Annotated in this window: 54 protein-coding genes and 1 pseudogene (2 of these 55 only partly in view); 48 read left to right on the plus strand and 7 right to left on the minus strand. The window is 68.8% G+C overall.

The window, feature by feature from the left end; all coding sequences use genetic code 11:
- On the plus strand, window positions 1-1,562 hold the 3' portion of the coding sequence (locus IOE58_RS00275; RefSeq protein ID WP_228018421.1) for an ABC transporter permease family protein. It extends 679 nt beyond the left edge of the window; 1,562 of the gene's 2,241 nt are visible here — the last part of the coding sequence; the start codon falls outside the window, past its left edge; it ends in the stop codon at window positions 1,560-1,562.
- A gap of 168 nt (window positions 1,563-1,730) precedes the next feature.
- Here IOE58_RS00275 and adhE read toward each other — a convergent pair whose 3' ends face one another.
- A complete protein-coding gene (adhE, locus tag IOE58_RS00280; protein ID WP_193864418.1) occupies window positions 1,731-4,508 on the minus strand; it encodes a bifunctional acetaldehyde-CoA/alcohol dehydrogenase in 2,778 nt (925 codons plus the stop codon).
- 754 nt (window positions 4,509-5,262) lie between these two features.
- Between adhE and rplJ the strand changes: the two genes are divergently transcribed.
- The 9 genes from rplJ (at window position 5,263) to tuf (ending at window position 21,128) form a co-directional block, all read left to right on the plus strand.
- Complete coding sequence (gene rplJ, locus IOE58_RS00285; protein WP_193864419.1) at window positions 5,263-5,778, plus strand: 50S ribosomal protein L10; 516 nt, start codon at window positions 5,263-5,265, stop codon at window positions 5,776-5,778.
- Window positions 5,779-5,955: 177 nt separating this feature from the next.
- Window positions 5,956-6,345 carry a 50S ribosomal protein L7/L12 gene (gene rplL / locus IOE58_RS00290; protein ID WP_193864420.1) on the plus strand — a complete coding sequence of 130 codons (390 nt, stop codon included), beginning with the start codon at window positions 5,956-5,958 and terminating at the stop codon, window positions 6,343-6,345.
- 718 nt (window positions 6,346-7,063) lie between these two features.
- Window positions 7,064-10,552, plus strand: a complete 3,489-nt coding sequence (rpoB, locus tag IOE58_RS00295) for a DNA-directed RNA polymerase subunit beta (RefSeq protein WP_193864421.1) — start codon at window positions 7,064-7,066, stop codon at window positions 10,550-10,552.
- 100 nt (window positions 10,553-10,652) lie between these two features.
- Window positions 10,653-14,537: a DNA-directed RNA polymerase subunit beta' gene (locus IOE58_RS00300; protein WP_193864422.1), complete on the plus strand. Its 3,885-nt coding sequence runs from the start codon at window positions 10,653-10,655 to the stop codon at window positions 14,535-14,537.
- 442 nt (window positions 14,538-14,979) lie between these two features.
- Complete coding sequence (locus IOE58_RS14560; RefSeq protein WP_193864423.1) at window positions 14,980-16,236, plus strand: resuscitation-promoting factor; 1,257 nt, start codon at window positions 14,980-14,982, stop codon at window positions 16,234-16,236.
- Window positions 16,237-16,723: 487 nt separating this feature from the next.
- Window positions 16,724-17,098 (plus strand): 30S ribosomal protein S12, encoded by a 375-nt coding sequence (rpsL, locus tag IOE58_RS00310; protein ID WP_193864424.1) that lies wholly within the window; start codon window positions 16,724-16,726, stop codon window positions 17,096-17,098.
- Window positions 17,098-17,568, plus strand: a complete 471-nt coding sequence (rpsG, locus tag IOE58_RS00315) for a 30S ribosomal protein S7 (RefSeq protein ID WP_193864425.1) — start codon at window positions 17,098-17,100, stop codon at window positions 17,566-17,568. The genes rpsL and rpsG overlap by 1 nt, the downstream gene beginning before the upstream one ends.
- A gap of 96 nt (window positions 17,569-17,664) precedes the next feature.
- On the plus strand, window positions 17,665-19,812 hold the full coding sequence (gene fusA, locus IOE58_RS00320) for an elongation factor G (RefSeq protein WP_193864426.1): 2,148 nt from the start codon (window positions 17,665-17,667) through the stop codon (window positions 19,810-19,812).
- A 128-nt stretch (window positions 19,813-19,940) separates the two neighbouring features.
- A complete protein-coding gene (tuf, locus tag IOE58_RS00325; RefSeq protein WP_193864427.1) occupies window positions 19,941-21,128 on the plus strand; it encodes an elongation factor Tu in 1,188 nt (395 codons plus the stop codon).
- A 115-nt stretch (window positions 21,129-21,243) separates the two neighbouring features.
- Here tuf and IOE58_RS00330 read toward each other — a convergent pair whose 3' ends face one another.
- Entirely contained in the window at window positions 21,244-22,080 is an 837-nt protein-coding gene (locus IOE58_RS00330) for a YflT domain-containing protein (protein WP_193864428.1), read from the minus strand.
- Between the two features lie 231 nt (window positions 22,081-22,311).
- On the opposite strand from IOE58_RS00330, the gene ngcE reads away from it, so the two are divergent.
- From ngcE to rpsQ, 14 genes are all read left to right on the plus strand, one after another.
- Complete coding sequence (gene ngcE, locus IOE58_RS00335; protein WP_193864429.1) at window positions 22,312-23,760, plus strand: N-acetylglucosamine/diacetylchitobiose ABC transporter substrate-binding protein; 1,449 nt, start codon at window positions 22,312-22,314, stop codon at window positions 23,758-23,760.
- Between the two features lie 92 nt (window positions 23,761-23,852).
- On the plus strand, window positions 23,853-24,779 hold the full coding sequence (locus IOE58_RS00340; protein WP_193864866.1) for a carbohydrate ABC transporter permease: 927 nt from the start codon (window positions 23,853-23,855) through the stop codon (window positions 24,777-24,779).
- Entirely contained in the window at window positions 24,776-25,702 is a 927-nt protein-coding gene (locus IOE58_RS00345) for a carbohydrate ABC transporter permease (RefSeq protein WP_193864430.1), read from the plus strand. Before IOE58_RS00340 ends, IOE58_RS00345 begins: the two co-directional genes overlap by 4 nt.
- A 463-nt stretch (window positions 25,703-26,165) precedes the next feature.
- Complete coding sequence (gene rpsJ / locus IOE58_RS00350; protein ID WP_010550334.1) at window positions 26,166-26,474, plus strand: 30S ribosomal protein S10; 309 nt, start codon at window positions 26,166-26,168, stop codon at window positions 26,472-26,474.
- A gap of 11 nt (window positions 26,475-26,485) precedes the next feature.
- The gene (gene rplC, locus IOE58_RS00355; protein ID WP_193864432.1) at window positions 26,486-27,166 is read left to right on the plus strand and encodes a 50S ribosomal protein L3; all 681 of its coding nucleotides are present in this window, start codon (window positions 26,486-26,488) and stop codon (window positions 27,164-27,166) included.
- A 5-nt stretch (window positions 27,167-27,171) separates the two neighbouring features.
- Window positions 27,172-28,152 (plus strand): 50S ribosomal protein L4, sunset domain variant, encoded by a 981-nt coding sequence (gene rplD / locus IOE58_RS00360; RefSeq protein WP_193864433.1) that lies wholly within the window; start codon window positions 27,172-27,174, stop codon window positions 28,150-28,152.
- Entirely contained in the window at window positions 28,149-28,451 is a 303-nt protein-coding gene (gene rplW / locus IOE58_RS00365; protein WP_193864434.1) for a 50S ribosomal protein L23, read from the plus strand. Before rplD ends, rplW begins: the two co-directional genes overlap by 4 nt.
- Before the next feature lie 46 nt (window positions 28,452-28,497).
- Window positions 28,498-29,334, plus strand: a complete 837-nt coding sequence (rplB, locus tag IOE58_RS00370; RefSeq protein ID WP_193864435.1) for a 50S ribosomal protein L2 — start codon at window positions 28,498-28,500, stop codon at window positions 29,332-29,334.
- A gap of 18 nt (window positions 29,335-29,352) precedes the next feature.
- Window positions 29,353-29,634 carry a 30S ribosomal protein S19 gene (gene rpsS / locus IOE58_RS00375; RefSeq protein ID WP_193864436.1) on the plus strand — a complete coding sequence of 94 codons (282 nt, stop codon included), beginning with the start codon at window positions 29,353-29,355 and terminating at the stop codon, window positions 29,632-29,634.
- A 52-nt stretch (window positions 29,635-29,686) separates the two neighbouring features.
- Window positions 29,687-30,040 carry a 50S ribosomal protein L22 gene (gene rplV, locus IOE58_RS00380; protein WP_017824525.1) on the plus strand — a complete coding sequence of 118 codons (354 nt, stop codon included), beginning with the start codon at window positions 29,687-29,689 and terminating at the stop codon, window positions 30,038-30,040.
- Window positions 30,041-30,049: 9 nt separating this feature from the next.
- The gene (gene rpsC, locus IOE58_RS00385; protein WP_193864437.1) at window positions 30,050-30,883 is read left to right on the plus strand and encodes a 30S ribosomal protein S3; all 834 of its coding nucleotides are present in this window, start codon (window positions 30,050-30,052) and stop codon (window positions 30,881-30,883) included.
- Window positions 30,884-30,888: 5 nt separating this feature from the next.
- Window positions 30,889-31,308, plus strand: a complete 420-nt coding sequence (gene rplP / locus IOE58_RS00390) for a 50S ribosomal protein L16 (RefSeq protein ID WP_193864439.1) — start codon at window positions 30,889-30,891, stop codon at window positions 31,306-31,308.
- Window positions 31,308-31,541 (plus strand): 50S ribosomal protein L29, encoded by a 234-nt coding sequence (rpmC, locus tag IOE58_RS00395; protein ID WP_193864440.1) that lies wholly within the window; start codon window positions 31,308-31,310, stop codon window positions 31,539-31,541. Before rplP ends, rpmC begins: the two co-directional genes overlap by 1 nt.
- A gap of 22 nt (window positions 31,542-31,563) precedes the next feature.
- Window positions 31,564-31,899, plus strand: a complete 336-nt coding sequence (rpsQ, locus tag IOE58_RS00400; protein ID WP_193864441.1) for a 30S ribosomal protein S17 — start codon at window positions 31,564-31,566, stop codon at window positions 31,897-31,899.
- Between the two features lie 100 nt (window positions 31,900-31,999).
- Here the strand turns inward: rpsQ and IOE58_RS00405 are convergent, their stop codons facing one another.
- Window positions 32,000-32,443, minus strand: a complete 444-nt coding sequence (locus IOE58_RS00405; protein ID WP_193864442.1) for a hypothetical protein — start codon at window positions 32,441-32,443, stop codon at window positions 32,000-32,002.
- Between the two features lie 434 nt (window positions 32,444-32,877).
- Between IOE58_RS00405 and rplN the strand changes: the two genes are divergently transcribed.
- From rplN to IOE58_RS00505, 20 genes are all read left to right on the plus strand, one after another.
- The gene (rplN, locus tag IOE58_RS00410) at window positions 32,878-33,246 is read left to right on the plus strand and encodes a 50S ribosomal protein L14 (RefSeq protein ID WP_017824531.1); all 369 of its coding nucleotides are present in this window, start codon (window positions 32,878-32,880) and stop codon (window positions 33,244-33,246) included.
- Window position 33,247: 1 nt separating this feature from the next.
- A complete protein-coding gene (gene rplX / locus IOE58_RS00415) occupies window positions 33,248-33,634 on the plus strand; it encodes a 50S ribosomal protein L24 (protein ID WP_228018422.1) in 387 nt (128 codons plus the stop codon).
- Window positions 33,634-34,203 carry a 50S ribosomal protein L5 gene (gene rplE / locus IOE58_RS00420; protein WP_193864443.1) on the plus strand — a complete coding sequence of 190 codons (570 nt, stop codon included), beginning with the start codon at window positions 33,634-33,636 and terminating at the stop codon, window positions 34,201-34,203. Before rplX ends, rplE begins: the two co-directional genes overlap by 1 nt.
- Before the next feature lies 1 nt (window position 34,204).
- A complete protein-coding gene (locus IOE58_RS00425) occupies window positions 34,205-34,390 on the plus strand; it encodes a type Z 30S ribosomal protein S14 (RefSeq protein WP_010550318.1) in 186 nt (61 codons plus the stop codon).
- A gap of 63 nt (window positions 34,391-34,453) precedes the next feature.
- Window positions 34,454-34,852: a 30S ribosomal protein S8 gene (gene rpsH, locus IOE58_RS00430; RefSeq protein ID WP_193864444.1), complete on the plus strand. Its 399-nt coding sequence runs from the start codon at window positions 34,454-34,456 to the stop codon at window positions 34,850-34,852.
- 19 nt (window positions 34,853-34,871) lie between these two features.
- Window positions 34,872-35,414, plus strand: a complete 543-nt coding sequence (rplF, locus tag IOE58_RS00435) for a 50S ribosomal protein L6 (RefSeq protein WP_193864445.1) — start codon at window positions 34,872-34,874, stop codon at window positions 35,412-35,414.
- Between the two features lie 2 nt (window positions 35,415-35,416).
- A complete protein-coding gene (gene rplR / locus IOE58_RS00440; RefSeq protein WP_193864446.1) occupies window positions 35,417-35,803 on the plus strand; it encodes a 50S ribosomal protein L18 in 387 nt (128 codons plus the stop codon).
- A gap of 37 nt (window positions 35,804-35,840) precedes the next feature.
- Window positions 35,841-36,551, plus strand: coding sequence for a 30S ribosomal protein S5 (rpsE, locus tag IOE58_RS00445; RefSeq protein WP_193864447.1), 711 nt, complete (start codon window positions 35,841-35,843; stop codon window positions 36,549-36,551).
- Window positions 36,548-36,730 carry a 50S ribosomal protein L30 gene (gene rpmD / locus IOE58_RS00450; RefSeq protein ID WP_311199662.1) on the plus strand — a complete coding sequence of 61 codons (183 nt, stop codon included), beginning with the start codon at window positions 36,548-36,550 and terminating at the stop codon, window positions 36,728-36,730. The genes rpsE and rpmD overlap by 4 nt, the downstream gene beginning before the upstream one ends.
- A gap of 2 nt (window positions 36,731-36,732) precedes the next feature.
- Complete coding sequence (rplO, locus tag IOE58_RS00455; protein ID WP_193864448.1) at window positions 36,733-37,209, plus strand: 50S ribosomal protein L15; 477 nt, start codon at window positions 36,733-36,735, stop codon at window positions 37,207-37,209.
- Between the two features lie 164 nt (window positions 37,210-37,373).
- On the plus strand, window positions 37,374-38,678 hold the full coding sequence (gene secY, locus IOE58_RS00460; protein ID WP_193864449.1) for a preprotein translocase subunit SecY: 1,305 nt from the start codon (window positions 37,374-37,376) through the stop codon (window positions 38,676-38,678).
- Window positions 38,675-39,295 carry an adenylate kinase gene (locus IOE58_RS00465; RefSeq protein WP_193864450.1) on the plus strand — a complete coding sequence of 207 codons (621 nt, stop codon included), beginning with the start codon at window positions 38,675-38,677 and terminating at the stop codon, window positions 39,293-39,295. Before secY ends, IOE58_RS00465 begins: the two co-directional genes overlap by 4 nt.
- Window positions 39,292-40,134, plus strand: coding sequence for a type I methionyl aminopeptidase (gene map / locus IOE58_RS00470; RefSeq protein ID WP_193864451.1), 843 nt, complete (start codon window positions 39,292-39,294; stop codon window positions 40,132-40,134). Before IOE58_RS00465 ends, map begins: the two co-directional genes overlap by 4 nt.
- A 265-nt stretch (window positions 40,135-40,399) precedes the next feature.
- Window positions 40,400-40,621, plus strand: a complete 222-nt coding sequence (gene infA, locus IOE58_RS00475; RefSeq protein ID WP_010532507.1) for a translation initiation factor IF-1 — start codon at window positions 40,400-40,402, stop codon at window positions 40,619-40,621.
- Window positions 40,622-40,643: 22 nt separating this feature from the next.
- The gene (gene rpmJ / locus IOE58_RS00480; RefSeq protein ID WP_010532506.1) at window positions 40,644-40,757 is read left to right on the plus strand and encodes a 50S ribosomal protein L36; all 114 of its coding nucleotides are present in this window, start codon (window positions 40,644-40,646) and stop codon (window positions 40,755-40,757) included.
- Window positions 40,758-40,965: 208 nt separating this feature from the next.
- On the plus strand, window positions 40,966-41,340 hold the full coding sequence (gene rpsM, locus IOE58_RS00485; protein WP_193864452.1) for a 30S ribosomal protein S13: 375 nt from the start codon (window positions 40,966-40,968) through the stop codon (window positions 41,338-41,340).
- Window positions 41,341-41,453: 113 nt separating this feature from the next.
- On the plus strand, window positions 41,454-41,858 hold the full coding sequence (gene rpsK / locus IOE58_RS00490) for a 30S ribosomal protein S11 (RefSeq protein WP_193864453.1): 405 nt from the start codon (window positions 41,454-41,456) through the stop codon (window positions 41,856-41,858).
- 158 nt (window positions 41,859-42,016) lie between these two features.
- Window positions 42,017-43,012, plus strand: a complete 996-nt coding sequence (locus IOE58_RS00495) for a DNA-directed RNA polymerase subunit alpha (protein WP_193864454.1) — start codon at window positions 42,017-42,019, stop codon at window positions 43,010-43,012.
- Window positions 43,013-43,039: 27 nt separating this feature from the next.
- A complete protein-coding gene (gene rplQ, locus IOE58_RS00500; protein ID WP_193864455.1) occupies window positions 43,040-43,573 on the plus strand; it encodes a 50S ribosomal protein L17 in 534 nt (177 codons plus the stop codon).
- 299 nt (window positions 43,574-43,872) lie between these two features.
- A complete protein-coding gene (locus IOE58_RS00505) occupies window positions 43,873-46,170 on the plus strand; it encodes an S-layer homology domain-containing protein (protein ID WP_193864456.1) in 2,298 nt (765 codons plus the stop codon).
- A 72-nt stretch (window positions 46,171-46,242) separates the two neighbouring features.
- Here the strand turns inward: IOE58_RS00505 and purL are convergent, their stop codons facing one another.
- The 3 genes from purL to IOE58_RS00520 form a co-directional block, all read right to left on the minus strand.
- Window positions 46,243-48,579, minus strand: a complete 2,337-nt coding sequence (purL, locus tag IOE58_RS00510) for a phosphoribosylformylglycinamidine synthase subunit PurL (protein WP_193864457.1) — start codon at window positions 48,577-48,579, stop codon at window positions 46,243-46,245.
- 190 nt (window positions 48,580-48,769) lie between these two features.
- A complete protein-coding gene (locus IOE58_RS00515; protein WP_228018423.1) occupies window positions 48,770-51,058 on the minus strand; it encodes an acyl-CoA dehydrogenase family protein in 2,289 nt (762 codons plus the stop codon).
- The gene (locus tag IOE58_RS00520) at window positions 51,055-51,672 is read right to left on the minus strand and encodes a TetR/AcrR family transcriptional regulator (protein WP_228018555.1); all 618 of its coding nucleotides are present in this window, start codon (window positions 51,670-51,672) and stop codon (window positions 51,055-51,057) included. The genes IOE58_RS00515 and IOE58_RS00520 overlap by 4 nt, the downstream gene beginning before the upstream one ends.
- Before the next feature lie 101 nt (window positions 51,673-51,773).
- On the opposite strand from IOE58_RS00520, the gene IOE58_RS00525 reads away from it, so the two are divergent.
- The 3 genes and pseudogenes from IOE58_RS00525 (at window position 51,774) to IOE58_RS00535 (ending at window position 55,549) form a co-directional block, all read left to right on the plus strand.
- Window positions 51,774-53,168: an acetyl-CoA C-acetyltransferase gene (locus IOE58_RS00525; RefSeq protein ID WP_396121465.1), complete on the plus strand. Its 1,395-nt coding sequence runs from the start codon at window positions 51,774-51,776 to the stop codon at window positions 53,166-53,168.
- Between the two features lie 86 nt (window positions 53,169-53,254).
- Window positions 53,255-54,593: pseudogene (locus tag IOE58_RS00530) on the plus strand (3-oxoacyl-ACP reductase).
- 5 nt (window positions 54,594-54,598) lie between these two features.
- Entirely contained in the window at window positions 54,599-55,549 is a 951-nt protein-coding gene (locus IOE58_RS00535) for a MaoC/PaaZ C-terminal domain-containing protein (protein ID WP_193864871.1), read from the plus strand.
- Between the two features lie 18 nt (window positions 55,550-55,567).
- Here the strand turns inward: IOE58_RS00535 and IOE58_RS00540 are convergent, their stop codons facing one another.
- A complete protein-coding gene (locus IOE58_RS00540) occupies window positions 55,568-56,566 on the minus strand; it encodes a nucleoside hydrolase (protein WP_193864459.1) in 999 nt (332 codons plus the stop codon).
- Window positions 56,567-56,622: 56 nt separating this feature from the next.
- Here IOE58_RS00540 and IOE58_RS00545 point away from each other — a divergent pair, with 56 nt between their 5' ends.
- Window positions 56,623-57,336: the 5' portion of a class I SAM-dependent methyltransferase gene (locus IOE58_RS00545; protein WP_193864460.1), read on the plus strand. 639 nt of this gene lie beyond the right edge of the window; 714 of the gene's 1,353 nt are visible here — the first part of the coding sequence; it begins with the start codon at window positions 56,623-56,625; its stop codon lies off the right edge, out of view.

Here is a 57,336-nt window from a genome sequence, read left to right on the forward strand (position 1 = left end):
CACGCACCGCATCCGCGCGACGCGACCAGCGGCGGCAGATGCTGCACATCCTCGGCGCGGGGCGCAGGGAGGATCTCGCCTTCCTCCTCGGTGTCTTCGCGGTTCCCTTCACGGCAGGCATCACGAGCGCGGGGGCAGTCATCACTGCTCTGATGGTCTTTGATCTCTACATCCCGATCGGCCGCTACACGATCCAATCGGCGGATCTGCGGGCCCATCTGCTGTGGGTGATCGGCGCTGTCCTCCTCGGCGCGAGCATTGCCGCTGCAATGCTGCTCGGGCTGAACCAGCTCCGACGGCACCGTGGCACCCGCCCTCGGTCCTCCCAGCGTCCGGACAAGCTCAGGCAGATGCTTCCGCTTCCGCTTGCTGCCGTGGCGATGATCATCGCGTGGCTGAACACTGGTCGATGGGAGCTCAGCGCCCTGCGGCTGTTCGTCACCTACGGCGGCATAGCAGCGGTTGCCATCTGCCTTCCCGGGTTCATCGGCATCATCACCTCGCTCGCAGCACGTGCCCTCGCCGCGTGGGGACAGCGATACGGCAGCGTGAGCGCCCTGGTCGCAGGACGCCTCATGATGGCCGATCCGGGAGCGGTGCGACGCCTCAGTGCCGGCATGGCCCTGGTCATCATCCTCGTGGCCCACCTCATGACGCTCGGCACCATGACCACCTCGGCATTCAGGGAGGCCGCCGCCCTGCGAGACCGCTTCGGGGACTCCCTGCTGGTACTGGACACCTCCCGCAGCGGTGATGAGGCGCCGCAGCTCGTGGATGATGCGCTCTCGGGCAACGGTGATGTCATCGCCGTGATGACCCAATACGGGAACTCCCCGAGCGACCCGGTCCGCGCAACGGTCACCGGATCCTGCGATGCGCTGAGAGCGCTCGGCCTGCCGTGCACCGATGGTCCGCTGGAGACGTCGGATCGGGTGGATGACGACAGAGGACGCTGGATGCTCGGTGGCATCGACGAGGTGCAGATCGCTGTGGGCAGCGCCTGGGATATCTCCCCCGATGGGGAAGCGCCCGCAATCTATGCCGTCTCACTGGACGGCGAGGATCTTCCCCGCGAGGAGATCGCGATTGAACTGTCCCAGCAGGTGCTGCCCCGCCCCGAGCTGTCGAACATCGGCGAAGAGTGGCTGCTGGGCTACTGGACCGGCTACGACAGCTTCTACCGCTGGCACCCGTTGATCGCAGTAGTGGCAACAGTGCTACTGGCGCTGGCGATCTCCGGCGTCGTGCTCGGGGACTCCGATGGAGCATCGGATCGGCTCGGGGTGCTGAGCATGTGGGCACCCGGGCCGGGGCTCTCCCTCGGGGTCGCAGTCGGTCGAGTCCTGATCCCGTTGCTGGCCGCCATCGTCACCGGCGGTGTCACCGCCTTCGCCACGACGTTCCCCTACACACTTCCACCGTTCAACGGATTCCTCCCGCCGGGATACTTCCTGGCCACCTCGGTGCTGCCGGTGCTGGCGGCACTGGTCATGGCCGCAATCGCGGCCCTCGCGCAGCACCGAGCCCTGCGTCGATGGCGGCCCGGTGCGTCGTCTGCGTGAGCCATCCCGGTGGCACTCCGCCCAGGAGACGGCAATGTCCCGACCCGCATCATCTAGATCATGGACGAGAGGTCAAGCCGCTGTGCGCGGCTGACCGCACTCAGCGAAGGGCCCCGCACCGATCACCGGTGCAGGGCCCTCCTCTCAGCTGCTCAGCCGCTCAGCGACTCACGCCTTGCCCTGCTCGCGCTCGCGCTCGGGATCCACGGAGTCGACGAACTCCGCGGTGTCGTCCGCGTCGTTGTCGGTCGCATCGGCCGCCGGGGCCTTCTCGCCGATCGCCACGGCCGAGGCGGTGGTGGAGGGCTCCTTCACCTCGCCGCCGGTGCGCTTGGTGTACCCGACCTCGCCCTCGAAGGCGTCCTGGATCAGCTCCTTGAGCTCGATCACCAGGGGCTCCTTGGGGTTGGCCGGGGTGCACTGGTCCTCGAAGGCCCGGTAGGCGAGCTCGTCGATCACCCGGTCCAGGTGCTCCTGGGTGGCGCCGTTGGCCTTGAGGCTCAGCTCGACGCCGAGATCCTCGGCCAGGCGGGTCACCTCGTCGATCAGCGACTGCACGCCCTCCTCCGTGGTGGCGGCCGGGAAGCCCATGAAGCGTGCGAAGTCCGCGAGGTCCTTGTCGGCCCGGTAGTTCTCGTACTTCGGGAAGATCGCGTGCTTGAACGGCTTGGTGGCGTTGTACCGGATCACGTGAGGCAGGAAGATCGCGTTGGTGCGGCCGTGGGCGATCTCGAACTCCGCCCCGCACTTGTGCGACAGGGAGTGCACGATGCCCAGGAACGCGTTGGCGAAGGCCATGCCGGCCATCGCCGAGGCGTTGTGCATCTTCTCCTTGGCCTCCATGTCGTTCTCCAGCACGGCGGCCCGCATGTTCTCGAAGATGAGCTGTGCCGCCCGGATCGAGAGGCCGCGAGTGTAGTCGCTGGCCATGGTCGACACGTACGACTCGATCGCGTGGGTGAGCGCGTCCAGGCCGGAGTCGGCTGCGGTGCGCCTCGGCACGGTGTCCACGAACTGGGCGTCCACGATCGCCACGGTCGGAGTGAGCGCGTAGTCCGCCAGCGGGTACTTCACGTGCGTCTCCGCATCGGTGATCACCGCGAACGGGGTGCACTCCGAGCCGGTGCCGGAGGTGGTGGGGATGGCCACGAACTCCGCCTTCTGGCCCAGCTTCGGGAAGCGGTAGGTGCGCTTGCGGATGTCCATGAACTTCTGCTTCATGCCGAAGTAGCTGGCCTCGGGGTGCTCGTAGAACAGCCACATGCCCTTGGCCGCGTCCATCGCGGGGCCCCCGCCGAGGGCGATGATGCAGTCCGGCTCGAAGTCCCGCATCCACTGGGCGCCCTTGAACACGGTGGTGGAGGTGGGGTTGGGCTCCACGTCCGAGAAGATCGTCCAGGCGACCTCCTCGCGGCGCTGCTTGAGGTGGTCGATCAGCACGTCCACATAGCCGAACTGGACCATGCCCGGGTCGGTGACGATGAAGACCCGCTTGATCTCCGGCATTTTCTGGAGGTACTGCACGGAGTACCGCTCGAAGTAGGTCTTCGGGGGCACCTTGAACCACTGCATGTTGTTCCGCCGTTCCGCGATCCGCTTGACGTTGATGAGGTCCACCGCGCTGACATTGCGGGAGACAGAGTTGTGGCCGTAGGAGCCGCAGCCCAAGGTCAGCGAGGGCAGCAGACCGTTGTAGACGTCCCCGATGCCGCCCAGGGCACTGGGGGCGTTGACGATGATGCGGCAGGCCTTCATCCGCAGTCCGTACTCGCGCTCGATGGCGGCGTCGGAGGTGTGGATGACCGCGGTGTGCCCCAGCCCACCGAACTCCAGCATCTGCTGGGCCAGGTCGAAGCCCTCCTTCTTGCCGGGCACCGTGAGCATGGCCAGCACCGGGCAGAGCTTCTCGCGGGAGAGGGGGTGCTCCTCGCCGACGCCCTCGATGGGCGCGATCAGCAGCTTGGTGCCGGCGGGCACCTCGATGCCCGCGCCTCGGGCGATGTCCTCGGCGCTCTGACCGACCACGGAGGCGGCGATCCCGCCCTTCTCGGTCACCATGAAGTCCTCGAGCTTGGCGCGCTCGGCCTCGGTGACCACGTGGGCGCCGAAGGCCTGGAACTCCTCCAGCACCTGCTCCGCGATCTCCTCGTCGACGATGATGGCCTGCTCGGAGGCGCAGATCATGCCGTTGTCGAAGGTCTTGGAGATCAGCAGGTCGTTGACGGCGCGGGACACCTTCGCGGTCCGCTCGATGTACACCGGGACGTTGCCCGGGCCCACGCCGAGCGCCGGCTTACCGGTGGAGTAGGCGGCCTTGACCATGCCGGAACCGCCGGTGGCCAGGGTGAGTGCCACCGTCGGGTGGTTCAGCAGGGCATCGGTGGCCTCCAGCGAGGGCTGCTCGATCCACTGGATGCAGTGGGCGGGTGCGCCGGCCTCGACGGCCGCGTCCAGCATCACCTGGGCGGCTGCGGCCGAGCACTTCTGCGCGCTGGGGTGGAAGGCGAACACGATCGGGTTCCGGGTCATGATCGAGATCAGGCACTTGAACATGACGGTGGAGGTGGGGTTGGTGACGGGAGTGACGCCCGCGACCACGCCGACCGGCTCGGCGATCTCGATGATCCCCTTCTGCTTGTCCTCGGCGATGATCCCCACCGTGCGGTCGTACTTGATCGAGTTCCAGATGTACTCGGTGGCGAAGATGTTCTTGACGCACTTGTCCTCGAAGAGGCCGCGGCCGGTCTCCTCGACGGCCAGCTTGGCCAGCGGCATGTGCTGATCCACGCCCGCCAGGGCCATCGCATGGACGATCGCGGTGATCTCCTTCTGCTTGAAGGAGTCGAAGGCGGCCAGGGCCTCGGAGGCGCGCTCGGCGAGGGTGTCGATGGCGGCCGCGGTGGAGCTGCGGGTAGAGGTGGTCGCGCTGTCGGCTTTGCCGGTCATGATCTCGGTTCTGTCCTTGCCTCTGGTCTCGGCTGCTCGGCCCCGCGAGCGGGGGAGCCGACGGCCCGTGTGGTCCGTCACCGATCACGCTAGAGGGATGCCCGGTCGATTGCCACCCTCACTTCGTCAACAGCGCCACACTGGGTGAAAGCGCAGGTCAGAATGCTTTTTGAAGGGGCGCGGGGAGCTCCTGCTGCCGTGGGGCCGTGGCGGGGAAGGGGGCGCCCGGCTCGTCGTGGCGGAAGGGTGCGCTGAGGCGAGCAGAGTCCTTGGTCCCGCCCTCGCCTGCAGGTTCGATGGTCTGATGAATGCTGGCGGAAGAACGACCAGATGAGGTGGGCGAGGTCCCGGGGCGAGGATGCCCCCGACACTCGCCCCTCCGGCAATGCCCACCGGGACGTGGGTCCCTTAGCGTCGAACTGACAACATCGGGTGTGGGTCAGATCACCGGCTTCAGCCGGTCGTGTGACCCACTCCGCCCGTCGCCCCGTGGCGGGACAGCCTCGGGAGCGGGTACAGTTACCGGTACCGAAGACCGCCGGTCGTCGCCCTCACCTGAGGGGGACCGAAGAAATCCCGCACGGGATGGCCTGCGCAGGTGAATCAGGACGACCGTCGCTCGGTCGTGCCCGGTGCTCCCATGGGGGCACCGAGCACGTGCTGTGCGGCCCGGGGCCTCGACACCTGCGTGTCGAGGCCTTTCTCGTGCGCGGAGACCTTCACCCGGCGGCGCGAGACCTCTGGAAGGAGGGCCATGGCGAACCCCGAGAAGGTCGACGCCGTCGCGGAGATCACGGAGCTGTTCCGCAGCTCCGACGCCGCCGTCGTCACCGAGTACCGCGGGCTCAGCGTGGACCAGCTCAAGCAGCTGCGTCGTGCTCTGGGCTCCGAGACGACGTACGCCGTGGTGAAGAACACGCTGACCGAGATCGCCGCCCGCGAGGCCGGCATCGACGTCTTCGAGGGTCAGCTCAGCGGCCCCACCGCCATCGCCTTCATCAAGGGTGAGCCGGTGGAGCCCGCCAAGGCTCTGCGTGACTTCGCCAAGGAGCACGAACAGCTCGTCATCAAGTCCGGCTACTTCGAGGGCAACCTGCTCTCGGTGGCCGATGTGCAGCAGCTCGCGGACCTCGAGTCCCGCGAGGTCCTGCTGGCCAAGGCCGCCGGTGCCATGAAGGCGTCGATGTCCAAGGCCGCCGCCGTGTTCAATGCGCCGCTGTCCAAGGCAGTGCGCACCGTGGACGCGCTGCGGGTCAAGCAGGAGGCCTGAGCCCAGGCTCAGCTCCCGCACCCGCCCAGCGCGATCGCGCTGGACCGTCGGCCGCCCGATGGGGCGAACCGGCCGCATGACCTGGCGCACCAGCGCCGCTGAAGTACCACGCACCCGCCCCACGCGGATGCACCGGAACCCAGGGACCAGGTCCCACCGACAGGAAGGAACGCCATCATGGCGAAGCTCAGCACCGACGAGCTCATCGAAGCTTTCAAGGAGATGTCCCTCATCGAGCTCTCTGAGTTCGTGAAGCAGTTCGAGGAGGTCTTCGACGTCACCGCCGCCGCCCCCGTGGCCGTCGCCGCCGCTGGTGGCGCCGCCGCCGGTGGCGAGGCCGCCGCCGAGGAGGAGAAGGACGAGTTCGACGTCATTCTCGAGTCCGCCGGCTCGGCCAAGATCGCCGTCATCAAGGAGGTGCGCGCCCTGACCTCCCTCGGCCTGAAGGAGGCCAAGGACCTCGTCGACGGTGCCCCCAAGCCCGTCCTCGAGGGCGTCAAGAAGGAGGACGCCGAGGCCGCCAAGGAGAAGCTCGAGGGCGCCGGCGCCACCATCACCCTCAAGTGATCCGGTGCTCGCCCCGGCGAGCACGCGCATCACAGACGCAAGGGCCGTCCCGCAGCTGCGGGGCGGCCCTTCCGCCGTTCCCGCCCAGTGGTAGCGTCCGTGATCGTTTCGTGACGCAGAGAAATGCGAAGAACGCCTCCGGAGTCGAGGCCTGGGGCATGGCCGCTGCCGCGCTGACCCTGCTGGGCGGCGGTGCCCTGATGGTGGGGCTGCGCAGGCGCTGATCCGCACAGCACGGGGCGATGCCGAGGGCTCCTCTGGATCCGTCCGGAGGGGCCCTCGGTGCGGGTCGGGCGCGGGGGTTGGCCGCCATGTGCTCTGGCCTTCACCACCGACACGCGGCCCGCTGCTTGACTCGCGGGCGAATAGTCAGCATCCTGTGTGACGTACGAAGCTGTTCCTGCCGCCCACGGCACCGGAGCCCCTCCCGTCACCGCACGGGAACGCGTGCGCACCGGCAGCCACGTCGAGAAAGACGGGCAGGAGGCCTCGCCTTTCCGCGCCAGGCATATGGCGGCCGACGCGGATGGACCCGTCGCGAAGCGACCCTTGTGTCCATCCGCGACTCTGTGTATGCTCGGATTTTGCGCTGTGCCTCGCCCCGTTCTGTCATCACGGCTCTGTCATCTCGGCATCACGCCGGCCATCGGCAAGTCTCTTCACCTCACGGGGTGTTCGCCGCGCCTGGGATTCCGTCATCGGCCTGGAAGGACCCCCCTTGGCTGCCTCGAGCACCGATATCACCACCGACATCTCCCGTCGCACCGCCTCGCCGCGCGTCACCTTCGCCAAGCTCGGCGATCCGATCGACGTTCCGGATCTCCTGAGCCTGCAGACCACGTCCTTCGACTGGCTGCTGGGCAATGAGCGCTGGCAGGAGCGTGCCGCTGAGGCCGCCGCCGCTGGGCGCGAGGACGTCCCGCAGACCTCCGGTCTGGCCGACATCCTCGAGGAGATCTCCCCGATCGAGGACTTCGCCGGCAACATGTCGCTGTCCTTCCGGGACCACACCTTCGACGACCCGAAGTACAGCGTCGAGGAGTGCAAGGAGAAGGACCTCACCTACGCCGCTCCGCTGTACGTGATCGCCGAGTTCATGAACAACGAGACCGGCGAGATCAAGACCCAGACGGTCTTCATGGGCGAGTTCCCGCTCATGACCGACAAGGGCACCTTCATCATCAACGGCACCGAGCGCGTGGTCGTCTCGCAGCTGGTGCGCTCCCCGGGGGTGTACTTCGAGGAGACGATCGACAAGACCAGCGACAAGCGCATCTTCTCCGCGAAGATCATCCCCTCGCGCGGCGCCTGGCTGGAGTTCGAGGTCGACAAGCGCGACCAGGTCGGCGTGCGCATCGACCGCAAGCGCAAGCAGTCGGTGACCACCCTGCTGCAGGCCCTCGGCATGTCCCACAGCGACATCCTCGAGGAGTTCGGCGAGTTCGAGTCCATGCGCTCCACCCTGGAGAAGGACCGCATCTCCTCGACCGACGAGGCCCTCATGGACATCTACCGCAAGCAGCGTCCGGGCGAGCCGCCCACGCGCGATGCGGGCGAGGCCATGCTGAACAACCTCTACTTCAACCCCAAGCGCTACGACCTGGCCAAGGTGGGCCGGTACAAGATCGGCAAGAAGCTCGGCGTGGACGGCTCGCTGTCCGAGTCCAGCCTGCGCCTGCAGGACGTCGTGGCCACGATCAAGTACATCGTCGCCCTGCACGAGGGCCTCACCGAGTACACCAGCGCCGACGGCCACACCGTGCGCGTGGAGACCGACGACATCGACCACTTCGGCAACCGTCGCATCCGCGCGGTCGGCGAACTGATCCAGAACCAGGTGCGCACGGGCCTGTCCCGCATGGAGCGCGTGGTCCGCGAGCGCATGACCACGCAGGACGTCGAGGCGATCACCCCGCTGACCCTGATCAACATCCGCCCGGTGACGGCGGCGATCAAGGAGTTCTTCGGGACTTCGCAGCTCTCGCAGTTCATGGACCAGAACAACCCGCTGTCGGGCCTGACCCACAAGCGTCGTCTCTCGGCGCTGGGCCCGGGCGGTCTGTCCCGCGACCGTGCGGGCATGGAGGTGCGCGACGTGCACCCCTCGCACTACGGCCGCATGTGCCCGATCGAGACCCCTGAGGGGCCGAACATCGGCCTGATCGGCTCGCTGGCGACCTTCGCCCGCATCAACCCCTTCGGCTTCGTCGAGACTCCGTACCGGAAGGTCACCGATGGCCAGGTCACCGACGAGATCGTGTACCTGACCGCCGACGACGAGGATCGCCACGTCATCGCCCAGGCCAACGCCAAGCTCACCGACGACGGCCGCTTCGCCGAGGAGCAGGTGCTGGTGCGCCTGGCCGGCGGCGAGCCGGACCTGGTGGACGCCACGGACGTCGACTACATGGACGTCTCGGCCCGCCAGATGGTGTCGGTCGCGACCGCGATGATCCCCTTCCTCGAGCACGACGACGCCAACCGTGCGCTGATGGGGTCGAACATGCAGCGCCAGGCCGTGCCGCTGTTGCGCCCGGAGATGCCGCTGGTCGGCACCGGCATGGAGCGTCGTGCCGCGGTGGACGCGGGCGACGTGGTGGTGGCCGAGAAGGGCGGCGTCATCGAGGAGCTCAGCGCGGACCTGGTCTCCGTGATGGCCGATGACGGCACCCGTCAGACCTACCCCATCGGCAAGTTCCAGCGCTCCAACGCCGGCAACTGCTACAACCAGCGCGTGCTGTTCGACGAGGGCGACCGCGTCGAGGCCGGTTCGATCCTGGCCGACGGCCCCTCCACCGATCAGGGCGAGCTGTCGCTGGGCAAGAACCTGCTGGTGGCGTTCATGTCGTGGGAGGGCCACAACTACGAGGACGGCATCATCCTGTCCTCCCGGATGGTCCAGGACGACGTCCTCACCTCGATCCACATCGAGGAGCACGAGGTCGACGCCCGCGACACCAAGCTGGGCAAGGAGGAGATCACCCGGGACATCCCCAACGTGGGTGACGACGTCCTGGCCGATCTCGACGAGCGTGGCATCATCCGCATCGGCGCCGAGGTGGAGCCGGGCGACATCCTGGTCGGCAAGGTGACCCCGAAGGGTGAGACCGAGCTGACCCCGGAGGAGCGCCTGCTGCGCGCCATCTTCGGCGAGAAGGCTCGCGAGGTGCGCGACACCTCTCTGCGCGTGCCCCACGGCGAGTCCGGCACCGTCATCGGTGTGCGCGTGTTCACCGACGAGGAGGACGGCGACATCCTCCCCACCGGTGTCAACGAGATGGTCCGCGTGTACGTGGCTCAGAAGCGCAAGATCACCGACGGCGACAAGCTCGCCGGCCGCCACGGCAACAAGGGCGTCATCGCCAAGATCCTGCCGGTCGAGGACATGCCGTTCCTCGAGGACGGCACCCCGGTGGACATCATCCTCAACCCGATGGGCGTGCCCGGGCGCATGAACATCGGCCAGGTGATGGAGACCCACCTGGGCTGGGTGGCGAAGAACGGCTGGGACCTCGAGAAGGGCTCCGCCGCGGTGGACGACCTGCCCGAGACGGCCCTGCACGGCGAGCCCGGCACCCCGGTGGCGGTGCCCGTGTTCGACGGCCTCTCCGCCGATGAGCTCGAGGGCCTGATCGCCAACCACCGCCCCAACCGGGACGGCGAGCGGATGGTCAAGGAGAACGGCAAGGCGCGCCTGTTCGACGGTCGCTCCGGTGAGCCGTTCCCCGACCCGATCTCCGTGGGCTACATGTACATCCTGAAGCTCCACCACCTGGTGGACGACAAGCTGCACGCCCGCTCCACCGGCCCGTACTCGATGATCACGCAGCAGCCCCTGGGCGGAAAGGCCCAGTTCGGCGGCCAGCGCTTCGGCGAGATGGAGGTGTGGGCCCTGGAGGCCTACGGCGCCGCCTACGCCCTGCAGGAGCTGCTGACCATCAAGTCCGACGACATCTCCGGCCGCGTGAAGGTCTACGAGGCGATCGTCAAGGGCGAGAACATCCCCGAGCCCGGCATCCCGGAGTCCTTCCGGGTGCTGCTCAAGGAGATGCAGTCGCTGTGCCTGAACGTCGAGGTCCTCTCCTCCGACGGCACCGCCCAGGAGGTGCGGGAGAGCGACGAGGAGGTCTTCCGCGCCGCCGAGGAGCTCGGCATCGACCTGTCCCGCCGGCCCCACGAGGGCGTCGGCTCCATCGAAGAGGTCTGAGAGACAGGGCCCGACGGTCCACGCCCCGCGTGGCCGCCGGCCCGCCCCTCGACCCTGATCACTCAGACCGCCTGACTTACGATTCGAGAGAAGGACACCTGTGCTCGACGTCAACACCTTCGACGAGCTGCGCATCGGCCTCGCGACCGCCGATGACATCCGCGCCTGGTCGCACGGCGAGGTCAAGAAGCCCGAGACCATCAACTACCGCACCCTGAAGCCCGAGATGGAGGGCCTGTTCTGCGAGCGCATCTTCGGTCCCACCCGGGACTGGGAGTGCTACTGCGGCAAGTACAAGCGCGTGCGCTTCAAGGGCATCGTCTGCGAGCGATGCGGCGTGGAGGTCACCAAGTCCTCCGTGCGCCGTGAGCGCATGGGCCACGTGGAGCTCGCCGCCCCCGTCACCCACATCTGGTACTTCAAGGGCGTGCCCAGCCGTCTGGGCTACCTGCTGGACCTCGCGCCGAAGGACCTCGAGAAGGTCATCTACTTCGCCGCGTACATGATCACCGCCGTGGACGAGGACGCCCGCCACGAGGACCTGCCCGACCTCCAGGCCCGCCACGACCTGGAGATCAAGGAGCTGGAGAACGAGCGCGACAGCGCGGTCAACGACCGCGCCGTCACCGCCGAGAAGGACCTCGCCCAGCTCGAGGAGGAGGGCGCCAAGGCCGACGCGAAGCGCAAGGTTCGCGACTCCGCCGAGCGCGAGCAGGCCCAGATCCGCAAGAAGTACGACGCCGAGATCGCTCGCGTCACCAACGTGTGGGAGCGCTTCAAGTCCCTCAAGGTGGCCGATCTCGAGGGCGACGAGCAGCTGTACCGCGCCATGAAGCTGCGCTACGGCACCTACTTCGAGGGCGGCATGGGCGCCGAGGCGATCCAGAAGCGCCTGCAGGACTTCGACCTCGACTCCGAGGCCGCGTCCCTGCGCGAGATCATCGCCAACGGCAAGGGCCAGAAGAAGGCCCGCGCCCTCAAGCGCCTCAAGGTGGTCTCCGCCTTCCGCACCACCACCAACTCGCCCGACGGCATGGTGCTGGACTGCGTGCCGGTGATCCCGCCGGACCTGCGCCCCATGGTGCAGCTGGACGGCGGCCGCTTCGCGACCTCGGACCTCAACGATCTGTACCGTCGCGTGATCAACCGCAACAACCGCCTCAAGCGGCTGCTGGATCTCGGTGCCCCCGAGATCATCGTGAACAACGAGAAGCGCATGCTGCAGGAGTCGGTGGATTCGCTGTTCGACAACGGCCGCCGCGGTCGACCGGTCACCGGTCCGGGCAACCGCCCCCTGAAGTCCCTCTCGGACATGCTCAAGGGCAAGCAGGGCCGCTTCCGCCAGAACCTGCTGGGCAAGCGCGTTGACTACTCCGGTCGTTCCGTGATCGTGAACGGCCCGCAGCTGGAGCTGCACCAGTGCGGCCTGCCCAAGGGCATGGCGCTGGAGCTGTTCAAGCCGTTCGTGATGAAGCGCCTGGTGGAGCTGTCCCACGCCCAGAACGTGAAGGCCGCCAAGCGCATGGTCGAGCGTGCCCGCCCCGAGGTGTGGGACGTGCTCGAGGAGGTCATCACCGAGCACCCGGTGCTGCTGAACCGTGCACCCACCCTGCACCGCCTGGGCATCCAGGCCTTCGAGCCGCAGCTGGTGGAGGGCAAGGCCATCCACCTGCACCCGCTGGTGTGCGCCGCCTTCAACGCCGATTTCGACGGCGACCAGATGGCCGTGCACCTGCCGCTGAGCGCCGAGGCGCAGGCCGAGGCCCGCATCCTGATGCTCTCGAGCAACAACATCCTCAAGCCCTCCGACGGTCGCCCCGTCACCATGCCCGCACAGGACATGGTGATCGGCCTGTATCACCTGACCACGGTGCGCGAGGACGTCCCCGGCGCGGGCCGCTCCTTCTCCTCCGAGGCGGAGGCCATCATGGCCTTCGATGCGGGCGAGCTGGACCTGAACGCGCCGGTGACCATCCGCTTCACCGACATCGTGCCGCCCACCGGATGGGAGGCCCCCGAGGGCTGGAGCGAGGGCGACCCGATCACCCTCACCACCACCCTGGGCACCGTGTTCTTCAACGAGACGCTGCCGGAGGGCTTCCCGTACGTCGAGGGCCAGGTGGGCAAGAAGCGCCTGGGCTCGATCGTCAACGCCCTGGCCGAGCGCTACGAGAAGGTGCAGGTCTCCGCGTCCCTGGACGCCCTGAAGGCCTACGGCTTCTCCTGGTCCACCCGTTCCGGTGTGTCCTTCGCGTTCTCCGACGTGGTGGTCCCGCCGAACAAGGCCGAGATCGTGCAGAAGTACGAGGCCAAGGCCGCGCAGGTGCAGGAGAACCGTGACCTGGGCCTGGTCTCCGAGGCCGAGCGCAACATGGAGCTGATCGACATCTGGACCGAGGCGACCAATGAGGTCGACAACGCGATGCGCGAGAACTTCGAGGAGACCAACACCATCTACCGGATGGTGCACTCCGGTGCCCGAGGCAACTGGATGCAGATCCGCCAGATCGCCGGTATGCGCGGCCTGGTGAACAACCCCAAGGGCGAGATCATCCCGCGTCCGATCCTCTCCAACTACAAGGAGGGACTGTCGGTCCTGGAGTACTTCATCGCCTCGCACGGCTCCCGCAAGGGCCTGGCGGACACCGCTCTGAAGACCGCCCAGTCCGGCTACCTGACCCGTCGTCTGGTGGACGTCTCCCAGGACGTCATCGTCCGCGAGGCCGACTGCGGCACCGCCAAGGGCCTGGTGCTGCCGATCGCGGTGGAGGAGGCCGGTGCGCTGGTGGCCCACGAGAACGTGGAGACCACCGTGTACGGGCGTGTGCTCGCCTCCGCTGTCACCGGTGAGGACGGCCAGGAGCTGGCCGCGGCCGGCGACGAGGTGGGCGATGTGCTCATCGAGAAGCTGGTCGCCGGGGGAGTGCGCGAGGTCAAGATCCGCTCCGTGCTCACCTGTGACTCCGCCGTCGGCACCTGCGCCGCCTGCTACGGCCGCTCCCTGGCCACCGGCCACCTGGTGGACATCGGCGAGGCCGTGGGCATCGTCGCCGCCCAGTCGATCGGCGAGCCCGGCACCCAGCTGACCATGCGTACCTTCCACACCGGTGGTGTGGCCAGCGCCGACGGCGACATCACGCACGGCCTGCCGCGTGTGCAGGAGCTGTTCGAGGCCCGCACCCCGGCCGGCTTCGCGCCGATCACCGAGTCCGCGGGCCGCGTCGAGGTGGAGGAGAACGACAAGCAGCGTCGTATCACCGTCACCCCCGACGACGGCACCGATCCGATCACCTACAACGTGTCCAAGCGCGTGACCCTGCGGGTCTCCGACGGCGACCACGTCGAGGTGGGCCACCAGCTCACCGTGGGCTCGGTGGACCCGAAGCAGGTGCTGCGCATCCTCGGCCCCCGCGCCGTGCAGCAGCACCTGGTGGACGAGGTCCAGAAGGTGTACATCTCGCAGGGCGTGGACATCCACGCCAAGCACATCGAGGTCATCGTGCGGCAGATGCTGCGCCGCGTGACGATCATCGAGTCCGGTGACACCGACCTGCTGCCCGGTGACTTCGCCGAGCGCGTGGCCTTCGAGACCGAGAACCGTCGGGTGCTCGCCGAGGGCGGTCAGCCCGCCTCCGGTCGCCCGGAGCTGATGGGCATCACCAAGGCGTCGCTGGCGACGGACTCGTGGCTGTCGGCGGCCTCCTTCCAGGAGACCACCCGCGTGCTCACCGAGGCCGCCCTGAACCGCAAGAGCGATCAGCTCATGGGGCTCAAGGAGAACGTGATCATCGGCAAGCTGATCCCCGCTGGGACCGGCCTGCCGCGGTTCCGCCGCATCGCGGTGGAGCCCACGGACGAGGCCAAGGCGCAGATGTACCAGGTGCCCGGGTACGACGAGCTGGACTTCTCCGGCTTCGGCCAGACCGGCTCGGTGAACCTGGACGACATCGACTACGCCGATCCGTTCCGCACGGACTTCCGCTGACCCGCTGAGATCCCCCTCCGCCTCCACCGGTCACTGCCGGTAAGAGCGGGGGAGCGGATGCGGTCGGCCAGATCAGCAGGGGCGGTCCCACCTCCGGGTGGGGCCGCCCCTGCTGCCCGTCTGTCACAGGGCCGCTCGACGGTCCGTGCCCGTGAGGACCGCCACGCCGTGCGTTCCTCAGCGTGACCTGGGGCGCGTGCATGTTCACGAGCGGGTAAAGATCCCTCCGGTCCCTGGCCAAGGTCTGGCCGGGACCCTTCACGAGGCCCCGCCGCGCGCGGAAGCATGGAGGACGGCGGCACTCCGCGCGTTCTTCCCCCGCAGCACCTCGGCTCCTTGGAGTCGAGCACGCGATCGCGCCGATTCCCGCCCGGCCCCCTCCGGGGCCCACGGACCCAGGGAACGACGGACCGCCTGGCGGCGGCGAGAAGCAGGTGGAACAGTGAAGAAGACCCCGTGGATCATCGCGGCCGCGACGGCCTGCGTCATCGGCGTCGGCGGCGGTGGCACCGCGTACGCGATGTCGAACGTGGTGACGGTGGATGCGTACGGGGAGGAGTCCCACGTGCGCACCTTCAGCCCCACCGTGGCCGAGGTCCTCGCGGACCAGGGCATCGAGGTCAAGGACACCGACCTGGTGATCCCGGGACTCGATGAGCAGGTCACCGATGGCACCCAGATCCAGATCATCGAGCGCACCCCCGTCACCGTGACCGTGGACGGCGAGCCCCAGGAACTGCTCACCACCGGCACCACCGTCTCCGACGCGCTGGAGGAGCTCGAGCTCGAGACCGAGGGCGCCCGCATCACCCCGGAGCCCGGCACGGAGCTGGTCGCCGACGGCAACGACGTCGAGGTGGTCACCCTCAAGACCGTCACCTTCGTGGGCCAGTACGGCCAGGACACCTTCGAGGTCGCCGCTCTCACCGTCGACGAGGCGATGCGCACGGTGCTCCGCGACATCGAGGACACCGACACCGCGTCCGTGGACCGCGACTCGATCCTCGAGGACGGTGCCACCATCACCGTGCAGCGCGTGCGCCAGACCGAGCGCACCGAGACCGAGACCATCCCCTTCGAGAAGAAGACCGAGAAGGACGACTCCCTCCTCGAGGGCACCACCAAGGTGAAGGTCGCCGGCAAGGAGGGCTCGCGGGAGAAGGTCGTCTCCGAGAAGCTGGTCGACGGTGAGGTCACCGAGTCGCAGGTCGTCACCGAGAAGGTCGTGACCGAGCCCGTGGCGCAGGTGACCCTGGTGGGCACCAAGCCGAAGCCCGAGCCAGAGCCGGAGCCGGAGCCGGAACCGGAGCCCGCCCCCGTGCAGGAGGAGAAGGCACAGCCGGCCACGAAGAAGAAGACCGAGAAGAAGAGCGAGACGAAGGAGCCTTCCCGCTCCTCCGAGTCCTCTCGCAGCTCCGAGCGCTCCTCGGCTCCCGCGCCCACGGCGCCCTCGGGCTCCGTGTGGGACCGACTGGCCCAGTGCGAGTCCGGCGGCAACTGGTCGATCAACACCGGCAACGGGTACTACGGCGGCCTGCAGTTCTCCGCGGGCACCTGGCGCGCCTACGGCGGTGGCCAGTACGCCCCGTACGCCAACCAGGCCACTCGCGACCAGCAGATCGCGATCGCCAAGAAGGTCCAGGCCGGTCAGGGTTGGGGCGCCTGGCCGGCGTGCACCAGCAAGCTCGGTATCCGCTGATCCACTCCGCTTCATCCTCCTCGGCCGCAGGCCGGCTCGCGCCGGTGCTGCGGCCGAGGTGCGTCGTGGAGCAGCCCTGCTGGTCCCGCCCGGTGTGATGTGCGTCGGAGCTTCCTCATCCCTTTGACCCTGCCCGCCGGGCCTCCGTAGACTGTCAGAGCGTCCGGAGTGCCCTCTGGTCGTGAGCTGGGACGAACCCGCCGCCCCTCCGGGGAGCAGCGAGGGGGGTCCCCCGCGAGGAGCGGATCCTGGCGGTGTGCCCGAAATCGGTGCGGCGGCCATGCCCGGTCCCGCAGCGCGGGCATCGATCACGGTCCTCCGACGACCGGCCGGTCCCATACCGGTCGGGCGGGTCGGTCCGCCACCGCTTCCCGGGCATGGGGGCGGCGAACCGGGTCGCCGTCCGCTGCGGCGCCACGCAGGCAGCGGTCGAAGATGTCGATCCTCCGGAGTCAACAGTTCCGGTGGCCGAACAGGCAGAGAATCTGTGCCAACTATTCAGCAGCTGGTGCGCAAGGGACGGAAGGACAAGTCCTCCGCCTCGAAGACGCCGGCGCTCAAGGGCTCGCCCCAGCGCCGCGGTGTCTGCACGCGCGTCTACACCACCACCCCGAAGAAGCCGAACTCGGCCCTGCGGAAGATCGCGCGTGTGCGTCTGTCCACCGGCATCGAGGTCACCGCATACATCCCGGGTGTGGGCCACAACCTCCAGGAGCACTCGATCGTGCTGGTCCGCGGCGGCCGTGTGAAGGACCTGCCCGGCGTGCGCTACAAGATCGTGCGCGGCTCCCTCGACACCCAGGGTGTCAAGGGTCGCCAGCAGGCCCGTTCCCGCTACGGCGCGAAGAAGGAGAAGAAGTAATGCCTCGTAAGGGAGCAGCTCCCAAGCGCCAGCTCGTCGTGGACCCCGTCTACGACTCGCCGCTGGTCACCCAGCTCATCAACAAGATCCTCCTGGACGGCAAGAAGACCGTCGCCGAGAGCATCGTCTACGGCGCTCTCGAGGGCTGCCGTGAGAAGAACGGCCAGGACCCGGTGGTCACCCTGAAGGCTGCGCTGGACAACATCCGTCCCAGCCTCGAGGTGCGCTCCCGCCGCGTCGGCGGTGCCACCTACCAGGTGCCGATCGAGGTCAAGCCCGGCCGCTCGACCACCCTCGCTCTGCGCTGGCTGGTCGGCTACTCCCGCGCCCGTCGCGAGAACAGCATGACCGAACGCCTCATGAACGAGATCCTCGATGCCTCCAACGGTCTCGGTGCGTCCGTGAAGCGCCGCGAGGACACCCACAAGATGGCCGAGTCCAACCGCGCCTTCGCCCACTACCGCTGGTGAGGCCGTCGGGGCCCGCCCACTCGGCGGGCCCCGACTCCCCTCACCGGCTTCCCGGATCTGTCGACCAGACCCAGTTCTCCAGAAAGGCACAAGCCAGTGGCACTTGAAGTGCTCAGTGACCTCACGAAGGTCCGCAACATCGGCATCATGGCGCACATCGACGCCGGCAAGACGACTACCACCGAGCGGATCCTGTTCTACACCGGTGTCAACTACAAGATGGGCGAGACGCACGACGGTGCGGGCACCATGGACTGGATGGAGCAGGAGAAGGAGCGCGGCATCACCATCACCTCCGCCGCGACCACCTGCTACTGGCACGGCAGCCAGATCAACATCATCGACACGCCCGGCCACGTGGACTTCACCGTCGAGGTGGAGCGCTCGCTGCGCGTGCTCGACGGTGCCGTCGCGGTGTTCGACGGCAAGGAGGGCGTGGAGCCCCAGTCCGAGACGGTGTGGCGTCAGGCCGACAAGTACGACGTCCCGCGCATCTGCTTCGTCAACAAGATGGACAAGCTCGGTGCGGACTTCTTCTTCACCGTCGGCACCATCGTGGATCGCCTCAAGGCGAAGCCGCTGGTGATGCAGGTCCCGATCGGCGCGGAGCACGACTTCCGCGGTGTGGTCGATCTCGTCGAGATGAAGGCCTACGAGTGGCCCGAGACCCTCGAGGAGGACCTGCCCGCCATCAGCGCCAAGAAGGGCGATCCGGCCCTGGGCCAGTGGCAGCGTGAGATCCCGATCCCGGCCGAGCTGCAGGACAAGGTCGACGAGTACCGCGCCAAGCTGGTCGAGGACGTCGCCGAGAGCTCCGAGGAGCTCATGGAGGCCTACCTCGAGGAGGGCGACCTCTCCGTCGAGCAGCTGAAGGCAGGCATCCGTCAGCTCACCGTGAGCTCTGAGGCGTACCCCGTCTTCTGCGGCTCCGCCTTCAAGAACAAGGGCGTCCAGCCCGTGCTCGACGGCGTGATCGACTACCTGCCCTCGCCCCTGGACGTGCCTGCGATGGTGGGCCACGACGTCAAGGACGAGGAGAAGGAGCTCTCCCGCAAGCCCGATTGGAACGAGCCGTTCTCAGCGCTCGCCTTCAAGGTGGCCTCGCATCCGTTCTTCGGTGCGCTCACCTACGTGCGCGTCTACTCCGGCCAGGTCAAGCAGGGCGATCAGATCCTCAACGCGACCACCGGCAAGAAGGAGCGCGTCGGCAAGCTGTTCCAGATGCACTCCAACAAGGAGAACCCGGTGGAGGAGGCCTTCGCGGGCCACATCTACGCGTTCATCGGCCTGAAGGACACCACCACGGGTGACACCCTGTGCGATCCCTCCGCGCCGATCCAGCTGGAGTCCATGAGCTTCCCGGAGCCGGTCATCTCGGTGGCCATCGAGCCCAAGACCAAGGGCGACCAGGAGAAGCTCGGCGTCGCGATCCAGAAGCTCGCCAAGGAGGATCCCACCTTCCAGGTCGAGCTGGACGAGGAGACCGGCCAGACCGTCATCAAGGGCATGGGCGAGCTGCACCTCGACATCCTCGTGGACCGCATGCGCCGCGAGTTCAAGGTCGAGGCGAACATCGGCAAGCCGCAGGTCGCCTACCGCGAGACCATCAAGCGCACCGTCGACAAGTTCGACTACACGCACAAGAAGCAGACCGGTGGCTCCGGCCAGTTCGGCAAGGTGCAGATCACCTACGCCCCGCTGACCGAGGCCGAGGAGGGCGTGTTCTACGAGTTCGAGAACCTCGTCACCGGCGGTCGCATCCCGCGCGAGTACATCCCGAGCATCGACGCCGGCATCCAGGACGCCCTGCAGTCGGGCATCCTCGCCGGCTACCCGGTGGTCAACGTCAAGGCCTCGCTGATCGACGGCGCCTACCACGACGTGGACTCCTCGGAGATGGCCTTCAAGATCGCCGGCTCCATGGCGACCAAGGAGGCCCTGCGCAAGGCCCAGCCCGTGCTCCTGGAGCCCCTCATGGACGTCGAGGTGCGCACCCCCGAGGAGTACATGGGAGATGTCATCGGCGATCTGAACTCCCGTCGAGGTCAGATCCAGTCGATGGAGGATGCGAGCGGGGTCAAGATCGTCCGCGCTCTCGTCCCGCTGTCGGAGATGTTCGGGTACGTCGGCGACCTGCGGTCCAAGACCCAGGGCCGTGCGATGTACACGATGCAGTTCCACAGCTACGCGGAGGTCCCCTCCAGCATTTCGGAAGAGATCATCGCGAAGACCCGGGGCGAGTGAGGGAGCCGGGGGAGCGGGTAGGATCTTTCTCCTGCTCCCCTCCTCTCCGTCGGAGCCTGCCACCGGGGCAGGAATCCGATCCCGATCCAGAAGTACCCAGAGATAAGAAGTCCTAGGAGGACACCACCATGGCGAAGGCCAAGTTCGAGCGGACCAAGCCGCACGTCAACATCGGCACCATCGGTCACGTCGACCACGGCAAGACCACCCTGAGTGCCGCCATCTCGAAGGTCCTGTACGACAAGTTCCCGGACCTGAACGAGAAGCGCGACTTCGACACGATCGACAACGCGCCCGAGGAGAAGCAGCGCGGCATCACGATCAACGTGTCGCACATCGAGTACCAGACCGAGAAGCGTCACTACGCTCACGTCGACGCCCCCGGCCACGCCGACTACGTGAAGAACATGATCACCGGCGCTGCTCAGATGGACGGCGCGATCCTCGTGGTCGCCGCCACCGACGGCCCGATGGCCCAGACCCGCGAGCACGTGCTGCTCGCCAAGCAGGTCGGCGTCCCCTACCTGCTCGCCGCGCTGAACAAGGCCGACATGGTCGACGACGAGGAGATCCTCGAGCTCGTCGAGATGGAGGTCCGCGAGATGCTGGGCGGCCAGGGCTTCGACGAGGACGCTCCCGTCATCAAGGTGTCCGCGCTGAAGGCTCTCGAGGGCGACGAGAAGTGGGTCAAGTCCATCGAGGAGCTCATGGACGCCGTCGACGAGTCCATCCCGGACCCGGTCCGCGACCTCGACCAGCCCTTCCTCATGCCCATCGAGGACGTCTTCACCATCCAGGGCCGCGGCACCGTGGTCACCGGCAAGGTGGACCGTGGAAAGCTCGGCATCAACTCGGAGGTCGAGATCGTCGGCATCCGTCCGGCGCAGAAGACCACCGTCACCGGTATCGAGATGTTCCACAAGCAGATGGACGAGGCGTGGGCCGGCGAGAACTGCGGCCTGCTGCTGCGTGGCACCAAGCGTGAGGACGTCGAGCGCGGCCAGGTCGTTGTGAAGCCGGGTTCGATCACCCCCCACACCAACTTCGAGGCGCAGGTCTACATCCTGTCCAAGGACGAGGGCGGCCGTCACAACCCGTTCTACTCGAACTACCGCCCGCAGTTCTACTTCCGCACCACCGACGTCACCGGTGTCATCACCCTCCCCGAGGGCACTGACATGGTGATGCCCGGCGACAACACCGAGATGTCGGTCGAGCTGATCCAGCCGATCGCCATGGAGGAGGGCCTCGGCTTCGCCATCCGTGAGGGTGGCCGCACCGTGGGCTCCGGCCGCGTCACCAAGATCACCAAGTGATCGCTGCGGGGCGCGCCCCGCATCCGTGATGCGTCCAGCGGACGCTGCATGAGGAAGGCCCCGGACCGATACGGTCCGGGGCCTTGCCGCATGCTCGGGGGCGGCAGCGGGGAGCTCAGCGCTCCGGCTGTCCGGGGGTCTTGTCCTCGGGGTGCACCGGCACGACCGGATCCTGCGGGGCGGGCTGTCCGAAGCTGCGGCGATTCGTGGGCCTGCTGCGCTCGGACCCAGGGTCGGCGGGTGCGTCCGCCGCGGGCTGCCCGTAGCGCCCCTGCGCGTGTCGGCCCCGGTCGCTGCCGGGCTGCGCCTGCGTGTGCCCCCAGCCGTCAGCGGACGGCCCGCCCTGGTGCAGCGCGTCCTGGTGCAGCACGTCCTGGTGGGACTGGCCCTGGTGGGACTGGCCCTCGGGGGGCTGGCCGGGCAGCTCCGCGTGGGGGAGAGGGGCTGCGCTCTGTCGGGGGAAGGGCTGGGCGGCCCCCTCCTCCACCAGCAGGCGGCGCGCCTCATCAGCGTGGCGGTGCTCCACCAGCAGCTCGTACTGCATGGGAATGGTGGAGGTCATCGAGGTGAAGTCGCGCTTCCCTCCGCTGGCGGCGTAGCCGATGACGGACCAGATGGTGAAGAACACGATGCCGATCAGCACCGAGGAGATCACCGTGACCTGCGGCTGGGGCGCGAACAGTGCGAACAGGATGCCGATGAACAGGCCCATCCACGCGCCGCTGAGGATGCCTCCCAGGATCACCCGTCCCCAGGTCTGTCGGCCCGTGACGCGCTCCATCAGCTTGAGGTCGGTGCCCACGATCAGGGTGTGCTGGACGGGGAACTGCTTGTCGGCCAGGGTGTCCACGACGGCCTGGACTTCGGCATAGGTGGCGTAGGTGCCCAGGGACCGCGGGTACTCGAGGCGGAACAGCTGTGAGTTCAGTGGGGAGTTCTTCGGCTGTGTCATGGCGACAGGCTAGACCGGCCACCTGCTCGCAGCTGTGGAGCAGGCTGGGAGCGCGTGCGGTCCGCGCCGGAGGGAGTTACGAAGTCGTGATCGTTCGGCGGCGCATTCATGCAACATCGCGCAGTGCGGGCGTTACCCTGGGCGTAGGCGGCGCGACGGCGAGCAGCTGGTGCTCACCGTGTGTCCGGCGCCGACAGCGCATCGCGCATTTCAAAGACGAAAGAAGGACTCATGGACGAGCAGACCACTTCGATGACGCCGCTGGAGCGTCTCGGTGCATCCCGCCGCAGCTTCCTCGCCCTTGCCGGTGCCGGTGCCTCGGCGGCAACCCTGGCAGCCTGCGCCGGAGGCGGCGGTGGCGGCGGTGACGACGAGTCGGATGGCGGAGGTTCCCTCGCCGGCGAGAACGCCTCCGAGGACAACCCGCTGGGTGTGGACGCCGCCGCGCCCGTCGAGGCCGTGATCTTTGATGGCGGCTACGGCATTGCCTATGCCGAGTCCGCCGGTGAGCAGTACAAGGAGATGTACCCCGACGCCGACGTCGAGGTCGCGGGCACGGTCAACATCCAGCCGGACCTGCAGCCCCGCTTCGCCGGTGGCAACCCGCCGGACGTGTTCGACAACTCCGGTGCTCAGAAGCTCGCGATCGACGGCCTGGTCCAGCAGCTGCAGGACCTGGGCGACCTGCTCGCCGCCCCGATGGTGGACGGCGAGGGCACGGTGGAGGAGAACCTCCTTCCCGGCGTCACCTCGCCCGGCATGTTCAGCGGCAAGTTCCTGGGCATGAACTACGTGTATACGGTGTTCGCACTGTGGTACTCCGCCAAGGAGTTCGAGGAGAAGGGCTGGTCCGTCCCGCAGACCTGGGAGGAGCTCATGGCCCTCGGCGAGACCGTCAAGGGTGAGGGGCGCTACCTGTTCTCCTACGGCGGCCAGAACGCCTCGAACTACTATCAGGAGATGGCCCTGTCGATGGCCGCCAAGTTCGGTGGTCCCGAGGTCCTCAAGAAGATCGACAAGCTCGAGGAGGGCGCGTTCGAGCAGGACGCCATCGTCCAGGCGTACGACGCCATGGCCGAGGCGGTGGCGGCCGGCTACTTCGAGCCGGGCGGCGAGGGCATCAAGCACACCGACGCCCAGACCAGCTGGGTGCAGGGCAAGTCCGTGTTCTACCCCTCCGGCTCCTGGATCGAGAACGAGCAGGCCGACGTCACCCCCGAGGGTTACGCCATGACCGGCGCCCCGGTGCCGTCCCTGGACGGCAGCTCGATGCCGCATGAGGCGTTCCACGGCACCGCGGCGGAGCAGTACTTCGTTCCCTCCGGTGGCAACAACCCCAACGGCGGTGCCGAGTTCCTGCGCATCATGCTCTCCAAGGAGCAGGGCGCGAAGTTCGCCGAGCTCACCAAGGCGCCCTCCGTGGTCAAGGACACCGTGCCCGAGGACGGCTTCGGCTCCACCGCGCTGGCCTCGGTCAACAAAATGATCTCCGATGCCGGCGACAACACCTTCACCTACAACTTCTCGGACTGGTACGGACTGGGGTCGGACTCCATCACCAGCTGGACCAGCTTCCTGAAGGGTGACATCGACGCTGCGACCCTGCGCCAGCAGGAGCAGGCCATGATCGACCGGGTGCGCGAGGACGACGCCGTGACCAAGTTCGAGGTCGATTCGTGACAGCAGCTCCGGTCTCCGGACTCGGTGAGGCGGCGGCGACGGCTGACAAGGTCGTTCGCCGCCGCCGACCTCGGGTGCCCACGGTGCAGAGGATGCTGTTCTTCCTGCTGTTCCTGGGGCTCCCGCTGGCCGTGTACATCCTGTTCGTGGTCTCGCCGTTCGTGCAGTCCTTCTACTACTCGCTGACGAACTGGTCGGGACTGTCGCCGTCCATGGAGTTCATCGGCCTTCGCAACTATGAGCGCATCTTCAACGACCCGGTGTTCTGGAAGTCGCTGCGCAACAACCTGGTGCTGCTGGCGGTCCTGCCCACGGTGACCATCGTCCTGGCCTTCGCGCTCGCGGTGATGGTGACGATCGGCGGGGACACCCGTGGGGGCGTGCGCGGTGTGCGAGGCGCGGGCTTCTACCGGGTGGTGAGCTTCTTCCCGTACGCGATCCCCGCAGTGATCACCGGCATCCTGTTCAACTTCGTGTACCACCCCAATGGCGGTCTGCTGAACGGCCTGCTGAACCTCCCGCACGACCTGCTGACCCGCTTCACCGGCAGCTCGCTCATTCCCGCGGTGAACACCGCCTGGCTCGGCGACCAGCGCTACGCCCTGGCAGCCGTGGCCTTTGCGATCATCTGGACCTTCGTGGGCTTCTACATGGTGCTGTTCGTGGCCGCCATCAAGTCCATCGGCCAGGAGGTGCTGGAGGCCGCGCGCATCGACGGCGCCGGCCGCTTCCGCACCGCCGTGCAGATCGTCGCACCGATGGTGCGCGACAGCGTCTCCACCGCGCTGGTGTACATGGGCATCTTCGCTCTTGACGCCTTCACCTTCGTGTCCGTGATGACCCCGAACGGGGGCACGAACAACAGCACCAAGGTGGTCTCACTCCACCTCTACCAGACGGCGTTCTCCGACGGCCGCTTCGGTGAGGCCAGCGCCATGGGCGTGATCATGGCGCTGGTGACCATGGTGGTCGCCGTCGTGGTGATCACCCTGATCCGGCCCAAGAAGGCAGACCGATGACCACCACCGATTCCTCGCTCGATGCGCGCGGGGCCTCCTCCTTCGAGGTCACCGGCGGCCGGGGCCGTCGTGATCGTCCCGCGGCCAAGCGTGAGGGCGGGATGACCTTCACCCATCACCTGGTGCTGGGTCTATGGGCCCTGCTGGTGATCCTGCCCCTGATCTGGACGGTCTACACCTCGTTCAAGACCTCCGCCGAGATCCAGACCGACCCCTTCGGGCCCCCCGCCCAGATGCAGTGGAACAACTACTCGCGCGCCTGGACCGAGGCCCGGATCGGTGAGTACTTCCTCAACACCATCATCGTGGTCGGCTCAGCGCTGATCATCGTGATGCTGCTGGGCGCGATGTGCGCGTACGTGCTGGCTCGGTTCCCCTTCCCCGGCAACCGGTTCATCTACTTCTCGATGATCGCCGGTCTCACGTTCCCGGTCTTCCTGGCCGTGGTGCCGCTGTTCTTCGTGCTGAACAACATGGGGCTGCTCGACGGGAGGCTCGGCCTGGTGGGCCTGATCCTCTCCTACGTCGCGTTCGCACTGCCGTTCACCGTGTTCTTCCTGCACGCCTTCTTCTCCGGCCTCCCGGAGGAGATCAGTGAGGCCGCCGCGATCGACGGGGCGGGCGACTTCCGCACCTTCTTCCAGATCATGCTCCCGATGGCCAAGCCCGGCCTGGCCTCGGTCGCGATCTTCAACTTCTTGGGCCTGTGGAACCAGTTCCTGCTCCCGCTGGTGCTGAACCGCGAGCGCAGCAACCACGTGCTCGCCCAGGGTCTGGTGAACCTGCAGGCTCAGCAGGGCTACCGCGTGGACTGGGGCGGCATGTTCGCCTCGGTGGTGATCACCGTGATCCCGGTGCTGGTGGTCTACGTGATCTTCCAGCGCCAGCTGCAGGGCGGCGTGGGTCCCAGCACGGACAAGTAGACACCCGGGTGTCGGGGGGCGCACCGCTCGCATCCGTGCGATGATGCGAGCGGTGCGCTTCTGCTGAGCGCCGGGATGGGTGCTCGATGCCTCCGGGCACGTCCGGTGTGATGGGCCGCACCCGGCCCGCCCTTGTGAGGAGACGTACCGCTCTGGCAGACTGTTCGAGTTGTCTGCGCGGGCCGACATGCCCGGTTCCGTTCTCCGCACGAATCCGACCCTTCACCACAGCGTGATGCTCGCGGGCCTGGCGGCGAATGATCACCGGATGAGGTCCGTCCCGAGGATGCGAACGATGCTCCCTGCACCGACCGCGCATCGCACGAGGGAAACAGACGCAGACGCAGCCGGAACTCGGCGGCCGCAGGCTGGGCTTCACCGCCCCGCGGAGGCCGACACGCCCGTCCTCGGGTACCGGGGGAGGCCGCATCAATGCCAGACGGAAGAAAAGAGACAGGACGCCATGGCGGGACAGAAGATCCGCATCCGGCTCAAGTCGTACGACCACGAGGTGATCGACAGCTCGGCGCGCAAGATCGTCGACACGGTGACCTCCGCGGGTGCGACGGTCGTGGGCCCGGTGCCGCTGCCGACCGAGAAGAACGTGTTCGTCGTGATCCGGTCGCCGCACAAGTACAAGGACTCCCGTGAGCACTTCGAGATGCGCACGCACAAGCGGCTGATCGACATCGTCGATCCCACGCCCAAGGCCGTGGACTCGCTGATGCGCCTCGATCTGCCGGCGGACGTCAACATCGAGATCAAGCTCTGAGGCAGGTCGAAATGAGCAACGAACTGACGGGACAGCGTGCCCGCGCCGTGTCCGGCGTGCTCGGCACCAAGCTCGGCATGACCCAGGTCTGGGACGAGAACGGAAAGCTCGTCCCCGTGACCGTCGTGCAGACGGGCTCCAATGTCGTCACCCAGGTGCGGTCCGTCGAGACCGACGGGTACGACGCCGTGCAGATCGCCTACGGGCAGATCGATCCGCGCAAGGTCTCCAAGCCCCTCCGGGGCCACTTCGAGAAGGCAGGCGTGACCCCGCGCCGCCATCTCGTGGAGCTGCGCACCACCGATGCCGCTGACTTCACCGTCGGCCAGGAGATCGACGCCTCGATCTTCGAGGCCGGCCAGAAGGTCGACGTGGTCGGCACCTCCAAGGGCAAGGGCCATGCGGGCGTCATGAAGCGTCACGGCTTCGCCGGTGTGAGCGCCTCCCACGGTGCCCACCGCAACCACCGCAAGCCGGGTTCGATCGGCGGCGCCTCCACCCCTGGTCGCGTGTTCAAGGGCCAGCGCATGGCCGGCCGCATGGGCGGCGCCCGCACCAGTGTCCAGAACCTGACCGTTCACGCGGTCGACGCCGAGAAGGGCCTCGTGCTCGTCAAGGGTGCCGTCCCCGGCCCCAAGGGCGGCATCGTGCTGGTCCGCTCGGCTGCCAAGAGCCCCGCGAAGGAGGCCTGAGCCCGATGGCAGAGAACCTGACCGTCGACGTCCTCGACCCGGCCGGCAAGAAGACCGGCACCGTCGAGCTGCCCGCATCGATCTTCGACGTGCAGACCAACGTCCCCCTGATCCACCAGGTGGTCGTCGCCCAGCAGGCGGCCGCTCGTCAGGGCACCCACAAGACCAAGACCCGCGGTGAGGTCGCCGGTGGCGGCAAGAAGCCGTGGAAGCAGAAGGGCACCGGCCGCGCCCGTCAGGGCTCGATCCGCGCGCCGCAGTTCGCCGGCGGCGGCGTGGTCCACGGACCCGTCCCGCGCGACTACTCGCAGCGCACGCCCAAGAAGATGAAGGCCGCCGCTCTGCGCGGTGCCCTCTCCGATCGCGCCCGCAACGGCCGCGTCCACGTGGTCTCCGCCCTCCTGGAGGGCGAGGTCCCCTCGACCAAGGCCGTGCGCAGCACCCTGGGCCTCGTCTCGGATCGTCGCCACCTGCTGGTGGTCGTGCGTCGCGACGACGACCTCGGCGCGCTGAGCTCGCGCAACCTGCCCATCGCCCACGTCCTGTACGCGGACCAGCTGAACACCTACGACGTCATGCGCAGCGACGACGTCGTGTTCACCGCCGGTGCCCTGGAGGACTTCGTGGCCATGGCGACCCTGTCGCTGCCCACCTCCTCGTTCGCCGAGAAGCGGGCCGCGGCCGCCGCCGTCGCCGAGGCGTCCATCGACGCCGAGGCCCCCGCTCCCGAGCCGGCTGCCGACGCACCGGCCGACGCCCCTTACGGTGAGGGATCCGCGGCCGCTCTGGCCGACGGCTCCGCCCCCGAGGGCTTCACCATCAAGGGCAACGCGGGTTCGATGAAGTTCCACACCGTGGAATCCCCGTGGTACGACCGCACCAAGGCCGAGGTCTGGTTCGCGAGCGAGGAGGCCGCCGAGGCCGCCGGGTTCGTCAACGCCAAGCCGTCCACGGACTCCACTGATGCCGAGGAGGACTCGAAGTGACCTCGCTGAACAAGGATCCCCGCGACGTCCTGCTGGCCCCGGTGGTCTCCGAGAAGAGCTACGGGCTGATGGACGAGGGCAAGTACACCTTCCTGGTTGACGCCCGCGCCAACAAGACCGAGATCAAGATCGCCGTCGAGACCGTCTTCGACGTCAAGGTCGCCTCGGTGAACACCATCAACCGGCAGGGCAAGTCGCGGCGCACGCGCTTCGGCACCGGCAAGCGCAAGGACACCAAGCGCGCCATCGTCACCCTGACCGACGGAGCCATCGACATCTTCGGAGGATCGGTCGCCTGAGCGACCGGTCACCGAGGAGCCGAAGAGAGTCTGAGGGAAAGCCACCATGGCAATTCGCAAGCACAAGCCGACCACGCCGGGCCGTCGCGGCTCGAGCGTCGCCGACTTCGTCGAGATCACCCGCGACACGCCGGAGAAGTCCCTGGTGCGTCCGCTGTCCAAGACCGGCGGCCGCAACAGCAACGGCCGGATCACCTCGCGTCACCGCGGCGGCGGCCACAAGCGGGCCTACCGTGTGATCGACTTCCGTCGTGCCGACAAGGACGGCATCAACGCGAAGGTCGCCCACATCGAGTACGACCCGAACCGCACCGCCCGCATCGCGCTGCTGCACTACACCGACGGCGAGAAGCGCTACATCCTGGCCCCGGCGAAGCTGCGTCAGGGCGACTGGATCGAGAACGGTCCCGGCGCCGACATCAAGCCCGGCAACAACCTGCCGCTGCGCAACATCCCGCTGGGCACCGTGGTGCACGCCATCGAGCTGCGTCCCGGTGGCGGCGCCAAGATTGCCCGCTCCGCGGGTTCGTCGGTGCAGGTCGTCGCCAAGGAGGGCCCGTACGCGCAGCTGCGCATGCCCTCCGGCGAGATCCGCAACGTGGATGCCCGCTGCCGCGCCACCATCGGTGAGGTCGGCAACGCGGAGCAGTCCAACATCAACTGGGGCAAGGCCGGCCGCATGCGCTGGAAGGGCAAGCGCCCGCACGTGCGCGGCGTCGTCATGAACCCGGTCGATCACCCGCACGGTGGTGGCGAGGGCCGTACCTCCGGCGGTCGCCACCCGGTGTCGCCCTGGGGTCAGCCCGAGGGCCGCACCCGTCGACCGGGCAAGGAGAGCGACAAGCTCATCGTGCGCCGTCGTCGGACCGGCAAGAAGCGCTGATAGGGAGAACCACAGGACATGCCTCGCAGTATCGCCAAGGGCCCGTTCGTCGACGACCACCTGCAGAAGAAGGTGGACGCCCAGAACGAGAAGGGCACCAAGAACGTCATCAAGACCTGGTCGCGTCGTTCGGTCATCACCCCGGACTTCCTCGGCCACACCTTCGCAGTGCATGACGGCCGCAAGCACGTCACGGTGTTCATCACCGAGTCGATGGTCGGCCACAAGCTCGGCGAGTTCGCTCCCACGCGGACTTTCAAGGGCCACGAGAAGGACGACCGCAAGGGCCGCCGCCGCTGACCCAGGTCAGCCAGACAGCACGCCCCGACATCCAGAAGAAAGCAGGACAGCAATGGAAGCCAAGGCGCAGGTGCGGCATCTCCGCATGTCGCCCATGAAGGCTCGCCGCGTTGTGGACCTGATTCGTGGCAAGAGCACGGCCGAGGCCCTGGACACCCTGCGGTTCGCCCCGCAGGCCGCCAGCGAGCCCGTCCTCAAGCTCGTGGAGTCCGCGATCGCCAACGCCCGGGTCAAGGCGGATCAGTCCGGGGAGCGCTTCGACGAGCGCGACCTGGTGGTCTCCGCCGCCTATGTCGACGAGGGTCCGACCATGAAGCGGTTCCAGCCGCGTGCTCAGGGTCGCGCCTTCCAGATCAAGAAGCGCACCAGCCACGTCACCGTGGTTGTCGCTCCCGTGAAGAAGTAAGGAGTCCCAGTGGGCCAGAAGGTCAATCCGAACGGGTTCCGACTCGGGATCACCACGGAGCACAGCAGCCGGTGGTTCGCCGACTCCACCAAGGAGGGGCAGCGGTACCGCGACTACGTGAAGGAAGACGTCGCGATCCGCAAGCTCATGTCCGAGGGGCTCGAGCGTGCCGGCATCTCCAAGGTCGAGATCGAGCGCACCCGCGATCGTGTCCGCGTCGACCTCCACACCGCCCGCCCGGGCATCGTCATCGGGCGTCGCGGCGCGGAGGCCGAGCGTCTGCGCGGTGAGCTGGAGAAGCTCACCGGCAAGCAGATCCAGCTGAACATCCTCGAGGTCAAGAACCCCGAGGCCGATGCGCAGCTGGTCGCCCAGGGCATCGCCGAGCAGCTCGCCGCCCGTGTGTCCTTCCGTCGTGCGATGCGCAAGGGCATGCAGTCCGCGCAGCGCGCCGGCGCCAAGGGCATCCGCGTGGCCGTCTCCGGCCGCCTGGGCGGCGCCGAGATGAGCCGCAGCGAGTTCTACCGCGAGGGACGCGTGCCTCTGCACACCCTGCGGGCGAACATCGACTACGGCTTCTACGAGGCCCGCACCGCCTTCGGCCGCATCGGCGTGAAGGTGTGGATCTACAAGGGCGACGTCACCGCCAAGGAGCTCGCGGCCCAGCAGGCCGCCTCGCAGGGTCCCCGCTCCGGCGGCCGCGGCCCGCGTGCCGAGCGTCCGCGCGGGCGTCGCAACGAGCGCAACGCCGCCCGTCGTGAGGGTGGGGAGCAGCAGGCCGCGGCCTCTGCCCCGGCCGCCGGCGAGCAGGCGGCTGCACAGCAGTCCGGAACGGAGGCCTGAGCGACATGCTGATCCCCCGCAGGACCAAGCATCGCAAGCAGCACCACCCCACCCGCAGCGGCATGGCCAAGGGCGGCACCGATCTGGCGTTCGGCGACTACGGCATCCAGGCGCTCGCGCCGGCCTACGTCACCAACCGTCAGATCGAGGCGGCGCGTATCGCCATGACCCGCTACATGAAGCGTGGCGGCAAGGTGTTCATCAACATCTACCCCGATCGACCGCTCACCAAGAAGCCTGCCGAGGTCCGCATGGGCTCCGGCAAGGGCTCGGTGGAGTGGTGGGTCGCCAACATCAAGCCGGGCCGCGTCATGTTCGAGGTCGCCGGTGTCCCCGAGGACGTTGCACGTGAGGCCCTGCGCCTGGCGATGCACAAGCTCCCCATGAAGTGCCGCATCCTGAGCCGAGAGGGTGGTGACATCTGATGGCAGCGACCAAGCTCACCGCCGATGCACTCGACAAGCTGGACGACGCCAAGCTGGCCGAGGAGCTGGCGAAGGCCAAGGACGAGCTGTTCAAGCTCCGTTTCCAGTCCGCGACCGGCCAGCTGGAGAGCTCCGGCCGCCTCCGGTCCGTCAAGAAGGACATCGCACGGATCTACACGATCCTGCGCGAGCGCGAGCTGGGCATCCGTCAGGCGCCCGGCGCCGCCGAGTGACCGCGAAGCGAGGAACTGAGAGATGAACAAGAACGACTCCCAGGTCGAGGAGACCGCCGTCGAGCAGGAGGAGCTCGCCAAGGAGGGTGCGCACGCGTCGTCCCACGAGCGTCCGTACCGCAAGACCCTGCGCGGCTACGTCACCTCCGACAAGATGGACAAGACCATCGTGGTCGAGGTCGAGGAGCGCGTGAAGCACGCCCTCTACGGCAAGGTCATGACCAAGACCAACAAGTTCAAGGCCCATGACGAGGAGAACACCGCCGGCATCGGCGATCGCGTCCTCATCATGGAGACCAGGCCGCTCAGCGCCACCAAGCGGTGGCGCCTGGTCGAGGTCATCGAGCGGGCCAAGTGATCGGACGGTCCTTGTGACCGCACCCGGGACCTGAGAAGGGCCGGTCTCCCCAGGGAGGCCGGCCCTTCCGCATGCCCCAGCGCTGTCTCGCCGGCCGGCCTCAGCTGTGAGTCAGCAGCACCAGGAGGGCCCCGGCGTAGGCGTCCTCCGCGCTGGGGGCGCGCACCTCGCGCTGCGAATCAGGACCGTCGGCCTCGGCGGGCTGCCTGCTCCCGTCGAGCTGCACGACGTACACCTCGCCGTCGACGGTCGTCTCGCGGCGCAGCTCCCGGAACGCGTCCCCGAGGGCGTCGCGCAGCTGGCCCTCGCGCGGGATCCACACCGCCTCGTACTGCTCCACGGAGTCCAGCGCCCATTCGGTGGTGCCGTTGAAGCGGAACACGCTCTGCCCGTGACGGCTGATGCCGCGCTCGATCACCATCGAGGACAGCATGAACGGCTCCTGCCGCAGCAGCTCGTTGTCCACCACGAACCAGTCGCCGTCCGCGGGCTCCCACGCCAACCCGGCATCGCGCAGCCGCCGGGCGATGTCGATGTCGATCACAGGCCTGACCTCTTCTCTGAGCGGATGTGGCACCGTCAGCGTACGCGTCGGGCGCGGACCGGCGGCTGCGTGCGCAAGGACACAGGGGATCGGCCGGGCGCCGGTCTTCCGCGGGGAGGGGCGGACCCCGTATGCTTGTCGGGTTGCGCTTCCGCGCTGCCGTCCGGGTGAGTCCGGGCTGGAGCGAGGAGGTTGCGGACGGCAGCGTCCATCCCCCGACGGAGACCTCGCACCGTCCCGCGGATCGGCCGGATTCATCCGGAGGCCCGCGGAGCATGTGCCCGAGTCCGACGGAGGGTTTTTTGATGCCCGCCCTCCGCGCCGACGAACCCCCTCTCGGGGCTCGGCGGGCAGCGGTCCACCATCCGTTCCGCCAGGCTCGGCGCTTCCGCAGTGCGGGGGAGCGAGAACCGGCGAGACGACAGGAGTACGGAGTGATTCAGCAGGAGTCGCGACTCAAGGTCGCCGACAACACGGGTGCCAAGGAGATCCTCTGCATCCGCGTTCTCGGTGGCTCCGGTCGCCGTTACGCCGGCATCGGCGACACCATCGTGGCCACCGTCAAGGACGCCATTCCCGGCGGCAATGTGAAGAAGGGCGACGTCGTCAAGGCGGTCGTCGTGCGTACTACCAAGGAGCGTCGCCGCAGCGACGGCTCCTACATCCGTTTCGACGAGAACGCCGCGGTGATCCTCAAGACCGACGGCGAGCCCCGCGGTACCCGCATCTTCGGGCCCGTCGGTCGCGAGCTGCGCGACAAGCGGTTCATGAAGATCATCTCGCTGGCGCCGGAGGTGCTGTGACATGGCAAAGATGAAGATCAAGAAGGGTGACCTGGTCCAGGTCATCACCGGTCGCACCAGCGATGCCGACAAGGCCGCCGAGCGTGGCCTGAAGGCCGGCGACAAGGGCAAGCAGGGCCGCGTCCTGCAGGTGTTCCCCGAGAGCCAGCGCGTGCTGGTCGAGGGCGTCAACCGTCGCACCCACCACCTGCGTCCCACGCAGGCCGGCGGTGCGGGCGGCATCGAGCAGCGCGAGGCCCCCATCCACGTCTCCAACGTGGCGCTGGTCGACCCGGAGGACAACAAGCCCACCAAGGTCGGCTTCCGCGTCGAGACCATCGAGCTGGAGAACGGCCGCACCAAGCAGACCCGCGTGCGGTACTCCAAGCGCTCCGGGAAGGACATCTGATGACCGAGACTTCCACCCAGGCGCCCACCCCGCGCCTGAAGACCCAGTACCGCGAGACCATCAAGGGCCAGCTCACCGAGCAGTTCGGCTACCAGAACGTGATGCTGGTGCCGGGCCTGACCAAGATCGTCGTGAACATGGGCGTCGGCGACGCGGCTCGCGACTCCAAGGTCATCGACGGCGCCATCAAGGACCTGGCCGCCATCACCGGCCAGAAGCCGCAGGTCACCAAGGCTCGCAAGTCCATCGCGCAGTTCAAGCTGCGTGAGGGCATGCCGATCGGCGCGCACGTCACCCTGCGCGGCGATCGCATGTGGGAGTTCCTGGACCGCCTGCTGTCCACCGCCCTGCCGCGTATCCGTGACTTCCGCGGTCTGTCCCCGAAGCACTTCGACGGCAACGGCAACTACACCTTCGGTCTCACCGAGCAGGTCATGTTCCACGAGATCGACCAGGACAAGATCGACCGCGTCCGCGGCATGGACATCACGGTCGTCACCACCGCGAAGACCGACGACGAGGGACGCGCGCTGCTCAAGCTGCTCGGCTTCCCCTTCAAGGAGAACTGATATGGCCAAGACCGCCCTGATCAAGAAGTCGGAGCGCAAGCCGAAGTTCGCGGTGCGCGCCTACACCCGGTGCCAGCGCTGCGGGCGTCCGCACTCCGTGTACCGCAAGTTCGGGCTGTGCCGTGTGTGCCTTCGCGAGATGGCCCACCGCGGCGAGCTGCCCGGTGTCACGAAGAGCAGCTGGTAAGCACTATCGCCATAGGTCCTGCGGCACTGCCGGAGGAAACCAGGTGAGGAAGAAGCAGACGACATGACCATGACCGACCCGATCGCGGACATGCTGACGCGGATCCGTAACGCCTCCGGGGCGTACCACGAGACCGTGTCCATGCCGTATTCGAAGTTGAAGAGCCGTATCGCCGACATCCTGAAGTCCGAGGGATACATCGTCGACTGGCGTGAGGAAGACGCCGAGGTGGGCAAGAACCTGATCCTCGTGCTCAAGTACTCCGACAGCCGTGAGCGCGCCATCTCCGGTGTGCGTCGTATCTCGAAGCCGGGTCTGCGCGTGTACGCGAAGTCCACCAACCTGCCCAAGGTCCTGGGAGGCCTGGGCGTGGCGATCCTGTCCACGTCCTCCGGTCTGCTGACCGACAAGCAGGCTGCCAAGAAGGGTGTGGGTGGGGAAGTCCTCGCCTACATCTGGTGAGCGGGGGAGGAGAACCACAATGTCCCGCATCGGACGCCTGCCGGTCGCAGTGCCGGCCTCTGTCAAGAACGTGAGCATCGAGGGGAACCTGGTCACCGTGACCGGCCCCAAGGGCGAGCTGCAGCACGAGATCCCTGCCCCCATCACCGCTGAGCGCGGCGAGGACGGCAGCATCGTGGTGAGCCGCCCCGACGACGAGCGCGAGAACAAGGCCCTGCACGGCCTGACCCGCACTCTGATCAACAACATGGTCCTCGGCGTGACCGAGGGCTTCACCAAGAAGCTGGAGATCGTGGGCACCGGTTACCGCGTGACCGCGAAGGGCACGGACCTGGAGTTCGCGCTCGGCTTCTCCCACCCCGTGGTGGTGAAGGCCCCCGAGGGCATCACCTTCGCCGTCGAGTCGCCGACCAAGTTCTCGGTCAGCGGCATCAGCAAGCAGCAGGTGGGCGAGGTCGCCGCGAACATCCGCAAGATTCGCAAGCCCGAGCCCTACAAGGGCAAGGGCGTGCGCTACGCGGACGAGGTCGTGCTGCGCAAGGCCGGAAAGGCTGGTAAGTGATCATGGGTTACGCACTCAAGCACACCAAGGGCGCGCGTGGCAGCAAGCTGCGCTACCGCGGTCGCCGCCACCTGCGCGTGCGTCGCCGCGTCGTGGGCACGGCCGAGCGTCCCCGCCTGGTCGTCACCCGCTCGCAGCGCCACGTGTTCGTCCAGGTGGTCGACGACTCCCTGGGCCGCACCCTGGCGTCGGCCTCCACCATGGAGGCCGATCTGCGCGGCACCACCGCCACCAAGTCGGACAAGGCCCGCACCGTCGGCGCCCTGATCGCCGAGCGGGCGAAGGCAGCGGGCATCGAGTCCGTCGTGTTCGACCGCGGCGGGAACAAGTACCACGGCCGTGTGGCCGCCGTCGCCGACGGTGCCCGCGAGGCCGGCCTGGCGCTGTGATCGCCCCCCGGACACAGGACGAGAAGAGGATCTGAACATGGCTGCACAGCAGCGAAGCAACGGTCCCGCGGCCTCCGGCCGACGGGGCGGGAACACCGGGACCGGACCGGAGTCCGGCTCCGAGGACCGCAACCAGCGCGGCGGACGCCGCGACGACCGCGGCGGTCGCCGCGGTGAGGGCCGCGGTCGCGGCCAGGACGCCGAGAAGTCGGCGTTCCTCGAGCGCGTGGTGAGCATCAACCGCGTCTCCAAGGTCGTCAAGGGCGGCCGGCGCTTCTCCTTCACGGCCCTGGTGGTCGTGGGTGACGGCGACGGCACCGTCGGTGTCGGCTACGGCAAGGCCAAGGAGGTGCCGGCGGCGATCTCCAAGGGTGTCGAGGAGGCGAAGAAGAACTTCTTCCGCGTTCCCCGCATCCAGGGCACCGTCGTGCACCCGGTCCAGGGTGAGGACGCCGCGGGCATCGTCCTGCTGCGCCCCGCCGCTCCCGGTACCGGCGTGATCGCGGGCGGCCCCGTCCGCGCCGTCCTCGAGTGCGCGGGCGTCCAGGACGTGCTGTCCAAGTCGCTCGGCTCGACCAACGCCATCAACATCGTGCGGGCCACCGTCGATGCCCTGAAGCAGCTCGAGGAGCCCGAGGCGGTGGCCGCTCGTCGCGGCCTGTCCGTCGAGGAGGTCGCCCCGGCCGCCCTGCTGCGCGCTCAGGCAGAGGGTCGCGCCGCGGCCCGCGCCGAGAAGGTGGGTGCGTGATGCAGCTGAAGGTGACCCAGGTCCGTTCCGACATCGGCGGTACCAAGTCCCAGCGGTCCACCCTGCGCGGCCTCGGCCTCAAGCGCATCGGTGACACCGTGGTGAAGGAGGACCGCCCCGAGATCCGCGGCATGATCCGCGCCGTCACTCACCTGGTGACGGTCGAAGAGGTGGACTGACAATGACTGAGAACAACAAGGCCGACAGCACCGAGCAGAGCCTGCTCAAGCTGCACGACCTGCGCCCGGCGCCCGGTGCCAAGACCGCGCGCACCCGCGTGGGTCGTGGTGAGGCATCCAAGGGCAAGACCGCAGGTCGTGGCACCAAGGGCACCAAGGCCCGCTACCAGGTGCCAGCTCGCTTCGAGGGCGGCCAGATGCCGCTGCACATGCGCCTGCCGAAGCTGCGCGGCTTCACCAACCCCTTCCGCGTCGAGTACCAGGTCGTGAACCTGGCGACCCTGCAGGAGCTGTTCCCCGAGGGCGGCGCCGTCACGGTCGATGACCTCGTCGCCAAGGGCGCCGTGCGCAAGAACCAGCCCGTCAAGGTGCTGGGCACCGGTGATGTGAGCGTCAAGCTCGACGTCACCGCACAGAAGTTCTCCGCCTCGGCGGAGCAGAAGATCACCGCGGCGGGTGGGTCCGTCACCACCGCGTGAGTCTCTTTTGACGGGGCACCGCGGCGCAGAATAGCCTGTGCCGCGGTGCCCCGTCCCTGTTTCGTCGGGGCCGGTCCGCACGCCACCGGGCGCCGCCGGCGCACGCAAGGCAGAGGACGGGCGTGACCGATGGTCCGCGTCCCCGGACCTCCAGGAGGAATCTGGTGAACTCGTTCGTGCGCGCACTGCGCACCCCCGAGCTGAGGGCGAAGATCTTCTTCACCCTCGGCCTGATCGCGATCTACCGGCTCGGGGTGTTCGTCCCCACGCCGGGGTTCGAGTACACCAACGTGATGATCTGCGCCGACCAGGCGATGACGGGTCAGGGCGCCGGCGTGATGGGCATGGTCAACATGTTCTCCGGCGGCGCGCTGATGCAGCTGTCGATCTTCTCGCTGGGGGTGATGCCGTACATCACCGCCTCCATCATCGTGCAGCTGCTGCGCGTGGTGATCCCGCGCTTCGAGGCCCTGCACAAGGAGGGCCAGGCAGGCACCGCCAAGCTCACCCAGTACACGCGCTACCTCACGATCGGCCTGGCCGTGCTGCAGGCCACGACCATCATCACCCTGGTGCGCTCCGGGAACTTCTTCGTGGGCTGCGCCCTGGAGCTGGTGCCGGACCAGTCCGTCCCCACTCTGCTGCTGATGGTGCTGACCATGACGGTGGGCACCGTGCTGATCATGTGGATGGGCGAGATGATCACCGAGCGCGGCATCGGCAACGGCATGTCGCTGTTGATCTTCACCTCGATCGCGGCCTCGTTCCCCGCCGCGATGGGCACCATCTTCCAGACCCAGGGCTGGATGACCTTCACCCTGGTCATCCTGGTCGCGCTGGTGGTCATGATCGCCATCGTCTTCGTGGAGCAGTCCCAGCGCCGCATCCCCGTGCAGTACGCCAAGCGGATGGTGGGCCGCCGCATGTACGGCGGCACCTCCACCTACATCCCGATCAAGGTCAATCAGGCCGGCGTCATCCCCGTCATCTTCGCCTCCTCCATCCTGGCCCTGCCCCAGATGGCCACGTCCTTCGGCGACCCGAACGCCGCCTGGGTGCAGTGGATCAACGAGCACCTGGTGATGGGCTTCTCCTTCTCGTGGGTCTACGCCCTGGTGTACGTCTCGCTGATCATCTTCTTCGCGTTCTTCTACGTGTCGATCACCTTCAACGCGGAGGAGATCGCCGACAACATGAAGAAGTACGGCGGCTTCATACCCAACGGGCGCGCCGGCAAGCCCACCGAGCGCTTCCTCACCTACGTGATCAACCGGATCCAGACCCCCGGTGCCATCTACCTCGCCCTGATCTCGCTGATGCCGCTGATCGCGATGGTCTACCTGGGCACCTCGCAGGACTTCCCGCTGGGCGGCGTGTCCGTGCTGATCATGATCGGCGTGGGTCTGGACACCGTGAAGCAGATCGACGCGAAGCTCCAGCAGCACCACTACGAAGGGATCCTCCGGTGACCACCCCCGCACAGTCCTCCCACGCCGACGCCCCGGCCGCGAGCCGGCTGCTGATCGTCGGCCCGCCCGGCGCGGGCAAGGGCACCCAGGCCGCCCGCATCGCCGAGGCGCTCGACATCCCCGCGATCTCCACCGGCGACATCTTCCGCGCCAACGTCTCCGGGCAGACGGAGCTGGGCGTGCTGGCGAAGTCCTACATGGACAAGGGCGAGTACGTGCCGGACTCGGTCACCAACGACATGGTGCGCTCGCGACTGGCCGAGGACGACGCCACCGGCGGGTTCCTGCTGGACGGCTACCCCCGCACCCTGCCCCAGGTCGACGCCCTCGATGCCGTGCTGGCCGACCTCGGCGCCGCGCTCGACGCGGTGCTGCTGCTCGAGGTGGACAACGACGCGGTGGTCGAGCGCCTGGTGGCGCGTGGGACCGAGCAGGGCCGCAGCGACGACACCGAGGAGACCATCCGCCGTCGCCTCGAGGTCTACGCCGAGCAGACGGCCCCGCTGATCGACGTGTACGAGCAGCGTGGCCTGGTGCGTCGCGTGGACGGCATGGCCTCGATCGACGAGGTCACCGCCTCCCTGCTGGACGTCCTGGGAGCCCCCGCCTCCCGATGAGCATGCTGCGCCGGGAGCGGGTGGAGCTGAAGACACCCGAGCAGATCGCCGTGATGCGGCGCAGCGGGATGCTGCTGTCGCAGGTGCACGACATGCTGCAGGAGGCGATCCGCCCCGGGATCACCACCGGTGAGCTGGACGCCCGCGCCGAGACGATGATCCGCGAGCACGGCGCCACGCCCAACTTCCTGGGCTACCACGGCTTCCCGGCCTCGCTGTGCATCAGCGTCAACGACGTGGTGGTGCACGGCATCCCCGGCGACCAGGTGCTCGAGCAGGGCGACGTGGTCTCCATAGACGCCGGTCTGATCATCGAGGGCTGGCACTCCGATGCGGCCCGCACCCACATCGTGGGCGCCCCGCGCCGACAGGCCGACGAGGACCTGGTGCGGATCACCCGCGAAGCCCTGTGGGTCGGCATCGCGGCTCTGGCCACCGCCGATCGGGTGGGGGACATCGGCGCCGCGATCGAGGACTTCGTGAATGCGGCGGCGGGGGATGCCCTCTCCCACCTCGAGGACTTCGGCGGCCACGGCATCGGCTCCGCGATGCACCAGCCGCCGGACGTGATGAACTACCGCACCCGCTCCCGCGGACCGAAGGTGCGCCCCGGCATGTGCCTGGCCATCGAACCGATGCTGATCCAGGGCCCCGGCGACTGGCAGCTCGAGGACGACGACTGGACCGTGCGCGCCACCGGGGGAGGCCGCGCCGCCCACTGGGAGCACTCCGTCGCGGTCACCGAGCACGGCATCCTGGTGCTGACCGCTGCCGACGGCGGGCGCGAGGAGCTCGCCGCTCGCGGCATCACCACCGCACCGGATCCCCTGCTCGCGTGACCGGGGTCATCCTCGGCACCCCTCGCTCATCCCGCAGGCACCGTGTAGGCTGGTCGATCGGGTGTGCTCCGTGATGAGCGCACGCGAAGCGCGGCTGCAGACGATGTGCAGCGCCCTGGCGACCCCGGTCGCGGGCACCCGCGCTCGTGTGCCGCAGACGGGCTCACCATCGCAGACCACCGTACTCGCCGCGCGGGTCCGAGGTGTGCGTTCCAGGAATGCGGAACTCGGTCACCGTGACAGCGGTGCGAGAGATTGGGGAGGCATGGCCAAGAAGGACGGCGTGATCGAGGTCGAGGGCACGGTCACGGAGGCGCTCGCGAACGCGCGCTTCCGCGTCGAGCTCGACAACGGGCACAAGGTGCTCGCGCACATCTCCGGGAAGATGCGCCAGCACTACATCCGCATCCTTCCCGAGGACCGTGTGGTCGTCGAGCTGAGCCCCTACGACCTCGACCGGGGCCGCATCGTCTACCGCTACAAGTGAATCGTCCCGGGAGAAGGAAGCTATGAAGGTCAAGCCGAGCGTCAAGCCGATCTGTGACAACTGCAAGGTGATCCGTCGCCATTCGCGCGTCATGGTCATCTGCTCGAACCCCCGTCACAAGCAGCGCCAGGGCTGAGCGGGGCGATCCGTTCGTCCCGGCCTGTGCCGTGACAGCCGCGATGCGGCAGCCCTGAGGGGCACGCCCGGGACACCGGGCACACACAACAGAAGAGTCGACACCACCGGCCACGGCCGGCCACCCGCAGACGGAGGCTGCGGCGCCGGGGGCAGAACCCCTGCGAGGTGTCGGATCAGGCCTCCGGAACAGTAGGAGAGAACTGCACATGGCACGTCTGGTTGGAGTCGACCTCCCGCGCGAGAAGCGCCTCGAGGTCGCCCTGACGTACATCTTCGGCGTGGGCCGCACCCGCGCCCAGGAGACCCTGGCCGCGACCGGCGTCTCCGGCGACAAGCGAGTGCGGGAGCTGAGCGACGACGAGCTCGTCAAGCTGCGCGACCACATCGAGGCGAACTACCGGATCGAGGGCGATCTGCGCCGCGAGGTGGCCGCCGACATCCGCCGCAAGGTCGAGATCGGCAGCTACGAGGGCCTGCGCCACCGCCGCGGCCTGCCGGTGCGCGGTCAGCGCACCAAGACCAACGCCCGTACTCGCAAGGGCCCCAAGCGCACCGTCGCCGGCAAGAAGAAGGCCCGCTGATCCAGGGCACCTGCCCTGGGCACAGCGTGTCCCGCCCCCACCGACACCTGCAGTCACTTCGCGCCGCCGAGGGATCCGGCGCATCGATCACCTGAACTGAGGAGTTCCGCCTCATGGCAACCAAGACCCGCCAGACCGCGTCGCGCAAGCCGCGTCGCAAGGACAAGAAGAACGTCGTCAACGGCCAGGCTCACATCAAGAGCACCTTCAACAACACGATCGTCTCGATCACCGACCCCACCGGTGCCGTGATCTCGTGGGCCTCCGCCGGCCAGGTCGGCTTCAAGGGCTCGCGCAAGTCCACCCCGTACGCCGCGCAGATGGCCGCCGAGGCCGCCGCGCGCCGGGCGCAGGAGCACGGCCTGAAGAAGGTCGACGTGTTCGTGAAGGGCCCCGGCTCCGGCCGTGAGACCGCGATCCGCTCGCTCACCGCGACCGGTCTCGAGGTCGGGTCCATCCAGGACGTCACCCCGCAGCCGCACAACGGCACCCGCCCGCCGAAGCGCCGCCGCGTCTGAGGCTCCTTCTCGCGGCGGGCCGTCCTGCCCCCGCCCGACGGAGCGTCACCCCCCTGGCGCCGGCGCCGAGACCGCCCGTCGCCGCACCTGGACCACTCACCTCGCCCCTCGCCCCCTTCTGAGCGTCATATGGCGGACGCTCGCCGAAAGGACTCACAGTGCTCATTGCACAGCGCCCCACGCTGACCGAAGAGGTCGTGTCGGACAACCGCTCCCGGTTCGTGATCGAGCCGCTCGAGCCCGGCTTCGGGTACACGCTGGGTAACTCCCTGCGTCGCACCTTGCTGTCCTCCATCCCCGGTGCTGCGGTCACCTCGATCCGCATCGACGGCGTGCTGCACGAGTTCAGCACCGTCCCCGGGGTCAAGGAGGACGTCACCGAGATCATCCTCAACATCAAGAACCTCGTGGTCTCCTCGGAGAACGACGAGCCCGTGGTGATGTACCTGCGCAAGGAGGGGGAGGGCAGCGTGACCGCCGCCGACATCACCCCGCCCGCCGGCGTGGAGATCCACAACCCCGAGCTGCACATCGCGACCCTGAACGACAAGGGCCGCCTGGAGATCGAGCTGATCGTCGAGCGCGGTCGCGGCTACGTCTCCGCCTCGCAGAACAAGTCGGCGGACGGCGAGATCGGCCGCGTGCCGATCGACTCGATCTACTCGCCGGTGCTCAAGGTGACCTACAAGGTCGAGGCCACCCGTGTCGAGCAGCGCACCGACTTCGACCGTCTGATCGTCGACGTCGAGACCAAGCCCGCCATCTCCCCGCGCGATGCCGTGGCTTCGGCCGGCAAGACCCTGGTGGAGCTGTTCGGTCTGGCCCACGAGCTGAACCAGGAGGCGGAGGGCATCGAGATCGGCCCCTCGCCCACTGATCAGGCGATCGCTGCCGACCTCGCGCTGCCGATCAACGACCTCAACCTGACGGTGCGGTCGTACAACTGCCTCATGCGCGAGGGCGTGCACACGGTCGGCGAGCTGACCGCTCGCTCCGAGGCCGACCTGCTCGACATCCGCAACTTCGGGCAGAAGTCCATCGACGAGGTCAAGGCGAAGCTGGCCGAGCTCGGCCTGTCGCTGAAGGACTCCCCGGCCGGGTTCGACCCGTCGGCTCTGGACTCCTACTCCGACGACTTCGGCGACCAGTACTGACCCTCATCTTTTTCTAGGAGAACGACCATGCCTGCACCCACCAAGGGAGCGCGCCTCGGGGGTTCGCCCGCGCACGAGCGGATGATCCTCGCCAACCTCGCCACCGAGCTGTTCCGCCACAAGGCCATCACCACCACCGAGTCGCGTGCCAAGCGCCTGCGCCCGGTGGCCGAGCGCCTGGTGACCTTCGCCAAGAAGGGCGACCTTCCCGCTCGCCGCCGCGTGATGCGCACCATCCGCGACAAGGGCGTGGTGTACACCCTGTTCGAGGAGATCGCCCCCACCTTCGCCGAGCGTCCCGGTGGCTACACCCGCATCACCAAGATCGCGCCGCGCAAGGGCGACAACGCTCCCATGGCCGTGATCGAGCTGGTCCAGGAGGCATACTCGCCCAAGCAGGCCGTGGTGAAGGAGGCCGAGGGCGCGGCGAAGAACGCGGCCAAGGCCGACGCTGCTGAGCCCGCGGAGGAGACCCCGGCCGAGGAGACCACTGCGGAGGAGACCCCGGCGGAGGAGACTCCGGCAGAGGACACTGCGGAGGAGCAGAAGTCCGAGGTCTGATCGGATGAGCTGCTGACAGCTGCGCGTGAGGCCCCGGCACCGGATGGTGCCGGGGCCTCATGCTGTGCGGGGGATGCGCGGCGGGCCGGCGGCAGCGGCGCTAAGGGATGTCGTCCTGCCGGGTTGATGGGGTGTGGTGACCTCACCCCCACGCGGGACGACGTGGGGTGGGTCATCCGGGATTCGAACGGTTGTTGCACAATCGTTGCCCAGCACCCGAGATCTGGTGCCTATGGTGGACGCGTTCGCGCTGTGCCGTGGACACTCTGTAGCTTCCCCGCTTCCCCAGGAGATCCGCGATGTCCGCCTCCCTCCGCCGTCCCCTGCCCGATGCATCCGGCCGCACCCCGGATCTGCGTCCGCGGCGCCGCTCCCTCCTCGCCGGCTCAGCCCTCGTGGGTTCCTCCGTGGTCATCGGCGGCGGCACCGCCCTGGCCGATGGTGAGGAGGGTGCCCCGGTCAGCGGTGCGGAGGATCAGCCGTCGTCGGCCGCCGGAGCCGGCACGCAGGCTGCCCAGCCGCGCACCACGACCATCGCGCTGCGCGAGGCGGAGCATATCGAGCGCGACGGCCGCCTGGCTCGCCACATCGTCGGGCATCCGGCCGCTCTGGTGGGCGTGACCTGGGAGGAAGGCGGCGTGGAGCCGACCGTCTCCGTGCGTGGCCTGCAGGTGGATGGGGCCTGGAGCCCCTGGCATGACCTCGAGGTCGCTGTGGACCTGGACACCGGCGTGCGCTCCAACGGCACCGAGCCGGTGTTCTTCGCCGATGTCACCGAGGTGGAGGTGATCGGTGAGATCGACGGTGAGGATGTCACCGAGGCGCTGAACGCCCACCTCATCGACTTCCCCGATGATCCTAAGCAGGCGCCGCTGGAGCTCGATGAGGGGGCTGTCTCCGCGGAGGATGCAGCCCAGGAGCGCAGCGAGCAGCCTCCTGCCGAGGGCGAGGCGGCCACGCCCTCTCAGGAGCCACAGGAGCGCCTCACCGAGGAGACCGCCCCGGCCGAGGAGACCGGTGAAGGTGAGGACCCGGCGGATGCGCCGGCGCCCTCCGATGGCGGCGGCGCGACCGTGGGCGGCGGGGGAGTAGGGACCGCGCGGCCTGCCCTCGGGCCGATCGTGCCGATGTCCCTGGTCCCGCGGGACCTGTGTATCCCCGGGGCGCCGCGGATCGTGACCCGCGCCCAGTGGGGCGCCGATGAGCGAGCCGCCCGTTCCAGCTCCACCAGCTCTGCGCTGAAGGCCGTGGTGCTGCACCACACCGCCGGCACCAACAACTACTCGCCCTCGCAGGCCGCGCAGCAGATCCGCGGGATCTTCGACTATCACGTGCGCACGCTGGGCTGGGCGGACATCGGCTACAACGTGCTGATCGACCGCTATGGAACGATCTACGAGGGCCGACGGGGCGGTCTGACCCGCAACGTGAACGGCGCCCACGCGCTGGGCTTCAACACCGGCAGCTTCGGCATCTCCGTGATGGGCGACTACTCCTCGCTCCGGGCGAGCTCCGAGGCGCGGGAGGCGATCATGCGCGTCGCCTCCTGGAAATTGCTGTCCACCTTCCGGGCGAAGGTCGACGAGACGTCGTCCTGGACGGTTGGCGTGGACGGGATCCGCTGGCCCCGCGGCACGAAGGTGAACATGCCGCGGCTCTTCGGGCACCGGGACGTCAACCTCACCGCATGCCCCGGGAACGGGCTGTACAACGAGATGGACAGCCTGCGATGGGGGATCCAGAGCCGCATCGACTCTGGATGGCGCTACCACCTCGGGGCCTTCCAGCGCCACGGTGGTGAGTCCGTGCTGGGGACAGTCCTCATGTCAGCGCAGAAGGAGGGGGACTACACGATCACGCGCCTGTCCAAGGGCATCGTGGTCTCCGGGCCTGGCCTGTCCGCGCGCGCCGCGACGACCACCGACTCCATCCGCCGCAGCTGGCACCCCAGCTGGGGGCGACCCGAAGCGGACTACGTGAGCACGGACGGCCGCTACACCCAGCGTTTCGACAACGGGGTCGCGGTACGGGAGAACTACCGCAATCGGTTCGTGTCCGCGTACTTCGTGGATGTCCCGACGAGCCACCGCTACTTCGTCGAGATCCACGATCTGCGTGAGCAGGGCATCATCCCCGGCTGGTCGGGTCGTCGATTCCTGGGCAAAGAGGCGACCACCCGCAACCAGGCGGTGACATTCCTGTACCGCCTGATGGGTTCGCCGAGCTTCACCCCGCCCTCGAGATCGCGCTTCACCGATATCACTCCGCGTCACGCGCAGTACAAGGCGGTGACCTGGGCTCATGCGCAGGGCATTCTGGAGCCCTACGCGGACGGTACTTTCCGCCCGTCGGCGGCTGTGCGCCGCGATGAACTCTCTCGCCTCCTGTATCGCGCTGCGGGAAGCTCACGCTGGTCACCGGATCGGGCCTACGCGTTCTCGGACGTCTCCCGTTCCTCGGAGTACGCCACCGAGATCGCATGGATGGCGGACAACGAGATCTCGACCGGCTGGGGCCGCTGGTTCAAGCCCGGTGACGCGGTGAACCACGAACGGCTGGCAGCGCTGCTGACACGGTTCCAGCGTGTGATCGGCTGACGGTTTCCTGAGCCGACCGGCGCGGCGGGCGGTGTGCGATCTTCAACATCGCTCACCGCCCGTCGCAGGTCCTCAACCGAAGTACCGCGGGAGCGTGCCCTCGCGCAGCTCCCTCAGCTCAGCGACCTTGAAGGAGCCTGCGCCCTCGATCTCGAGCGCATCCCCGCCGGTGGTGCCCAGACGCAGCACAGGCACCCCGTGTTCCGCAGCGAGAGCTCGCAGCCGCTCCGCGCGGTCCGCAGGTACAGCCACGACGGCGCGAGCCTGCGACTCGGAGAACAGCGCGGTGAACACATCCACACCATCGCGAGCGGTGAGCTCGGACAGCTCGATCCGGGCTCCGGTGCCGAAGCGGGTCACGGACTCCATGAGCGTCTGCGCGAGACCGCCCTGGGACAGATCATGCGCGGCTGCCGCGAGGCCCTCATCGGCCGATCCCACGAGCACGCGGGCGAGCGCCTTCTCCGCCTCGAGATCCACGCGCGGCGGCATCCCGCCCAGATGCTGGTGCATCACGTCGGCCCAGGCGGATCCGGAGAGCTCCTCGCGGGTGGTGCCCAGCAGCAGGATGTCCAGGCCCTCCTCGTGCCAGCCGGTGGGCACCCGGCGCGCCACGTCCTCGAGCACGCCGAGCACACCCACCACGGGGGTGGGGTGGATCGCGGAGCCCTGCACGCCGGGCTCACCGGTGGAGTTGTACAGAGAGACGTTGCCACCGGTCACGGGCACGCCGAGCACCTGGCAGGCCTCGGAGAGCCCCTCGATCGCCTCGACCAGCTGCCACATGGGGCCCGGATCCTCCGGGGAGCCGAAGTTCAGGCAGTCGGTGACCGCGAGCGGTTCGGCACCCACCGTGGCCACATTGCGGTACGCCTCAGCGAGGGCCAGCTGCGCCCCGGCGCGGGGGTCGAGTTCGCAATAGCGCCCGTTGGCGTCGGTGGCCAGGGCCACGCCGCGCCCGGTGGACTCATCCACCCGCACCACACCGGCGTCGTCCGGCATGGCCAGGGCGGTGTTGCCGCCCACGTAGCGGTCGTACTGGTCGGTGACCCAGGCGGCGGAGGCCAGGTTGGGGGAGGAGATCAGAGCGCGCAGCTGCTCCGCGATGCCCGCGGCATCCCGAGGCCGCTCGAGCGTCTCGGCACGATCGGCCTGCAGGGCGTCCTGCCAGTCGGGACGGGCGTAGGGACGGTCGTAGACGGGGGAGTCCACCGCGACGGTGGCCGGGTCCACGTCCACGATCCGCTGGCCGTGGTGGTCGATCACCAGGCGTCCATCGCCGGTGACCTCGCCGATCACGGACATCTCCACGTCCCAGCGGGCGCAGATCGCGGTGAAGTCATCGAGCATCTCCGGCCTCACCACGGCCATCATCCGCTCCTGGGACTCGCTCATGAGGATCTCCCCGGCGTTCAGGGTGGGATCCCGCAGCAGCACGTTCTCCAAATCGATCCGCATGCCGGATCCACCGTTGGCGGCGAGCTCGCTGGTGGCGCAGGAGATGCCGGCCGCGCCCAGGTCCTGGATCCCCTCCACCGCACCCGCGGCGAACAGCTCCAGGCAGCACTCGATCAGCAGCTTCTCCATGAACGGGTCGCCCACCTGCACGCTGGGGCGCTTGGCCGGGCCGTCCTCCTCGAAGGTCTCCGAGGCCAGGATCGAGGCACCGCCGATGCCGTCGCCGCCGGTGCGGGCGCCGAACAGCACCACCTTGTTCCCCGGTCCCGTGGCGGAGGCCAGGTGGATGTCCTCGTGCCGCAGCACGCCCAGGCACAGGGCGTTGACCAGCGGGTTCGTCTGGTACGTGGGGTCGAAGACGGTCTCACCGCCGATGTTGGGCAGGCCCAGCGAGTTGCCGTACCCGCCGATGCCGGCCACCACGCCGTGGACCACCCGGGCGGTGTCGGGGTGATCGATGGCGCCGAAGCGCAACTGGTCCATCACCGCGACGGGGCGAGCACCCATGGAGATGATGTCGCGCACGATGCCGCCCACACCGGTGGCTGCACCCTGGTGGGGCTCGACGTAGCTGGGGTGGTTGTGGGACTCGACCTTGAAGGTCACCGCCCAGCCGTCGCCGATGTCCACGACGCCGGCGTTCTCGCCCATACCCACCAGCAGGTGCTCCCGCATCTCCTCGGTGGTGCGCTCGCCGAAGCGTCGCAGGTGCTTCTTGGAGGACTTGTAGGAGCAGTGCTCGGACCACATCACCGAGTACATGGCGAGCTCGGCCGCGGTGGGGCGGCGCCCCAGGATCTCGCGGATCCGCGCGTACTCGTCGTCCTTCAGGCCGAGCTCGGCGTAGGGCAGCTCCAGATCGGGGGTCGACGCGGCGTGCTCGACGGTGTCGGTCTGCCCGGGGGCCCCCGGTGCGGGATCGGCGGGGGCGGAGGAGTTCGCAGCGGTCATCGCGGGGTCGGGTCCGTTCGTCACGAGGGGCGCCGGCGGGTCCTGGCGCGGCGCCCCCAGTCTACGATCGGACGCATCCGCGGTGACCCGCGGCCCGGGGTTCGGCAGCAGTGACGAACGATCGGCCGCACCGGGAGCGCCCCGGCGCGGCCGATCCGTCAGCGGTGACGCCGATCAGCGCCGAGCTCGATCAGCGCCCTGCACCCTGGCGCTTCCTGGCCGCCTGCTTCTCCTTCTTCGCCCGTTCGCGCAGCACCTTCTCGCTGACCGGGGCGCTGGTGCTGGCCCGCTGGGCGCGGTGGTAGGCGGCGGCCTCGTCCTGGCGCTCCTGCTCCCCACCCAGCGCGATGGGCGCGCGCACGTGGCCGGGTCGCACGTCGAAGGCCGCGATCAGGTCCAGGGCGTGCGGGCGCAGACGCCACAGCAGCCGGCGCAGATCGGAGGTGATCTGGCGCCCGCGCTGAGCGGAGATCAGTCCGTTGAGCAGGAACCAGGCCAGGTCGGCGTTGATGCGGTCCAGCCCGAACAGGTCGCGCACATCGGTCAGCACGGTGCGGGAGTCCTCGTCCTCGAGCGCCTCGATGCCGGCGGTGAAGGCCCGCCACAGCACCAGCTCGGCGTGGGCGCGGGCCGCTGCCAGCATCTCCACCTGGTGCTTGTTGACGTGCGCTGCGGCATCGGCCGGGCTCATGCGGGCGGCGGGGCGCAACGACAGCGCCACCTCCTCCACCTTCACCCGGGCCCGGGAGGCCAGCATCTCCTCCTGGAAGTCGGCACTGCGCATCGAGTCGAACGCCCGCTTGGGGCTGCCCAGGTCGCTGAGGTCCTGCGCCAGGCGGGTCCAGGGGGTGTGACGGCGGGCCAGCACCTCGGCCCGCTGGGCGATGAACCGGCCGATCCCGGCGCGGTCGATGGTCTTCAGCTCCGAGGTGTAGTCGCTCAGCAGGCGCTTGGCCACCAGCTGCAGCAGCACCGTGTTGTCGCCCTCGAAGGTGGCGTACACGTCGAGGTCCTGGTGAAGGCCCACCAACTGGTTCTCGGCCATGAACCCGGCGCCGCCGCAAGCCTCCCGGCACTCCTGGATGGTGTCCAGGGCCAGTCGCGTGGAGGTGGGCTTGAGGGCGGCGGCCATGGTCTCGAGGTCTTCACGGGCCTCGGGGGTGTCGCCGCGCCCGGAGAACACGTCATCGAAGGCCTGCAGCAGCTGCTCGTGGGCGAAGGCCCCGGCGTAGGTGGCGGCCAGCTTGGGCATCAGGCGGTGCAGATGGCTCTGGTAGTCCAGCAGCACCATCTCCCGCGTGGGATCGGCAGCGGTGAACTGGCGGCGCTGGGTCGCGTAGGTGATCGCGATGTGCAGCGCCAGCTGCGTGGCCCGGTTCGCGGCGCCGTCCAGGGAGACGCGACCCTGCACCAGGGTGCCCAGCATGGTGAAGAAGCGCCGGCCGGGGGACTCGATGGGGGAGGAGTAGGTGCCGTCGGGCGCCACGTCCCCGTAGCGGTTCAACAGGTTGGTGCGCGGCACCCGCACCTGGTCGAAGGCCAGGCGCCCGTTGTCGATGCCGTTGAGCCCGCCCTTGGGGCCGTCGTCCTCGGAGGAGATGCCGGGCAGCAGCTCGCCGTTCTCGTCGCGGATCGGCACGTAGAAGCAGTGGACCCCGTGGTCCACTCCCTGCGTGATGAGGCGGGCGAACACGGTGGCGGCCCGGGCGTGCAGGGCCGCGTTGCCCAGGTAGTCCTTCCAGGCGGCCCGGAAGGGGGTGTGGATCACCCACTCCTCGGTGTCCGCGTCGTAGGTGGCGGTGGTGGCCAGGGACTGCACGTCGGAGCCGTGGCCGATCTCGGTCATGGCGAAGGCGCCGGGGATCTGAAGGCTCATGGCGTCGGGCACCCAGCGATGGTGCTGCTCCTCATCGCCCAGCTGGATGATGGCCGCGGTGAACAACCCCCACTGCACGCCGGCCTTGATCTGCATGGACGGGTCGGCGACCACCAGCTCCTCGAAGGCGGCCACGTTCCCGCCGTTGTCGTTGGGGCCTCCCAGGTGCTCGGGCAGCATCTTGTGGGAGGTCTCGTCGGCCACCAGCAGGTGCAGCTGCTCCAGCACCCGTGCGCGGTGCTCGGCCACGGAGACGTCGTAGGGCTTGTGCAGCTCGGGGCGGGCGGCACGCTCACGGGCCTCGTCGCGGGAGTCCGCCCAGCGTCCTTTCAGGGCACGGGAGACGGCCTCGACGTCGAGCCGGGCGCTGCCGTCGGGAACCACGGGGATCGGCCCGGTGGGGGTCCCGGCGGGCTCGGCTGCTGCCCGTGCGGCTGCGGACGGGGTCTGCTCGGGGGCGTCCTCGACGGTGGCGGCGTCCGCGCCGGCAGGGGTGGGGATCAGCGCGGGGGTCTGGTCCGCGACGGCCGCTTCGTCACCTCCGCTGCCCTCGGCGTTCTGGGGGGCGGTGATCGGATCGGGGCGGTCGGTGGTGGAGGTCATGCCTGCATTCCCTTCATGAGCCAGGTGACGAGGTGGTCGACGAGGGCGTCCGAGGTGATCGGTGCGGGCCGTTCGTCGTCGGTCGATGTCTCGTGCTGCGTCATCCACCGGTCCACCGAGCGCTCGACGAAGCCCACGGCTCCGTTCGCCCACAGCTCGGGGGAGGGGACCTCCGCGGGGAGGAAGGTGGTGACCAGACGGGAGACGGATTCCAGGAAGTGGTTCAGCCCGTCGCTGGGACGGGTGACGAAGCGGTACACGCCAGGGGAGCGCTGCGCCGTCTCGACGTAGGCGCGGATCATGGCGCGGATTCGCTCCGCCGGTTCGGGCCTGCGCCCGGATCCGGTCTCGAGCGCCGTCAGCTCAGCGACGAGCCGACGGTGCATGGTGGACAGGATGCTGCGTCCCAGGGCCCGCTGCAGCTGGGCCTTGTCGGTGAAGTAGCGATAGACGATCGACTTCGAGGTGCCCGAGGCCGTGGCGATCTCCTCCATGGTGACGTCGGGCCCCTGGGCGTGGATGAGACGCCGGGCCACGTCCAGCAGTTCGGCACGGCGCTGCTCACGGTGCTGGGCCCAACGGGCGGAGCGTCCGTCGACGGGGGCTTGCATCATCGCGTTCACGGGACCTACGGTATCAAGTACCGACGGTTCCATGTAAAGTCCCCTGTCGGACGAGCTCCCCGATCGAGCTGTTCGACCACGCACGAACGACCATGCACAGACCACGAAGAGGTGCCCCCGTGACAGAGTCCCGCCCCGCCACCGCCGCCGCAGCCCACGAGGCAGACAGCTCCCGGGCGGTCCTGCGCGACGCCCTGGTCCTCGGCGGCAACCGCATCCCCTTCGCCCGCGCCGGTGGCCCCTACGCCGGGATCTCCAACCAGGACCTGCTCACCGCCGTCCTCGAGGGCCTCGTGGCCCGGTTCGGCCTGCAGGGCGAGAGGCTCGGCGAGATCGCCGGCGGTGCGGTGCTGAAGCTCGCTGCGGATCTCAACCTCACACGCGAGAGCGCCCTGGGCACGCCGCTGGATGCTCGCACCCCCGCGATCGACATGGGCCGCGCCTGTGCCACGGGCCTGGAGTCCGTGGTCCACGTCTCCAACCGCATCCAGCTGGGCCAGATCGACTCCGCGATCGCCTGCGGCGTCGATTCCGCCTCCGACTCCCCGATCGAGGTGACCCCGCGCCTGCGTCGCACCCTGCACCGTGCCTTCGCCGCCAAGACGCCGCTGCAGCGCATCAAGGCGCTCGGCGCGATCCGCCCCGGAGACCTGGCACCGGTGCCCCCGCGCAACAGCGAGCCCCGCACGGGCCTGTCCATGGGCGAGCACATGGCCCTGACCGCCGCTGAGTGGGGCATCACCCGTCAGGCGCAGGACGAGCTCGCCCTCGCCTCCCACCAGAAGCTCGCCGCCGCCTACGAGGCCGGGTTCCTGGACGACCTGGTCACCGGCTACCGCGGCCTGGGCAGGGACCAGAACCTGCGCGCCGATTCCAGCATGGAGAAGCTGGCCTCCCTCAAGCCCGTCTTCGGCGTGAAGTCCCCGCAGGTCGCCGAGCCGACGATGACCGCTGGCAACTCCACCCCCCTCAGCGACGGTGCCTCCGCCGTGCTGCTCGGCAGCGCCGAGTGGGCCGCCGAGCACGACCTCACCCCGCTGGCCAGGGTGGTCGATGCCCGCATCAGCGCGGTCGACTTCGTGCACGGCGAGGAGGGCCTGCTGATGGCCCCCGCCTACGCTGTGCCAGAGCTGCTCGATGCCAACGGGATGACCCTGCAGGACGTGGATCTGTACGAGATCCACGAGGCCTTCGCCTCCACCGTGCTGGCCACCCTGGCCGCCTGGGAGTCCGAGGAGTTCTGCCGCCACAAGCTGGGCCGCGACAGCGCGCTGGGCAGCATCGACCGCGACCGCCTGAACGTGACCGGCTCCTCGCTGGCCGCCGGTCACCCCTTCGCGGCCACCGGCGGGCGCATCGTCGCCACTCTCGCCAAGCTGCTGCACCAGCGCGCCCTGGAGACGGGTCGTCCCCAGCGGGGCCTGATCTCCGTGTGCGCCGCGGCCGGCCAGGGCTCCGTCGCCCTGCTCGAGTCCGTCACCTCCTGATCCGTCGCCCCCGACCTCCGCCGACCGCGGCGCGGCAGCCCTCTGGGGCTGCCCCCGCCCCTACATCGTTCTTCCGGGAGGACCCCATGGCTGATGCCTACACCCGCTTCGTCCGCTCCGCCCCGGTGCCCTGATCGCCAAGCGCACCGGCCTTCCCGCCCCGCCCGCCTGCTGCGACGCGAGGACCGCCCCGAGCCGGTGCTCGGCCCGGTCGTGGTGCTCGGCGACTCGGCCGGTGCCGACCAGGTGGCCCGCCTGCTGCTGTCCTGGGGGGCCGACGTGCGTCGCCGCTTCGAGGAGCTGCCTCGCGTGGGCTCCGTGATCGCGGTGCTGGACGAGGTCTCCGCCCCCGACCAGCTGGGACCGATCCTGCTGCCCCTCTCGGGCGCCATGCGAAGCCTCGCCCCTGGTGCGCGCGTGGTCACGATCTCCCGGCCCGCCACCGGCGAGGATCCCTCGCGTGACGCCGCCCGCGGGGCAGTGGAGGGCTTCGTGCGCTCCCTCGCCCACGAGATGCGCGGCGGGGCCACTGCCAACGGCATCCTCGCCGCCGACGGCGTGGCCCTGGACGCCCCGGCCGTGATCGGCGCACTGCGGTTCTTCCTCTCCTCCCGCAGCGCCTTCGTGACCGGCCAGTTCCTGGAGGTCGCCAGCGAGGCCGGCACCCTCACCGAGGACCAGCAGCAGCCCCTGGCCGGGCGCACCGCCCTGGTCACCGGCGCCGCCCGCGGCATCGGTGCGGCCATCGCCCGCACCCTCGCGGCCGACGGCGCACAGCTGGTGGTGCTGGACGTCCCGGCCGCCGGCACCGAACTGGCGCGCCTGGCCAACGAGCTGCGCGCCGTGCCGCTGCAGCTGGACGTCACCTCCGGCGGCGCCGGCCGGCGCCTGGTGCAGTTCCTGCGGGAGAAGTCGCTGACCCTGGACGTGGTGGTGCTGAACGCCGGCATCACCCGCGACAAGATGTTCGCCAACATGACCCCGGACCGCTGGGACCCGGTGATCGCCGTGAACATCACCAGCCAGCTCTCCCTCATGGAGGCGCTGCTGGAGGCCGGGGACGCGCTGGGCGATCAGCCGCGCGTGGTCTCCCTGGCCTCCACCAGCGGCATCGCCGGCAACCGCGGGCAGACCAACTACGCCGCCTCCAAGGCGGGCGTGATGGCCTTCGTGGATGCGCTGTCCTTGCGTCTCGCCGATGCCGGTGGCACCGCCAACGCCGTCGCCCCCGGCTTCATCGAGACCGAGATGACCGCCCGCATGCCCGCGCTGAACCGAGAGATCGCCCGCCGCGTGAACTCCCTGCAGCAGGGCGGCCTGCCCGCGGACGTGGCGGAGGCGATCTCCTTCCTGTCCTCGGCGGAGGCCGGCGGCATCCAGGGGCAGACCCTGCGGGTGTGCGGCCAGAACATCGTGGGGCGGTGACAGCGATGAGCGACGAGCGGATCAAGGACCTCACCGACGTCCCCTCCTTCCCCGCGGTGTACGCTGCGGCCCTGCTGCCCCGGCGGGGCGATGCCCCCCGGACGTCGCGAGAGAAGCGCCTGCCGGGCACCGCCTACCGCGTGCGTAAGGTGCGCATCGACGCCGGCCGCGCCGCCGACTTCGACCACCTCATGGGCGGGCCCGCCACGGAGAACGTGCACCCCGGTGTGCTGCACGTGCTCGCCTTCCCGATCTCGCTGGCGCTGATGGCGCGCGGGGACTTCCCCTTCCCGCTGCTGGGCCTGGTGCACCTGCGCAACTCCGTGCTCCAGCACCGTCCGGTGGCGGTGGGGGAACTGGTGGATGTGGAGTGCCGCGTGCGCGAGCTGCGCCCGCACCGCAAGGGCCACACCTTCGAGGCGGTCTCCACGATCCTCGCGCAGGACGGGGAGATCATCGCCACCGACGTCTCGACCTACCTGGCCAAGGGCACGAGCTCGTCCGGCTCGTCGTCGAGTTCGTCCCCGAGCTCTGCGGCCGGACCCTCTGCGGGCTCCTCCGACCAGGGATCGGACCATCGCGACTTCGCGCCGCCGCGGCCCACCGCCCGCTGGAGCCTCCCGGCCGACACCGGCCGGCGCTACGCCGAGGTCTCCGGTGACGTGAACCCGATCCACATGTCGGGCCTGTCGGCCAAGGCCTTCGGCTTCCCCAGGGCGATCGCGCACGGCATGTACACCGCGTCCCGGGCCTTCACCGAGTCCCGGGTGGATCTCTCCCGGCCGCTGCGCTGGGACGTCTCCTTCGATGCGCCCGTCACCCTTCCGGGGTCCGTGCTGGTGGCGTACGACGAGGACCGCGACAGCGGCACCACCCGCTGCGTGGGCTGGCGCCCGGCGAAGGGGGAGAAGGCCCCACGGCGCTGCTTCGAGGTGGAGATCCAGCAGCTGGGCTGACCGGCTCCCTGCGCCGCCTCAGTGCGTGGCGTCGCCCTCGGCCTGCCCGCTGCTGGCGGCTGCCTGCGTGCTGAGCCCGCTGCGCAGTGTCTCCCACAGGTGGGCGATGAACGCGGGAGCATCGGCCGAGGTGGCCGCATCGACGTTCGGCTCCCGGCCCCAGCGACCCAGGGGGTCGGCGACCGTCTGCCCCCGGGTGAGGGTGCCGGTCAGCTCGACGTCCACCGGCAGCGGCGTGGTCTCCAGGAAGCGACCGGTCACGGCGTGCGCGGCCACCAGCGGGTCGTGCACGTGGGCGGACCAGCCGAAGCCGTCGGCCTGATGGAACTCGAAGTAGAACTGCAGGGCCTCGACGAGGATCGGCACCACCGGATGATCGCCGAGCGCGCGCACCGCATCCAGCTCTGGCTGCCAGAACCGCACCGCCTCGGTGGTATCCAGTCCTGCCAGCACCGGCCTGGTGGGCGCCTCGCTGAAGGCGATCAGCACGCGCTGGGCAGCTTCCGGATCGACAGCGACGTTCCACTCCGAGGTGGCGCCGGTGTTGCCGCGATGGTTGATCGCCCCGCCCATCACGTGCAGCCGCTTCAGCAGCCGGGGCAGCTCCGGTTCGATCTCCAGGGCCAGTGCCAGGTTGGTGTGCGGGCCCAGCACCAGCCCCACCAGCTGCCCGGGATGCCTCCGGGCGGCATCGACCCACAGCTGCGCGCCCGAGCGATCGTCGGCCTGCCGTGTCGGTGTCGGCAGTCGGGCGTGGCCGAGACCCGTCGGGCCGTGGGTGTCCTCCGCTGTCATCAGCTCCTGGACCAGCGGCGTCCGAGCGCCGCGGGCCACGGGCGCGTCGATGCCCAGCAGCTCTGCCAGCACCAGGTTGTTGCCCAGCACCGCCTCGGTGGGCACGTTGCCGGCGGTGGAGACGATCCCTGTGATCTCGACCTCGGGGCGGCAGGCCAGATAGGTGAGCGCGAAGGCGTCGTCGATCCCGGTGTCGCAGTCCAGCAGCAAGGGCATTCGCATCCACCCAGCGTACGGCCCACCGAGATGGTCCGCGGCTCCCGCCTAGACTCGAGGCCATGCCTGCGTCCACGCCCGACAGCTCCGGAGCGCCCACTGCCGATCAGACCGACCGGGTCGTCCTGCGCACGGCCGAGTCCGAGGCCGGCGGGCCGGGCTGCCCCTGCGACGTGATCGTCGTCGACGACGCCACAGGCGCCCTCACCGCGCATTCCCTTCAGACGCTCGCCGAGCACGAGGGTGCGCGCGTGTTCTCCTGGTCCTCCTCCTGTGCGCGTGCTCGCGAGATCGCCGAGCAGTTCACCCGTGAGATCGCTGATGGGCGCCTGGTGGTGCCGAGCGGTGCGAGGACGGCGCCGGGCGGTGCGGCGCCCGCGTCGGACCCGGCGCTGGAGCCCGTGCCGCTGGAGGAGTTCGCCTCGAGCGCCGATGCCCACCTGGCGCTGGGCCGTCTGCCCAAGTCCCTCGCAGGGCTCGAGGATCGGGCTCGGCGTCTCGCCCTCGCTGCGGGCGGGTCCGGACGCGATGATCTGGAGCTGGTGGCCGGCGGGCGTGTCAAGCACATGACCCGGCAGCAGAATGAGGTGCTGGGCCGTGTGTTCACCGAGGTGCGCGCGTCGTTGGGGTTGGGCAAGTCCCGGGCTCTCATCGCCACCGGCCCCAGGCCCGGGCCCGATCTCATGCAGCCCGCTGAGGGGACCGCTGCGATCACGATCCGGGGACAGGCCCACGAGCTGCCCCTGCGGGGCATCGGCGGCGTGTTCGGCGGAGCC

Source organism: Brachybacterium epidermidis (assembly GCF_015209585.1).
Classification (GTDB): domain Bacteria; phylum Actinomycetota; class Actinomycetes; order Actinomycetales; family Dermabacteraceae; genus Brachybacterium; species Brachybacterium epidermidis.

Bases quoted from the DNA above. Each gene is read 5' to 3' on its own strand.
- adhE (WP_193864418.1), bottom strand. From the start codon at position 4,508: ATGACCGGCAAAGCCGACAGCGCGACCACCTCTACCCGCAGCTCCACC.
- rplJ (WP_193864419.1), top strand. From the start codon at position 5,263: ATGGCGAACCCCGAGAAGGTCGACGCCGTCGCGGAGATCACGGAGCTG.
- rplL (WP_193864420.1), top strand. From the start codon at position 5,956: ATGGCGAAGCTCAGCACCGACGAGCTCATCGAAGCTTTCAAGGAGATG.
- rpsG (WP_193864425.1), top strand. From the start codon at position 17,098: ATGCCTCGTAAGGGAGCAGCTCCCAAGCGCCAGCTCGTCGTGGACCCC.
- tuf (WP_193864427.1), top strand. From the start codon at position 19,941: ATGGCGAAGGCCAAGTTCGAGCGGACCAAGCCGCACGTCAACATCGGC.
- IOE58_RS00330 (WP_193864428.1), bottom strand. From the start codon at position 22,080: ATGACACAGCCGAAGAACTCCCCACTGAACTCACAGCTGTTCCGCCTC.
- ngcE (WP_193864429.1), top strand. From the start codon at position 22,312: ATGGACGAGCAGACCACTTCGATGACGCCGCTGGAGCGTCTCGGTGCA.
- IOE58_RS00340 (WP_193864866.1), top strand. From the start codon at position 23,853: ATGCTGTTCTTCCTGCTGTTCCTGGGGCTCCCGCTGGCCGTGTACATC.
- IOE58_RS00345 (WP_193864430.1), top strand. From the start codon at position 24,776: ATGACCACCACCGATTCCTCGCTCGATGCGCGCGGGGCCTCCTCCTTC.
- rpsJ (WP_010550334.1), top strand. From the start codon at position 26,166: ATGGCGGGACAGAAGATCCGCATCCGGCTCAAGTCGTACGACCACGAG.
- rplC (WP_193864432.1), top strand. From the start codon at position 26,486: ATGAGCAACGAACTGACGGGACAGCGTGCCCGCGCCGTGTCCGGCGTG.
- rplD (WP_193864433.1), top strand. From the start codon at position 27,172: ATGGCAGAGAACCTGACCGTCGACGTCCTCGACCCGGCCGGCAAGAAG.
- rplB (WP_193864435.1), top strand. From the start codon at position 28,498: ATGGCAATTCGCAAGCACAAGCCGACCACGCCGGGCCGTCGCGGCTCG.
- rpsS (WP_193864436.1), top strand. From the start codon at position 29,353: ATGCCTCGCAGTATCGCCAAGGGCCCGTTCGTCGACGACCACCTGCAG.
- rplV (WP_017824525.1), top strand. From the start codon at position 29,687: ATGGAAGCCAAGGCGCAGGTGCGGCATCTCCGCATGTCGCCCATGAAG.
- rplP (WP_193864439.1), top strand. From the start codon at position 30,889: ATGCTGATCCCCCGCAGGACCAAGCATCGCAAGCAGCACCACCCCACC.
- rpmC (WP_193864440.1), top strand. From the start codon at position 31,308: ATGGCAGCGACCAAGCTCACCGCCGATGCACTCGACAAGCTGGACGAC.
- rpsQ (WP_193864441.1), top strand. From the start codon at position 31,564: ATGAACAAGAACGACTCCCAGGTCGAGGAGACCGCCGTCGAGCAGGAG.
- rplX (WP_228018422.1), top strand. From the start codon at position 33,248: ATGGCAAAGATGAAGATCAAGAAGGGTGACCTGGTCCAGGTCATCACC.
- rplE (WP_193864443.1), top strand. From the start codon at position 33,634: ATGACCGAGACTTCCACCCAGGCGCCCACCCCGCGCCTGAAGACCCAG.
- IOE58_RS00425 (WP_010550318.1), top strand. From the start codon at position 34,205: ATGGCCAAGACCGCCCTGATCAAGAAGTCGGAGCGCAAGCCGAAGTTC.
- rpsH (WP_193864444.1), top strand. From the start codon at position 34,454: ATGACCATGACCGACCCGATCGCGGACATGCTGACGCGGATCCGTAAC.
- rplF (WP_193864445.1), top strand. From the start codon at position 34,872: ATGTCCCGCATCGGACGCCTGCCGGTCGCAGTGCCGGCCTCTGTCAAG.
- rplR (WP_193864446.1), top strand. From the start codon at position 35,417: ATGGGTTACGCACTCAAGCACACCAAGGGCGCGCGTGGCAGCAAGCTG.
- rpsE (WP_193864447.1), top strand. From the start codon at position 35,841: ATGGCTGCACAGCAGCGAAGCAACGGTCCCGCGGCCTCCGGCCGACGG.
- rplO (WP_193864448.1), top strand. From the start codon at position 36,733: ATGACTGAGAACAACAAGGCCGACAGCACCGAGCAGAGCCTGCTCAAG.
- map (WP_193864451.1), top strand. From the start codon at position 39,292: ATGAGCATGCTGCGCCGGGAGCGGGTGGAGCTGAAGACACCCGAGCAG.
- infA (WP_010532507.1), top strand. From the start codon at position 40,400: ATGGCCAAGAAGGACGGCGTGATCGAGGTCGAGGGCACGGTCACGGAG.
- rpmJ (WP_010532506.1), top strand. From the start codon at position 40,644: ATGAAGGTCAAGCCGAGCGTCAAGCCGATCTGTGACAACTGCAAGGTG.
- rpsM (WP_193864452.1), top strand. From the start codon at position 40,966: ATGGCACGTCTGGTTGGAGTCGACCTCCCGCGCGAGAAGCGCCTCGAG.
- rpsK (WP_193864453.1), top strand. From the start codon at position 41,454: ATGGCAACCAAGACCCGCCAGACCGCGTCGCGCAAGCCGCGTCGCAAG.
- rplQ (WP_193864455.1), top strand. From the start codon at position 43,040: ATGCCTGCACCCACCAAGGGAGCGCGCCTCGGGGGTTCGCCCGCGCAC.
- IOE58_RS00505 (WP_193864456.1), top strand. From the start codon at position 43,873: ATGTCCGCCTCCCTCCGCCGTCCCCTGCCCGATGCATCCGGCCGCACC.
- purL (WP_193864457.1), bottom strand. From the start codon at position 48,579: ATGACCGCTGCGAACTCCTCCGCCCCCGCCGATCCCGCACCGGGGGCC.
- IOE58_RS00515 (WP_228018423.1), bottom strand. From the start codon at position 51,058: ATGACCTCCACCACCGACCGCCCCGATCCGATCACCGCCCCCCAGAAC.
- IOE58_RS00520 (WP_228018555.1), bottom strand. From the start codon at position 51,672: ATGATGCAAGCCCCCGTCGACGGACGCTCCGCCCGTTGGGCCCAGCAC.
- IOE58_RS00525 (WP_396121465.1), top strand. From the start codon at position 51,774: ATGCACAGACCACGAAGAGGTGCCCCCGTGACAGAGTCCCGCCCCGCC.
- IOE58_RS00535 (WP_193864871.1), top strand. From the start codon at position 54,599: ATGAGCGACGAGCGGATCAAGGACCTCACCGACGTCCCCTCCTTCCCC.
- IOE58_RS00540 (WP_193864459.1), bottom strand. From the start codon at position 56,566: ATGCGAATGCCCTTGCTGCTGGACTGCGACACCGGGATCGACGACGCC.